At 71.4% G+C, this 57,671-nt stretch carries 42 protein-coding genes and 1 tRNA gene (2 of these 43 running past the window's edge); 21 read left to right on the forward strand and 22 right to left on the reverse strand.

The genetic code is table 11. From position 1 onward, the window contains the following. From ccoO to ELI80_RS01775, 9 genes are all read right to left on the reverse strand, one after another. Positions 1–611, reverse strand: the 5' portion of a protein-coding gene (gene ccoO, locus ELI80_RS01735) for a cytochrome-c oxidase, cbb3-type subunit II (protein ID WP_136649266.1). The gene continues 172 nt to the left of window position 1, outside the view; the window shows 611 of its 783 coding nt (coding positions 1–611); the start codon lies at positions 609–611; its stop codon lies off the left edge, out of view. A 7-nt stretch (positions 612–618) separates the two neighbouring features. Beyond that, entirely contained in the window at positions 619–2,271 is a 1,653-nt protein-coding gene (gene ccoN, locus ELI80_RS01740; protein WP_136649267.1) for a cytochrome-c oxidase, cbb3-type subunit I, read from the reverse strand. Beyond that, positions 2,268–2,471: a cbb3-type cytochrome oxidase assembly protein CcoS gene (ccoS, locus tag ELI80_RS01745; RefSeq protein WP_136649268.1), complete on the reverse strand. Its 204-nt coding sequence runs from the start codon at positions 2,469–2,471 to the stop codon at positions 2,268–2,270. The genes ccoN and ccoS overlap by 4 nt, the downstream gene beginning before the upstream one ends. Continuing rightward, positions 2,468–4,729 carry a heavy metal translocating P-type ATPase gene (locus ELI80_RS01750; protein WP_136649269.1) on the reverse strand — a complete coding sequence of 754 codons (2,262 nt, stop codon included), beginning with the start codon at positions 4,727–4,729 and terminating at the stop codon, positions 2,468–2,470. The genes ccoS and ELI80_RS01750 overlap by 4 nt, the downstream gene beginning before the upstream one ends. A gap of 201 nt (positions 4,730–4,930) precedes the next feature. Further along, on the reverse strand, positions 4,931–5,647 hold the full coding sequence (locus ELI80_RS01755) for a Crp/Fnr family transcriptional regulator (protein ID WP_136649270.1): 717 nt from the start codon (positions 5,645–5,647) through the stop codon (positions 4,931–4,933). 262 nt (positions 5,648–5,909) lie between these two features. Beyond that, positions 5,910–7,001 carry an N-acetylglucosamine-6-phosphate deacetylase gene (locus tag ELI80_RS01760; protein WP_136649271.1) on the reverse strand — a complete coding sequence of 364 codons (1,092 nt, stop codon included), beginning with the start codon at positions 6,999–7,001 and terminating at the stop codon, positions 5,910–5,912. Then, positions 6,994–7,773: a glucosamine-6-phosphate deaminase gene (nagB, locus tag ELI80_RS01765; protein ID WP_136649272.1), complete on the reverse strand. Its 780-nt coding sequence runs from the start codon at positions 7,771–7,773 to the stop codon at positions 6,994–6,996. Before nagB ends, ELI80_RS01760 begins: the two co-directional genes overlap by 8 nt. Then, positions 7,770–8,093, reverse strand: a complete 324-nt coding sequence (locus ELI80_RS01770; protein ID WP_236641276.1) for an oligopeptide/dipeptide ABC transporter ATP-binding protein — start codon at positions 8,091–8,093, stop codon at positions 7,770–7,772. Before ELI80_RS01770 ends, nagB begins: the two co-directional genes overlap by 4 nt. Positions 8,094–8,276: 183 nt before the next feature. After that, positions 8,277–11,132 carry a calcium-binding protein gene (locus tag ELI80_RS01775; RefSeq protein WP_161596410.1) on the reverse strand — a complete coding sequence of 952 codons (2,856 nt, stop codon included), beginning with the start codon at positions 11,130–11,132 and terminating at the stop codon, positions 8,277–8,279. Positions 11,133–11,569: 437 nt separating this feature from the next. On the opposite strand from ELI80_RS01775, the gene ELI80_RS01780 reads away from it, so the two are divergent. Then, the gene (locus ELI80_RS01780) at positions 11,570–12,130 is read left to right on the forward strand and encodes a metallophosphoesterase (protein WP_236641277.1); all 561 of its coding nucleotides are present in this window, start codon (positions 11,570–11,572) and stop codon (positions 12,128–12,130) included. A gap of 7 nt (positions 12,131–12,137) precedes the next feature. On the opposite strand, the gene kynU is transcribed toward ELI80_RS01780, so the two are convergent. Together kynU and ELI80_RS01790 are read right to left on the reverse strand one after the other, a co-directional pair. Next, positions 12,138–13,397 (reverse strand): kynureninase, encoded by a 1,260-nt coding sequence (gene kynU / locus ELI80_RS01785; protein WP_136649274.1) that lies wholly within the window; start codon positions 13,395–13,397, stop codon positions 12,138–12,140. A 25-nt stretch (positions 13,398–13,422) separates the two neighbouring features. Then, complete coding sequence (locus ELI80_RS01790) at positions 13,423–14,472, reverse strand: LLM class flavin-dependent oxidoreductase (RefSeq protein ID WP_136649320.1); 1,050 nt, start codon at positions 14,470–14,472, stop codon at positions 13,423–13,425. 258 nt (positions 14,473–14,730) lie between these two features. Between ELI80_RS01790 and ELI80_RS01795 the strand changes: the two genes are divergently transcribed. After that, entirely contained in the window at positions 14,731–15,378 is a 648-nt protein-coding gene (locus ELI80_RS01795; protein ID WP_136649275.1) for a 4'-phosphopantetheinyl transferase family protein, read from the forward strand. 77 nt (positions 15,379–15,455) lie between these two features. Then, positions 15,456–16,700 (forward strand): glycosyltransferase, encoded by a 1,245-nt coding sequence (locus ELI80_RS01800; protein ID WP_136649276.1) that lies wholly within the window; start codon positions 15,456–15,458, stop codon positions 16,698–16,700. Here the strand turns inward: ELI80_RS01800 and ELI80_RS01805 are convergent. Next, positions 16,636–17,391, reverse strand: a complete 756-nt coding sequence (locus tag ELI80_RS01805) for a WecB/TagA/CpsF family glycosyltransferase (protein ID WP_236641278.1) — start codon at positions 17,389–17,391, stop codon at positions 16,636–16,638. The genes ELI80_RS01800 and ELI80_RS01805 overlap by 65 nt on opposite strands. A gap of 113 nt (positions 17,392–17,504) precedes the next feature. Here ELI80_RS01805 and ELI80_RS01810 point away from each other — a divergent pair, with 113 nt between their 5' ends. From ELI80_RS01810 to ELI80_RS01825, 4 genes are all read left to right on the forward strand, one after another. Then, positions 17,505–18,926: a hypothetical protein gene (locus tag ELI80_RS01810; RefSeq protein WP_136649278.1), complete on the forward strand. Its 1,422-nt coding sequence runs from the start codon at positions 17,505–17,507 to the stop codon at positions 18,924–18,926. A gap of 88 nt (positions 18,927–19,014) precedes the next feature. Beyond that, the gene (locus ELI80_RS01815) at positions 19,015–25,452 is read left to right on the forward strand and encodes a type I polyketide synthase (RefSeq protein WP_236641279.1); all 6,438 of its coding nucleotides are present in this window, start codon (positions 19,015–19,017) and stop codon (positions 25,450–25,452) included. A 2-nt stretch (positions 25,453–25,454) separates the two neighbouring features. Then, the gene (locus ELI80_RS01820) at positions 25,455–26,423 is read left to right on the forward strand and encodes a glycosyltransferase family 2 protein (protein ID WP_136649279.1); all 969 of its coding nucleotides are present in this window, start codon (positions 25,455–25,457) and stop codon (positions 26,421–26,423) included. Between the two features lie 2 nt (positions 26,424–26,425). Next, the gene (locus tag ELI80_RS01825) at positions 26,426–31,138 is read left to right on the forward strand and encodes a MupA/Atu3671 family FMN-dependent luciferase-like monooxygenase (protein WP_136649280.1); all 4,713 of its coding nucleotides are present in this window, start codon (positions 26,426–26,428) and stop codon (positions 31,136–31,138) included. Between the two features lie 49 nt (positions 31,139–31,187). Here ELI80_RS01825 and ELI80_RS01830 read toward each other — a convergent pair whose 3' ends face one another. Beyond that, positions 31,188–32,414, reverse strand: coding sequence for a glycosyltransferase (locus ELI80_RS01830; protein WP_136649322.1), 1,227 nt, complete (start codon positions 32,412–32,414; stop codon positions 31,188–31,190). Positions 32,415–32,530: 116 nt separating this feature from the next. Between ELI80_RS01830 and ELI80_RS01835 the strand changes: the two genes are divergently transcribed. Continuing rightward, positions 32,531–33,850, forward strand: a complete 1,320-nt coding sequence (locus ELI80_RS01835) for an oligosaccharide flippase family protein (RefSeq protein ID WP_143803190.1) — start codon at positions 32,531–32,533, stop codon at positions 33,848–33,850. A 389-nt stretch (positions 33,851–34,239) separates the two neighbouring features. Here ELI80_RS01835 and ELI80_RS01840 read toward each other — a convergent pair whose 3' ends face one another. Next, complete coding sequence (locus tag ELI80_RS01840) at positions 34,240–34,920, reverse strand: sugar transferase (RefSeq protein ID WP_236641284.1); 681 nt, start codon at positions 34,918–34,920, stop codon at positions 34,240–34,242. Positions 34,921–35,123: 203 nt separating this feature from the next. On the opposite strand from ELI80_RS01840, the gene ELI80_RS01845 reads away from it, so the two are divergent. Then, positions 35,124–35,924 (forward strand): SGNH/GDSL hydrolase family protein, encoded by an 801-nt coding sequence (locus ELI80_RS01845; protein ID WP_136649283.1) that lies wholly within the window; start codon positions 35,124–35,126, stop codon positions 35,922–35,924. 18 nt (positions 35,925–35,942) lie between these two features. Here the strand turns inward: ELI80_RS01845 and ELI80_RS01850 are convergent, their stop codons facing one another. Together ELI80_RS01850 and ELI80_RS01855 are read right to left on the reverse strand one after the other, a co-directional pair. Then, positions 35,943–36,794 carry a glycosyltransferase family 2 protein gene (locus ELI80_RS01850; RefSeq protein WP_136649284.1) on the reverse strand — a complete coding sequence of 284 codons (852 nt, stop codon included), beginning with the start codon at positions 36,792–36,794 and terminating at the stop codon, positions 35,943–35,945. After that, complete coding sequence (locus ELI80_RS01855; RefSeq protein ID WP_136649285.1) at positions 36,791–37,795, reverse strand: glycosyltransferase family 2 protein; 1,005 nt, start codon at positions 37,793–37,795, stop codon at positions 36,791–36,793. Before ELI80_RS01855 ends, ELI80_RS01850 begins: the two co-directional genes overlap by 4 nt. A gap of 105 nt (positions 37,796–37,900) precedes the next feature. On the opposite strand from ELI80_RS01855, the gene ELI80_RS01860 reads away from it, so the two are divergent. Both ELI80_RS01860 and ELI80_RS01865 read left to right on the forward strand, forming a co-directional pair. Then, positions 37,901–38,668: a P-loop NTPase family protein gene (locus tag ELI80_RS01860; RefSeq protein ID WP_136649286.1), complete on the forward strand. Its 768-nt coding sequence runs from the start codon at positions 37,901–37,903 to the stop codon at positions 38,666–38,668. Further along, positions 38,669–40,171, forward strand: coding sequence for a GumC family protein (locus ELI80_RS01865; protein ID WP_136649287.1), 1,503 nt, complete (start codon positions 38,669–38,671; stop codon positions 40,169–40,171). It abuts the gene before it with no gap. 70 nt (positions 40,172–40,241) lie between these two features. Here the strand turns inward: ELI80_RS01865 and ELI80_RS01870 are convergent, their stop codons facing one another. The 5 genes from ELI80_RS01870 to ELI80_RS01890 form a co-directional block, all read right to left on the reverse strand. Beyond that, positions 40,242–43,223 (reverse strand): amino acid adenylation domain-containing protein, encoded by a 2,982-nt coding sequence (locus ELI80_RS01870; RefSeq protein ID WP_136649288.1) that lies wholly within the window; start codon positions 43,221–43,223, stop codon positions 40,242–40,244. A 68-nt stretch (positions 43,224–43,291) separates the two neighbouring features. Next, complete coding sequence (locus ELI80_RS01875; RefSeq protein WP_236641280.1) at positions 43,292–44,596, reverse strand: glycosyltransferase family 4 protein; 1,305 nt, start codon at positions 44,594–44,596, stop codon at positions 43,292–43,294. Next, positions 44,593–46,137: a GMC oxidoreductase gene (locus tag ELI80_RS01880; RefSeq protein WP_236641281.1), complete on the reverse strand. Its 1,545-nt coding sequence runs from the start codon at positions 46,135–46,137 to the stop codon at positions 44,593–44,595. The genes ELI80_RS01875 and ELI80_RS01880 overlap by 4 nt, the downstream gene beginning before the upstream one ends. 150 nt (positions 46,138–46,287) lie before the next feature. Next, complete coding sequence (locus tag ELI80_RS01885; RefSeq protein WP_136649289.1) at positions 46,288–47,091, reverse strand: undecaprenyl-diphosphate phosphatase; 804 nt, start codon at positions 47,089–47,091, stop codon at positions 46,288–46,290. 1 nt (position 47,092) lies between these two features. Then, on the reverse strand, positions 47,093–48,088 hold the full coding sequence (locus tag ELI80_RS01890; protein WP_136649290.1) for a complex I NDUFA9 subunit family protein: 996 nt from the start codon (positions 48,086–48,088) through the stop codon (positions 47,093–47,095). A 257-nt stretch (positions 48,089–48,345) separates the two neighbouring features. Here ELI80_RS01890 and ELI80_RS01895 point away from each other — a divergent pair. Both ELI80_RS01895 and ELI80_RS01900 read left to right on the forward strand, forming a co-directional pair. Continuing rightward, positions 48,346–48,430 (forward strand) — tRNA-Leu (locus tag ELI80_RS01895). 310 nt (positions 48,431–48,740) lie between these two features. Then, on the forward strand, positions 48,741–49,622 hold the full coding sequence (locus ELI80_RS01900) for an alpha/beta fold hydrolase (RefSeq protein WP_136649291.1): 882 nt from the start codon (positions 48,741–48,743) through the stop codon (positions 49,620–49,622). A 53-nt stretch (positions 49,623–49,675) separates the two neighbouring features. Here ELI80_RS01900 and ELI80_RS01905 read toward each other — a convergent pair whose 3' ends face one another. Beyond that, positions 49,676–50,218, reverse strand: coding sequence for a sugar O-acetyltransferase (locus ELI80_RS01905; protein ID WP_136649292.1), 543 nt, complete (start codon positions 50,216–50,218; stop codon positions 49,676–49,678). A 131-nt stretch (positions 50,219–50,349) separates the two neighbouring features. On the opposite strand from ELI80_RS01905, the gene ELI80_RS01910 reads away from it, so the two are divergent. From ELI80_RS01910 to lptA, 8 genes are all read left to right on the forward strand, one after another. Next, the gene (locus ELI80_RS01910) at positions 50,350–51,513 is read left to right on the forward strand and encodes an AI-2E family transporter (protein WP_136649293.1); all 1,164 of its coding nucleotides are present in this window, start codon (positions 50,350–50,352) and stop codon (positions 51,511–51,513) included. A 64-nt stretch (positions 51,514–51,577) separates the two neighbouring features. After that, positions 51,578–52,501: an SDR family oxidoreductase gene (locus ELI80_RS01915; protein ID WP_136649294.1), complete on the forward strand. Its 924-nt coding sequence runs from the start codon at positions 51,578–51,580 to the stop codon at positions 52,499–52,501. Positions 52,502–52,615: 114 nt separating this feature from the next. Further along, entirely contained in the window at positions 52,616–54,034 is a 1,419-nt protein-coding gene (locus tag ELI80_RS01920; RefSeq protein WP_136649295.1) for a cytochrome ubiquinol oxidase subunit I, read from the forward strand. Then, positions 54,034–55,047 (forward strand): cytochrome d ubiquinol oxidase subunit II, encoded by a 1,014-nt coding sequence (gene cydB / locus ELI80_RS01925; protein WP_136649296.1) that lies wholly within the window; start codon positions 54,034–54,036, stop codon positions 55,045–55,047. Before ELI80_RS01920 ends, cydB begins: the two co-directional genes overlap by 1 nt. 160 nt (positions 55,048–55,207) lie before the next feature. Further along, positions 55,208–55,822 (forward strand): ribonuclease D, encoded by a 615-nt coding sequence (locus tag ELI80_RS01930; RefSeq protein ID WP_136649297.1) that lies wholly within the window; start codon positions 55,208–55,210, stop codon positions 55,820–55,822. Between the two features lie 10 nt (positions 55,823–55,832). Continuing rightward, the gene (locus ELI80_RS01935; RefSeq protein WP_136649298.1) at positions 55,833–56,777 is read left to right on the forward strand and encodes a KpsF/GutQ family sugar-phosphate isomerase; all 945 of its coding nucleotides are present in this window, start codon (positions 55,833–55,835) and stop codon (positions 56,775–56,777) included. Continuing rightward, positions 56,777–57,355 carry a hypothetical protein gene (locus ELI80_RS01940; protein ID WP_136649299.1) on the forward strand — a complete coding sequence of 193 codons (579 nt, stop codon included), beginning with the start codon at positions 56,777–56,779 and terminating at the stop codon, positions 57,353–57,355. The genes ELI80_RS01935 and ELI80_RS01940 overlap by 1 nt, the downstream gene beginning before the upstream one ends. 22 nt (positions 57,356–57,377) lie before the next feature. Next, a protein-coding gene (gene lptA / locus ELI80_RS01945; protein WP_136649300.1) for a lipopolysaccharide transport periplasmic protein LptA crosses the window boundary here: on the forward strand, positions 57,378–57,671 show its 5' portion. It continues 225 nt past the right edge of the window; the window shows 294 of its 519 coding nt (coding positions 1–294); its start codon is at positions 57,378–57,380; the stop codon falls past the right edge of the window.

Raw genomic sequence — 57,671 nt, forward strand, 5'->3', positions numbered from 1 at the left:
AGGGGATTGGCCTGTCCCGCGGCGTCCGCGCTCGCGCTTGCGATCATCTCGTCGGTATAGGGCACGCCGACGGCGCGCAGCGCGGCGAGCCGGCCGGGCAGGCTGTCGGTTTCAAGCCTCCGGTCCAGCAGGAACGCGTATTGCGGCATCACCGACTCGGGCACCAGGTCGCGCGGGTTCACGAGGTGGCGGACCTGCCAGTCGTCGGAATACTTGTCGCCCAGCCGCGCGAGGTCCGGTCCGGTGCGCTTGGACCCCCACAGCATGGGATGGTCGTACTTCGATTCCACCGCCAGCGAATACGGGCCGTAGCGCTCGACCTCGTCGCGCAGCGTGCGGATCATCTGGCTGTGGCAGGCATAGCAGCCCTCGCGGATGTAGATGTCGCGGCCCGCCTGTTCGAGCGGGGTGTAGACGCGCATGTGCGGGTCCGCCTCGACCGTCTCGTCGATGGTGAACAGCGGCGCGATCTCGACGAAGCCGCCGACGCCGGCCGCGATGATGATGCCGATGGTCAGCGCCATCGAATGGCGCTCGGCCCGGTAGTGGGTGCGGGCATGGAACTCGAAGAATTTCGAGAACGGCCTGAGCAGGATTCGGATCAGTCTCATCATGGCGTCATTCCGCGGCCGGCACGGCCGGCTCCAGTGCTTCGGAGGAGGTCGGATAGTCGAGTTCGGGCACCCGGCGCGGCACGTGCCGGATCGTCATGATGACGTTCCAGAACCCGATCGCGGCGCCGATGAGGAACAGAAGGCCCCCGAACGCCCGAGCGACGTAGTACGGGTGCATCGCCACCAGCGTGTCGACGAAGGAATAGCTGAGCGTCCCGGATTCCGTGTAGGTGCGCCACATCAGCCCCTGGGTGATGCCGCTGTTCCACATCGCGAAGACGTAGATGACGGTCCCGGCAAGGGCCAACCAGAAGTGCCATTCGACCGCCTTCCAGGAATACATCGTCTCGCGCCGCCACAGGACCGGGGCCAGCGCGTAGATCGACCCGAACGAGATCAGCGCGACCCACCCCATCGCGCCCGCGTGGACGTGGCCGACGGTCCAGTCGGTGTAGTGCGACAGCCCGTTCACGGGGCGGATCGCCATGAACGATCCCTCGAACGTCGAGAGGCCGTAGAACACCGCCGCCACCATCATGAAGCGCAGCGTGGCGTCGTCGCGGACCTTGTGCCAGGCGCCGTTCAGCGTCATCAGCGCGTTCCCCGCCGACGCCCAGGACGGCACCAGCAGCATGACGGAGAAGGTCATCCCCAGTGTCTGCACCCAGTGGGGCAGCGCGGTGTAGTGCAGGTGGTGCGAGCCCGCCCAGATGTAGAAGAACACGATCCCCCAGAAGGACAGGATCGACAGCCGGTAGGAATAGATCGGCCGCTCCGCCCGCTTGGGCAGGAAGTAGTAGAGCATCCCGAGGAAGCCCGAGGTCAGGAAGAACGCGACCGCGTTGTGGCCGTACCACCACTGCGTCATCGCGTCCTGGACGCCCGCGAAGGCCGAATAGCTTTTCGCGCCCATGAAGGATGCGGGCACTGCCAGGTTGTTGACGATGTGCAGCACCGCCACCACGAGGATGAAGGCGAGATAGTACCAGTTCGCCACGTAGATGTGCGGCTCGTTCCGGCGGGCCAGCGTGCGGATGTAGAGGACGAAGTACGCGACCCAGACGACCACCAGCCACAGGTCGGCGTACCATTCCGGCTCGGCGTATTCCTTGGACTGGGTGACGCCCATCACATAGCCGCTCGCGGCCACGATGCAGAACAGGTTGTAGCCCATCAGCACGAACCACGGCAGGACCTGGTTGGGCATCCGCGCCCGGCTGGTGCGCTGCATGATGTGGAAGGACGTGGCGATCAGGGCGTTGCCGCCGAAGCCGAAGATCACGCCCGACGTGTGGACCGGGCGCAGGCGCCCGAAGCTCGACCAGGCCGCGTCGAAGCGCAGGTCCGGCCAGGCGAGCTGCGCCGCGACCCAGACGCCCATGAACATGCCTACGACGGCCCAGACCAGCGCGATGACGATGCCCACGCGGGTCGGGTCGTCATAGTAGGACGCGGCGCGGTCCTCGGCCGGCTCGGGCATGTCGAGCTTGCCGGCGACGATGAAGAACATGACCGCCGCGAAGGCCATGACGATCCAGCCGTGGGCCCCCATCGCGTCATTGTGCCCGGCCGCCGCCATCAGCAGGCCGGACAGCCCGACGAGGGCGGAGATCATCATTGCGCCGGTGCGTTCCTGCACCGTCAGCTTCGACATCATGGCGTGGGCTCCTTGGTGGTGGTTGTGGCGGGGGACGGCGCGCCCTTCGGCAGGCGCGGCCGGTCCTCGTCGAACAGGATGCGCTCGGCGTCGCCGGTCAGGTCGTCGTACTGGCCGTTCCGCAGGCTCCAGAAGAAGGCGGCGAGACCCGCCGCCCCCATGCCGAGCGTCACGGGGATGAGAAAGACGAGGGTCGTCATGCGGCGACCTCCGCCGGTTCCGGGCGCGGCGCCCGCTTGCGGGCCGGCGCGCCCGCGCGGTTCAGGCGCAGGGCGTTCAGGGTGACGAGGATCGACGACCCCGACATCGCCAGCGCGGCGATCAGCGGCGTGACCCAGCCCGCCACCGCCAGCGGGATCGCGATGGCGTTGTAGATCACGGCAAGCGCGAGGTTCTGGCGCACGATCCGCGCGGTGTCGCGGGCCACGCGCCACGCCGCGGGCACGGCGTCCAGCCGCTCGCGCAGGAAGATGAAGTCGGCCGCCGTCCGGCTTGCATCCGACGCGCTGGCGGGCGCCATGGACACGTGCGCCGCGGCCAGCGCCGCCACGTCGTTGAGGCCGTCGCCCACCATCAGCGGGCGCTGCCCGCCCGCGCGCATGGTCTCCAGCACCGCGATCTTCTCGGCCGGAGTCGCGCCGTGCAGGACATCCGCGATCCCCAGGGCGCGGGCGACCCGGTCGGCGCGGGCGGCGATGTCGCCCGACAGCATGGCCACGGGGATGCCAGCGGCCCCGAAGGCGGCGACCGCCTCGCCGGCGCCGGGCCGCAGCGTCTCGATGAGGTCGAAGGACAGCGCCCGCCCGCCCTGGAAGGCGAAGGCGGGGCTGGCGGTGCCCGGCGGCACCTCCGCGATGCCGCCGACCCAGTCCGCGCGCCCCATCCGCGCGCGGCGGCCGTCCACCACGCCCTCGATCCCGAAGCCGGGCAGGTCCACCGCGTCCTCGACCGGCGCGGGCGGGCCGGGAAGCCGCGCCGCGATCGCGCGGGCCGCCGGGTGCGGCGACTGCAGCGCCAGCGCGAGCGCGGCGGCGCGGGTCGCGGGATCGTCCGGCACGGCGCCGACCGCGGGCACGCCGGTCGTCAGCGTGCCAGTCTTGTCGAAGACGGCGCGGTCGATCTCGGCCAGCCGCTCCAGCGCGGCGCCGTCCTTCATCAGGACGCCCATCCGCATCAGCCGCCCGGCCGCCACGACATGCGCGACCGGCACGGCGAGCCCCAGCGCGCAGGGGCAGGTGATGATGAGCACGCTGATCGCGACGAAGGCCGAGCGCTGCCAGTCGCCGCCCGTCGCCGCCATCCAGCCCGCGAAGGTCGCCAGCGCCAGCGTGTGCACGACTGGCGCATAAAGCCGCGCGGCGCGGTCGGCGACGCGCACGTAGTGGCCGCGTCCTGTTTCGGCCGCGCCCTGCATGCGGATCATCTGCGACAGGAACGACGCGTCCGCCGTCCGCAGGGCGCGCGCGGCGATCGTTCCGGTGAGGTTCAGCGTCCCCGCCTCGAGCGTGTCGCCGGGACCGGCCGCGACCGGCACCGCCTCGCCCGTGACGAGGCTGCGGTCGAGATCGGTCGCGCCCTCGACGATCTCGGCGTCGACCGGGACCCGTTCGTCCGGCGCGATGGACAGGATCGCGCCCGGCGCGACGTCCCGAAGCGCGACGTAGGTCAGCGCGCCGTCATCGCCGCGCACCATCGCGCCCTGCGGCGACAGCCGGGCAAGGCCCGTGACCGCGCTTCGCGCCCGTTCGCGCATCAGGTGGTCGAGATAGCGCCCGGCGAGGAGGAACAGCAGAAGCGACACGGCGGCGTCGAAGAAGACATGCTCGCCGCCGCGCAGCGTCTCGCCCAGGCTCAGCGCCGCCGCCAGCAGCACCCCGATCGAGATCGGCACGTCCATGTTCGTGCGCCCCGCCCGCAGCGCGGCGATGGCCGACTGGAAGAACGGCTGCCCGGAATAGGCGACGACGGGCAGGCCGATCAGCGCCGAGACGACGTGGAACGTCGACCGCGTGGCTTCCCCGGCACCCGACCAGACGCCCACGGAATAGAGCATGATGTTCATGGCCCCGAACCCGGCCACCGCCATCGCGCGAAGAAGCCTGCCCCCGGTCGGGTCGTCGTCCGCATCATGCCCGGCGCCGATGTCGGCGGGGACCGCCGGGAAGCCCAGCGACGCGAGTTCCTCGATCAGCGGCAGCGGATCGGTGCCGGGCGCGGCGAAGGTCACGCTCGCCTGCCGCAGCGTCAGGTTGACGCGGGCCGAGGCGACGTCGTCGCGCGCGTTCAGCGCCCGCTCGATCTTCGAGACGCAGCCGCCGCACTTGATGCCCGGCACCGACAGTACGACCCCCTCTCGCCCGTCGGCCGATGCCCGGACGCTGGCAAGCGCCTGGGCGCGATCGAGCGGAGAGAAGGGAGCGGCGGAGGGCGCGCCTGTTGTGGTTGCGGTGACGGACACTCGCCTGATCCTGCGTCTTTGTTCCCACGGCCGCGACGGCCGGTGGCAGGGGCGAGAGATGGCATGCGGGCGTGGGCCGCAGTTTGATCTGGATCAACGATTCGCGCGGGAAGTCGTGCAGGGGACGCGGCGGCTTGTCGCGGCGCGCGGCCCCAGTTAGCGGCCCCGGCGCCAGCGGCCCCCGGTCAGCGGCCCCCGGCGTCAGCGGCCCGCCGCGGCCTCGAGCGCGTCGATGTCGAGGATGGTGACCGTCCGGCTCCGCTCGATGGTGATGGTGCCGTCCCTGCGCAGGCGCGACAGGCTGCGGCTGACCGTCTCGATGGTCAGGCCGAGGAAATCGGCGATGTCCGCGCGCCGCAGCACGATGTCGAACGTCGCCGAATAGCCGCCGGTCAGCGGATCGACATGGGCCGCCAGCAGAAGCAGGAACGACGCCACCTTCTCGGACGCCGACTTCTGGCCCAGCGTCATCATCCAGTCGCGGGCGTCGTCAAGCTCGCGCAGCGCCTGCCGGTGCAGCCGGTGTTCCAGCGCGGGCGCCTGCCGCACCATCTGTTCCAGCGCGGACCGCGAGAAGGTGCACAGCCGCACGGTGCTGGCCGCCTCGGCCCCGACGTCGCTGCTTTCGGCGAAGGGGCGGCCCAGGAAATCCGGGGCGAACTGCAGCCCCACGATCTGCTGGCGCCCGTCCGGCATCAGCTTGATGAGCTTCACGACGCCGCTCAGGATGTTGGCATAGCCGTCGGCCGGCACGCCGGCGGCGATCAGCTGGGTTCCCGGCGGCACCTCGCGCCGTGCGGTCTGCCGGCCGAGTTGCTGAAGCTGCGTCGGTTCAAGCGCGCCGCAGATCCCCCCGTGCCGCGCCTCGCAGGCCTGGCACAGGGCGGGCACGGTCGAATTGTGGATGTCGAGCCGCATCCCTTCGTCCTTCTGCCCCGCCGCAGCCGGTTAACCGCCGACGCGCCCTTTCGGACAGGCGCGCGCGGAACGTCACCCGAGTAACCGAATGCGCCCGGATTGGCCAGCGGACCGGCGACGCGCCGCGTCTTTCCGCCGGGCGGACGGCGTGGACCGGCATGGCCTGCGGCCGGGACGGTGCCGCCCGACCCCTGACGCACCCGTGACCCGCACCGGCCCCGCACGTCCAGGCCGCAGCCATGGTCCGGCACGCCCCTGCGGGTCAGCCCCCGATCACCTCCTGCGCGCGCAGGTCGTGGTCCAGCAGCACCAGCGGCGTCGCCGCGCCTTCGCGGATGTCCCACGGGCCAAGCCCGATGCACGCGGCAGGGTTCCGCGCCGCCATGTCAAGCGCCGCGCGGGCACCCGCGATCCCGGCCATGCGGCCCACCGCCTCGTCCATCGCAAGGTGCGCGCCGGCAAGCTGCCCGTCGGGGCCGACCAGCCGCCCGCCCTCGCGCCGGATCGGGCGGCCGTAGATCTCCAACGCGTCGATGTCGGTGGCGAGCGTCTTCATCGCGTCGGTCACCAGGCACAGGCGGTCGGGCAGGCAGCGCGCGGCAAGGGCGAGGTTGGCTTCGTGGACGTGGATGCCGTCGGCGATGATGCCGGCGTAAAGCCCCGACAGCGCCTGCCCGATCACGCCGGGCGCGCGGCCGGCCAGGGGCTCCATCGCGTTGAAGAGGTGCGTCACCCCCGACAGCCCCTCGGCGCGGGCCCGCGCCATCTCATCCCACGTCGCGGCGGTGTGGCCGGCAAAGACGATCCATCCCGCCGCCGTCAGCCGCGCCACCGCGCCGGGGGGCGCGTTCTCGGGCGCGAGGGTGATGAGGCGGATGCCGGGGCTGAAGGCGCAGAGCGCCGACAGATCGTCCTCGGTCATCGCGCGGATGTGCCGCGGGTCGTGGACGCCCCTGCGGGCGATGTTGAGGAAGGGGCCTTCCAGATGCACGCCGACCACGCCGGGAACGCGCGCCGCCAGCGCCCCGGCCGCCGCATCGAGCGCGGCGCGGAACGACTGGCCCTCGGCGGTGATCCAGGTCGGCAGGATCGCCGCGGTCCCGCCCTTGCGCGCGGCGGCGGCGATGGTGGCGAGCGCGTCCACCGTCGGCGTCTCGTTGAACTGGACCCCGCCGCCACCGTTGATCTGGATGTCCACGAAGGCGGGCGCGACGATCGCGGCCGAACGGTCGGCGTCGGCGGCCTTGCCCGCCGTGACGGCAATGATGCGACCGTCCGCGACCGTCACCACGCGGTCGGGGACCAGGCCCTCGGGCAGCAGCAGTTGCGCGGCGTGGATGCGGACATCAGACAAGCGCCGGCGCTCCGTCGGGGTGGACCGTGTGGTAGTATTCCCGAAGCTCCAGCATCGACGCCGCGGCCTGGTCGAGGATGACCGTCGCGCGGCGGTGCATCTGGAGGACGCTGGCGGGCGTGAAGGCCGACACCGGGCCCTCGATCATGGCGCGGACGGCAGGCGCCTTTTCCGCCCCGAAGGCCAGCAGCAGCACCTGCCGCGCGTCGAGGATCGTGGCGAGCCCCATGGTGATCGCGCAGGTCGGCGGCTCCTCCCCCTCGGCGAAGAAGCGGGCGTTGGCGGCGCGGGTGCTTTCGGTCAGCGTCTTGACGCGGGTGCGCGAACACAGCGAGCTGGTCGGCTCGTTGAAGCCGATATGCCCGTTCCGTCCGATCCCGAGCAGCTGCAGGTCGATCCCGCCCGCGGCCGCGATCCTCGCCTCGTAGGCGTCGGCCTCGGCGTCGGGATCGGGGGCGCTGCCGTCGGGAAGCGCGGTCGCGCCGGGGGCGAAGTCCACATGCGCGAACAGGTGCCGGTGCATGTAGCTGTGGTAGGACTGCGGGTGCCGCGGCGCGAGGCCCACGTATTCGTCGAGGTTGAAGCTGCGCGCGTCCGCGAAGGTCAGCCGGCCCTGCCGGTGCCGGGCGACGAGTTCCGCATACAGCGGCTCCATCGTGCCGCCGGTGGCGAGGCCCAGCACGGTGCGGGCGCGGGCGGCCATGCTTTCGCAGATCATGTCGGCGGCGCGGATCGTGGCGTCGCCCTGGTCGGGCAGGATCAGGATCTTCATGCCGGGATCGTCTCGACAGTCTGGAGCGCGTGGTTGCGGATGCAGGCGCTGCGGTGCCCGGCGCCGACATCTTCAAGCGGGGGGACGACCCTGGCGCGGGCCTCGATCGCATGGGGGCAGCGGGTGTGGAACACGCAGCCCGAAGGCGGGGTCGAGCGGCTGGGGATGTCGCCCATGAGGATCCGGCGCTGCGACGCCCGCCCCGGCACCGGCTCGGGGATCGCCGACAGCAGCGCGCGGGTGCAGGCGTTGCGCGGATTCGCGTAAAGCTCCGCCGACGGCGCGATTTCCATGATCCGGCCCAGATACAGCACGATCACGGTGTCGCAGATGTATTCGACGACCGCCAGATCGTGCGAGATCCCGGACGAGACGCCCGGACGGGCCGGGCTTGCGCCGATCCCCGCGCCGGACGGGGTGCCAGCGCGGCGCCCCTGTCGATCCGGTGCAGGCGAAAGGGGCCGGCCGCGCGGACGCTGCCGGCGCTTTCATGGCCGCAGGGCTCAGTAGAAATGCACGAAGCTGTCTGACAGCGCGCTGCGGAAGTTGTCGATCAGGATCGTGCTGCCGCTGTCGAAGGTGATCAGGGTTCCGGCCGTGGTCAGCGCCGCGTGCTGCTGCAGCGCCGCCACCGTCGCCGCGCCGCCCAGCAGCGCCGAATCGATGCGGATGACGTCGCCCTGCCGGGTCGTGAAGTCCGCGATCCGAAGCGCGTTGTCGCTGGCTGCGAAGACGAAGGTGTCGCCGCCGGCGCCGCCGGTGCTCACGTCCTGACCCGGGCCGCCGAAAAGCCAGTCCCGGCCGCCATCGCCGAAAAGCGAGTCGTTGCCCGCGCCGCCGTGGACCGTGTCGTCCATGTCGCCGCCGCGGACGATGTCGTCGCCGTCGTCGCCGTTGAGCGTGTCCGTCCCGATGTCGCCGTTCAGCGAGTCGTTGCCGGCGCCGCCGGAAAGCTGGTCCGCGCCGCCGCCGCCGGAAAGCGTGTCGTTCCCGCTGTCGCCCCACAGGCGGTCGTTCGAGTCCTCGCCGTAGAGAACGTCGTGCTCGCCGCCGCCGTACAGGTCGTCCTGGCCTCCGCCGCCGTAGAGCGTGTCATTGTCCCTGTCGCCATACAGCGTGTCGTTGGATTCGTTGCCGGAGAGGATGTCGCTTCCCGCGCCGCCGTAAAGCGTGTCGAGACCGAAGCCGCCCGACAGCAGGTCGTTGCCGCCGTCGCCGTAGAGAAGGTCGTTCATGTCGCCGCCGTTCAGGGTGTCGTTCGAGCCGCCGCCGTAGAGCGTGTCGAGCCCCGCATCCCCGTTCAGGACATCGGCGCCGTTTTCGCCGTACAGCAGGTCGTTGCCTCCGCCGCCCTGAAGCACATCGTTGTGCAGCCCGCCGTAGAGCACGTCGTTCCCGTTGCCGCCGTCCAGCCGGTCGTTGCCGTCGCCGCCTTCCAGGCGATCGTTGCCGCCCACGCCGTAGATGACGTCGTTCCCCGCCCCGCCAAGAAGCCGGTCGTCGCCGATCCCGCCCTCGGGGTCGCCGTGGATGGTGTCGTCGCCCGCGCCGCCGTCGATGAAGTCGATGCCCGGGCGGCCCTGCAACAGCTGGTGCGGGGACACCGGATCGACGGGGGCCACGTTCCCATCCGCCGGCAGCAGGGATCTCGCCACCTCGTCCAGCCGGTCGCCCATGCCGATGATGATGACCTCGCCCCCGCCGGGAAGCGCGACGCAGAGATCCGGCGCCCCCCTGCCGTCCCAGTCGACCGACCGTGCCCGCGCGCGGAAGTCGGCGGCCGTGAAGCCGGTCTCGTTGACGATCAGGACGTCGCCCCCGGCCGGCGCGTAGTCCACGAGGATCGTCCGCCCGCGCGGATGGGCCACGAAGGTGTCCCCGCCCGCGCCGCCGTACATCTGGGTGACGCCCGCCCCCCCGATGATCCAGTCCGCACCGCGGCCGCCGAACAGGTGATCGTGGCCGGCCGCGCCGCCGTTCACCGTGTCGTCGCCGTCCTGGCCGTAGAGGAAGTCGTCGCGCAGGTTGCCCAGCACGCTGTCGTTGCCCGTGCCGCCGTAAAGGAAGTTGTTGGCCTCGGCACTTCCATGAAGCGTGTCGTTCCCGCCGTGGCCAAGCGCCAGGCCGAGATACTGGGCGATGTCGAACGGGTTGAGGGGATCGTAGTCCGGGTCGCTGGTCTGGTTGCGCAGATACCCGCGGATCAGCCGGGCCCCGACCGTCTCGGCGCCTGCGTGGGCCGCGTCCTCGCCCCCCAGCGAGAAGGCGTCCATCGCGGCGGCGTAGCTGGCCTGCTGGACGAAGCGGAGCGTGCCGTCCGGGTCCATCCGCGACATGACGGACCCGCCGTACTGGCTGCCGGCGAACCAGCCGATGGCGACGCCGTGGTCGGCGAACCAGTCGTAGGCGAGGGTGAAGCCCTGCACCTCGGGGCAGCCGGAGGCCAGATTGTAGGCCTCGTTCCCCTGCGCGTTCGTTTCGGTGACGATCAACGCGTCGCCGAGGATCGGGGCGTAGATCCGGTCCAGCACCGCGCGCACGTCGTCGGGATCGGACATGCCGGACGTGCCCTGCCAGCCGGGGTAAAGATGGGCCGACCAGACGAGGCTGTCGCCCAGGCCCGCGCGGATGTAGTCCAGCGCGCTGCCGGCCCCCATGGTGGTGGCCGCGAGCTGCTGGAAGTCGCCCGAGTAGTTCCAGCCGCCGACCATGATCTTCGCATCGTCGGTGCGGGCGTCGATCATCCGTCCCAGGCGGACCATCTGTTCGGCATAGAGCGTGACGAATTCCTGCAGGCCCGCCCAGCGCTTGTCGGCATAGAAGGTGGCGGTGTTGTAGGCGGCCGGTTCGTTCACGATCTCACAGGCGTAGACCGCCTGGCGGACGGACGGGTGGGCGTCCATCCAGTCCAGCATCGTCGTCCAAGTCTGCTCCATGTTGTCGTAGACCGCGCCCGTCAGGGCATCGCGCATCTGCGCGTAGGCGCCGGGCCCCGAGGCGGTCAGGCCCTGCGCGGCGCCGTCCATCTGCACCATGATGAAGTTGAAGCCCTGTCCCGCGGCGGCGACGAGAAAGCGTTCGAAGTCCGGGTGCAGGGATCCATCGGCGTTGAAGCTGTTGGCGTTGAACGGAATGCGAAGCGTCGTGACCTCGGGCAGCGACTCGCGCAGGCGGGCCGCGTAGAGCTCCGGCTGGCCGCACATGCCGGTCGGGAGCGTCTGGAACTCGCTCTGCCACAGGTAGTACTTGCCGTTTGCCGCGATGTTGGCGTCGTAGGTGCCGTTGGCCTTGTCGATGGCGATCTGAGCCTCGGCCTCGACCTGAAGGTTGATGATGTTGAGATTGCACGTGCTCGTCATGCGCAGCTCTTTCATAAGATGCGGGGAATTGTCGGGGAAGGACGCGGATCCATCACGATCGGGGTGCCTTCGGCGAAGGCCCGCGATTCGATCAACCAGGCGACAAACTCAACCGACGGTTGCACAAGGGCGGCTGCTGCGGCAAGCGTTGCGAGCCGGTTCCCTCGAGTGAAAAGCGCGGCTGCGGCGGGGCCGCCGCACCGGCAGACCGGCAGACCGGGTTTCTCGGGGCAGTCACGAGCGCGCAGCAGCGCACCGCAGGGCGGGCAAGCTGCAAAAGCGATCCGGATCGCGCTCTGCGCGGCGGCATCCGCCGCGCCCTGCGCGTTCGCGCCGTCGCCGCCTGCAAGGGGTTCGCCAACGTGCGGCCAGCGCGCGCCCCTTTACTCCGCCGGGCAATCGTCGATGCTGCCGCCACCACCCCGCGAGAGGATCGCATGCCGCACTACTTCACCGCCGACACCCATTTCGGCGACGATCCGGTCCGCCGGTTCTTCGGCCGCCCGTTCCCGTCCGCGCCCGCGATGGACGCCGCGATGATCGCGGGCGCGGCTCATGTCCTGCCCGACGACGACCTGTGGATCCTCGGCGATTTCGCCGCTTGCGAGACGGAGGCGGGGCGGCAGACGGCGCAGGCGGCGTTTGCCGCGCTGCCGGGCCGCAAGCACCTGATCCGGGGCAATCACGACCCCGACTGGCTGGTCGAGACGTTGCCCTGGGCGTCGGTCCACGACCTTTACGAACTCGAGGCCGAGGGGCGGCGGTTCGTGCTCTGCCACTATCCGCTGCTCACGTGGAACAACGTGCGCGCCGGCGTCATGCACCTGTTCGGGCATGTCCATACGCGCTGGCGCGGCGCGGAAGGGCAGGTCAACGTCGGCGTCGAGGAATGGGGCTACGCGCCGGCGAGCGTCGATCAGGTCGAGCTGGCGGCGCTGACCCTGCCGCCGTCGCGCCTGAACGCGCTGGTCGAAGGCGCGGATCCGGCCGCGTCGTAGCGGGGGGTCAGGTCACGGCCTTCACGGCGCGGTACCCGGCCGTGTCCCAGGCGCCGCTTTCCATCACGTCGCGCAGCGTCGCGACCGCGTCCCACACATCGGCGTGGCTCACGTAAAGCCCGGCGAAGCCGAAGCGCAGGATGTCGGGCGCGCGGAAATCGCCGATGGTGCCGCGGTCGATGATCGCCTGCATGATCGCGTAGCCCTGCGGATGGGTGAGCGACACCTGCGACCCGCGCGCCGCCGCGTCGCGCGGGCTGGCGATGCCGAAGCCGTGCGCGGCCAGTTCCTGGTCCGCCAGCCGGATGAACAGGTCGCCCAGGTCCTGCCCCTTGCGGCGCAGCGCGCCCATGTCGACGTCCTCGAACACGGTCAGCGCCTCTTCCAGCGCCAGCAGCGACAGTTGCGGCGCGGTGCCGACGAGCATCCTTGCGATGCCGGGGTCGGGGGCGAAATCATGGGCGAAGCCGAACGGCTGCGCGTGGCCGTGCCAGCCGGCGATCGGCTGCCACAGCGCCTCGACGTGGCGGCGGGCGACGAAGACGAAGGCGGGCGCGCCCGGCCCGCCGTTCAGGTACTTGTAGCCGCAGCCGACCGCGAAATCGGCGTTGCACCCGTTCAGGTCGACCTCAAGCGTCCCCGCGCTGTGGGCGAGGTCCCAGATCACGAGCCCGCCCTGCGCCTGCGCCGCCGCCGTCAGCGCCGCCATGTCGTGAACCCTGCCAGTCTTGTAGTTCACCTGCGTCAGGTGCAGCACGGCAAGGTCGTCGCCCGCCTCGGCCAGCGCCGCAGGGATGTCGGCGGGATCATGGGCGCGCAGCTCGCACCCGGTCTGCTCGGCCACCCGCGCGCTGACATAGACATCGGTCGGGAAGTTGCCGCGTTCCGAGACGATGACGCGCCGCCCCGCCTGCATCCGCAGCGCGCCCATCAGCACCTTGTAGAGGTTGACCGAGGTCGAATCGCAGACGATCACCTCGTCCTCGTCCGCCCCCACCAGCCGCGCGATCGCCGCGCCCGCGCGCTGCGGTGCCTTGTACCAGTCGGCGTCGTTCCACGACCGGATCAGGCCGCGGCCCCATTCCTCGTCCACCGCCGTCCGCATCCGCTGCGACACCCGGCGCGGCAGCGCGCCGAGCGAGTTGCCGTCGAGGTAGATGACGCCCTCGGGCAAGGCGAACTCGGCCCGGAAGCGGCCAAGGGGGTCGGCGGCGTCCATCGCCTCGCAGTCGGCGCGGGTGAGCCTGGTCGTGGTCGGAACGGTCATGGTTCTGCTTTCAAATGTCGTCGGATCAGGCGGAAGCCGCGGGCTGCGCGTCGAGGATCTCGCGCACGCGGGGGATGACGCGCTCGCCGTAAAGGCGGATGCAGGACATGAGGTCCGCGTGCGGCACCGGGCCGGTCGCGTATTTCAGGTCGAAATGCGCGATCCTCAGCGCGGCGGCGTTGCGGGCGATCTTCTGCGCGACCGTCTCGGGCGATCCGACATACAGCGCGCCTTCCTCGATTTCCGCGACGAAGCGTTCCTTCGTCGTGGGCGGCCAGCCGCGCTCGCGGCCGATGCGGGCGTTGCCCTCGCGGTAGTGCGGCCAGAACCGCTCGCGCGCGGCCTCGTCGGTCTCGGCCACGAAGCCGGGGGAGTGGACGCCGATCGGGCGGGGCGCGCGGCCGAGCTTGTCGCAGGCCTGCAGGTACAGGTCCACGAACGGCCGGAACCGGCGCGGATCGCCGCCGATGATCGCCAGCATCAGCTGCAGGTCGTGCCGCACGACGCGGATCACCGACTGCGGCGACCCGCCGACGCCGACCCAGACCGGCATGACAGCGGCGCCGAGCGGCGGATAGACCGAGGCATCGGTCAGCGGCGCGCGCGTGAGCCCGTGCCAGGTCACCTGCGGCTCGCGGATCAGGCGCGCGAAAAGGTCGAGGCGTTCCTCGAACAGCGTCTCGTAGTCGTTCAGGTCGAAGCCGAACAGGGCGTAGCTTTCGGTGAAGGATCCGCGCCCGACGATGGGCTCCGCCCGGCCGCCGGAGATCGCGTGGAGGGTCGAGAAACGCTCGAACACGCGCACCGGGTCGTCCGTCGACAGGACCGTGACGGCGGTGCCCAGGCGGATGCGCTTCGTCCGGCTGGCGATGGCGGCCAGCACGATCTCGGGCGCCGAGATCGCGTAGTCGGAACGGTGGTGCTCGCCCAGGCCGATGAAGTCGATGCCCAGATCGTCGGCCAGCACCGCCTGTTCGACCACGTCGCGCAGCACCTGGTCCATCGGCACCGGCGCGCCGGCATCGTCGACGGTCACGTCGCCGAACGTGTCGAGCCCGAGTGAGATCGTGACCATCGGAACCCCCGCCATCCTCGCCGCAGCGATCGCGGCCAAGATGCTGTGAAGGCGCGGCGGGGGCAATGGCGGAGAGAGGTGGGTGCCAAGGTCTTTGGGCACGATGTCGTTTCCTTGCGCCGGGTCGTCCTGCGTCATCGGCGGGGCGGCTGCGACCGGGGACGGGCTGGGACGGGACGCGACCGGGATTCCCGATCCGCTTTACGCGCCGTCGCGGGCGCGGCAAGACTGCGCCGTCGATTGCACGCGGGCGGCCCCATGCAGAACGAAGCGGCGCTGGCCGGAACCCTTGCCGCGGCGGCGGCCCGGCTGGCGCTGCCGCCGGGTGCGGCGCTGCGTTTCGCGGCCGTGGATGACGCGGACGGGACGCTGCCGGCGCAGCTTCGCGGGGCCGCACCCCGCCGGCAGCGCGGCTTTCTCGCCGGCAGGCGGGCGGCGGCGCTGGCGCTGGGTGCCGGCGGCACGGTCGGGATCGGGGCGGACGGGCTGCCCGGCTGGCCGGCAGGCTGGATCGGCAGCATCACCCACACCGACGACATCGCCGCCGCCGTCGTCGCACCCGCTCCCGCAGCGGCGATCATCGGCATCGACCTCGAACGGATCGTCGCGCCTGCCCTGGCGGACGAGCTTGCGGACCTGATCGCCCCCGAGGGGCTGCCTGCCGCGAACCCGCGCGACGTCGAGCTGACCTGCGCCTTCTCGGCCAAGGAGGCGCTCTACAAGGCGCTGTTCCCCCGGACCCGCCAGTTCCGTGAATTCACCGCCGCCCTGTTCCGGCGGGCGGCCGACGGCAGTCCGCAGCTGACGCTGGCCGAGGACTGGGGCGAGGGGTGGACCGCCGGAACCGCGCTGGGCGCGCAGCAGGTCGTCGCTGCCGGGCACGTGCTGACGGTCGTCTGGCGCTGAGGCGCCGCGACAGACTTCCATTGCGGAATCCGCCGCTTCGGGCCACGCTGGCGCCGACGTCACTGCCGGATGCTTCCATGTCGCTGCTGGTCCTGATCCCTTCGGTCCACGTCGTCCTTGAACCGGACGGCGCGCTGCGCGCCGACGACAAGTTCCTGACCGGCCTGCGCCGCCACGTCGAGGGGTGGGACGGCCCGGTGAGGGTGATCCTGCGCGCGGGCCACGGCGCGCTTCCGTTCTCCCGCCGCGTCGCCCGGGCCGATGTGCCGGGCGAGCTGGTGTTGCTCGACCCCGGCCAGCAGATCGGCGCGGACGAGCTTGCCGGCGCGTCGGTCGTGCTGGGGTCGGGCGACAGCCACGACCAGACGGGCCTTGGTCCGGTCTGCGGCGCGGTCGGCGCGCGGCTGGTCTATGCCATCGAATACACGCTGCCCACGCGCCTGCGAACCGCGGCGCTTGACCCCGGCCGGGGCGTCGCGGGCCGCGCGAAGTCGGCCGCCTGGGTCCTGATGGAGGAACGCCGCCGCCGCCACGCCTTCCGCAACGCCGCGGCGCTTCAGTTCAATGGCTACCCCGCCGCGCGGGCCTATGGCGAGCTGGACCGGAAGGGCTGCTTCTACCTCGACGGGCGGATGCGGACCGCGACGATGGCGACCGACGCCGACATGGCCCGCCGGGCCGAGGGCATGCGGCCCGGCGGCGGGCCGCTGCGGCTGATCACCTCGGGCCGGCTGGAGCCGATGAAGGGCGCGCAGGACCTGGTGCCGGCGGCGCAGGCCATGCGGGACGCGGGCGTGGACTTCACGCTCGACATCTACGGCGCGGGCAGCCTGTCGGACGAGATCGCGCGGCGCATTGCAGCCGCCGACCTCGGCCGACAGGTGCGGCTGCACCAGCCGGTCGATTTCGACGAGGCGCTGGTGCCGGCGATGCGGCGGGACGCCGACGTCTTTCTCAGCTGTCACCGGCAGGGCGACCCGTCGTGCAGCTATCTCGAGGCGATGGGCTGCGGCCTGCCGGTGATCGGGACGGCGAACGAGATGTGGCAGCCGATGGCGGAGGATTCGGGCGGCGGCTGGGTGGTGCCGGCGGGGCGCCCGGCGAAGATCGCGAAGCTGGTGGCCAACCTCGCCGCGAACCGGCAGAAGGTGACGCTGGCGGCGGGCCGGGCGCTGTCCTTCGCCCGCGTCCACGACTTCGACCGGGAATTCACGCGCCGGATGGACCACCTCGCCGAGGTCGCGCGGCGTCCGGCGGTCAGTCCCGGCCGCGCAGTCGCAGGGCGTCGCGCAGGTGGCCCGGCAGGATCGTCGCGCCCTTGATGTAGCGCGGCCCGAGCCGGCGCGGGCTCGACAGCGCGCGCCACAGCCACTCCATCTTCGCGCCCCGCACGGCCGCGGGCGCGCGCCTCTGCAGCCCGGCGAGGAAGTCGAGGCCCGCGCCCACCGACGCGAACCCCACCTGCGGCAGCTGCCGGGCCGCGAAGACGGCGAAGCGTTCCTGCCGCGGCGCGCCGACGCCCAGCAGGCAAAGCCGCGCGCCGCTGGACCTCAGCCCGTCCACCAGCCCCTGCGCCTCGGCCCCGACCGGATCGAACGGAAAGCCCGGCGCGGCCTTCATCACCACGACCAGCCCCGGCGCGATCCGGGACAGGTGCGCGGCCGCCGCGTCCGCGGCCTTGTCGCTGCCCGCGATCAGCGCCACCGGCACGGCCGTTTCGGCGGCGATCCGGGCCAACGGCTCGACCAGTTCGGAGCCGGGCACGAGCTTCACCGGCCGCCCGGCGATCTGCGACAGCCAGACGATCGGGTTGCCGTCCGCGACCACGAGATCGTGCGCGCCGTAGGCGGCGCGGAACCCCGCGTCGTGGCGCAGCTTTTCCAGGTGATCGACATTCAGCGTGGCGAGGGTGAAGCCCCGCCCCTCGCCCAGCCGCGTCCGCACCTCGGCCAGAAGCGCGTCCCGGTCCGGGCAGGTGATGGAGATCGTTTCGCCGCCGGCCGTGAACTTCACATTAACCTCCGCCATGCCAGAACAGGGATGACACGGCGCAGGACTGGCCGGTCGTGCCAGGGTGGTCTATAGCATGGCGGCTCCGCAACGGAACGAAACTCGATCGGGACCCGATGGTCGGCAACGTCCTCGCCCTTCTGACGCTGCTGTCGTGGCCGGTGATCTCGGCCATCATGTTCCAGCGGATGGAGGCGCGGCGCGCCTTCGTCTGGTCGATCCTCGGCGCCTACATGTCCCTGTCGCCGCTGACCGCGGTGGCGCTGCCGGTGATCCCCGACATGGACAAGACGACGCTGCCCAACATCGCGGCGGCGCTGCTGGCGATGGGCGCGGGCCACCGCGTGCTGACGCTGCCCGGCAGCCCGCTGATGAAGCTTGCCGTGATCCTGTTCATCATCGCCCCGTGGACCGCGATCTTCGCGAACCAGCAGCCGCTGGTCGAGGGGATCAGCTACCGCCCTGCCCAGAACGCCTACGATTCGTTCACCACGATGGTGAAGCAGGCGGCGGTCGTCCTGCCGCTGGTCATGGCCCGCAACCTCATGGCCGAAGAGGGGAGCGAGCGGCTGATGCTGCGCGCGCTGCTCACGGGCGGGCTGATCTATTCGCTGCCGATGCTGGTCGAGGTGCGGCTGAGCCCGCAGATCAACGTCTGGGTCTATGGCTATTTCGCCCATGATTTCGGCCAGATGATGCGCTATGGCGGCTACCGGCCGATGGTGTTCATGGCCCACGGCCTGTGGGTGGCGCTGTTCACCTTTTCCGCGCTGATCGCGGCGGCCGCGCTGGCCCGGGCGCAGCGGTTCGACATCCGCGCGCTGGCGGTCGTCGCATGGATGGGGCTGATGCTGGTCATCTGCAAGAGCATGGCGCCCATCATCTATGCGCTGGCGGTCGTGCCGCTGGTGCTGCTGGCGACGCCGCGGATGATGCTTGCGGTCGCGGCCGTGCTGGCCGGCGTCGTCCTGGCCTTCCCGCTGCTGCGCCTGTCGGGATTGGTCCCGGTCGAGGCGCTGATCGCCGCCGCGAGCGCCATCGACCCCGAACGCGCAGCGTCGCTGGCCTTCCGGCTGCGCAACGAGGATCTGCTGCTCGCCCGCGCGGCCGAAAAGCTGTGGACCGGCTGGGGCGGCTTCGGCCGCAACCTGATCGTCGACCCGCAGTCGGGCGAATACCTCACGATCTCGGACGGGGCCTGGATCATCACCATGGGCGTGCAGGGCCTGCCCGGCTACCTCATCGAGTTCGGCCTGTACACGCTGCCGGTCTTCGCCGCCTGGCGAACCCGCGCCGCCCGGGCCGAGCCGCTGCTGGCCACGCTGGCCCTTCTGCACGCGACGATGCTGGTGGACCTGATCCCGAACGCCACGCTGACGCCGCTGACGTTCATGCTGGCCGGGGTCATCCTGGGCCGGGTCGAATACCTGCGCCGGGCACCCGCCGGACCCGCCGTGGCGCCGCTCGGGCCGGGCCGGGGTCGCGTTCACGTCGGGGCGCCGGGGGCGGCTGCCCCGGGACTGCGGACGGTTCTGTGATGTCGCAGCTAGCCCTTGGCGGAATATTGCCGATCCGCTACCTTGCAGCCGCTGCCTCTTTCACGTTTTTCCAAACGCGGTGCCGCCTGTGACACCTGAACCCGATTTCCTTGCCGATTCCGTCGGCGACATCGCGATCGTCGGCATGGCGCTTCAGGTGCCCGGCGCGCTGACCGTCGCCGACTTCTGGACGAACCTTCGCGACGGGGTTGAATCGATCACCCGCCTGACGCCCGACCAGCTGCGCGAGCGCGGGGAATCGCCCGCCCGGCTGGCCGATCCGCGCTACGTCCCGGCGGCCGCGATCCTCGAGGGGTTCGATCACTTCGACGCGGAGTTCTTCGGGCTCAGCCCCAAGGACGCGGCCATCATGGACCCGCAGCACCGCAAGTTCCTGGAATGCTGCTGGCAGGCGATCGAGGATGCGGGCCACACCCCCGAAAGCCTCGGGCCCGTGGGGGTCTTCGGCGGCTGCGGCATGGGCAGCTATTTCTACGTCAACGTGATGTCGAACCGCGACCTCGTGGACGGGACCGGCACGTTCCTTCTGCGCCACACCGGCAACGACAAGGACTTTCTCGCCACCCGCGTCAGCCACGTCTTCGACCTGCGCGGTCCGTCGGTGAACGTGCAGACGGCGTGCTCGACCTCGCTCGTGGCGGTCCACCAGGCGTGCCAGTCGCTGCTAAACGGCGAATGCGACGCCGCGCTTGCTGGCGGCGTCACGATCGAGCTGCCGCACGGGCGCGGCTATGTCTTCAATCCCAACGAGATCCTGTCCCCCGACGGCCACTGCCACGCCTTCGACCATCGGGCCGAGGGGACGGTCTTCGGCAGCGGCGCGGCCGTCGTCATGCTGCGGCGGCTGGAGGATGCGGTCCGCGACCGCGACCACATCTGGGCGGTCATCAAGGGCACGGCGGTCAACAACGACGGGGCGGACAAGGCGGGCTATCTTGCCCCGAGCGTCGGCGGGCAGGCACAGGCGATCGTGCAGGCCCACCACGCGGCGGGCGTCGGCGGCGACGGCATCGACTATGTCGAGTGCCACGGCACCGGCACCGCGCTGGGCGACCCGATCGAGATCGCGGCGCTGACCGACGCCTTCTACCGCACCGCGCGGGGGCAGGCTGCCGCGCGGATCGGGTCGGTCAAGACCAACATTGGCCACCTGGACACGGCGGCGGGGGGCGTCAGCCTCATCAAGGTCGCGCTGGCGCTGCACCACGGGCAGATGCCGCCCAGCCTCAACTACGAGGTGCCGAACCCCGTGATCGACTTCGACGCCTCGCCGTTCCGCGTGAACGACGCGCTGACGCCTTTCCCGGATCGCGGCCGGCGCGCGCGGGCGGCGGTGAACTCGCTGGGTGTCGGCGGGACGAACGCCCACGCGGTGGTGGAAAAGGCGCCCGAGCGGGCGGAGGGCGGCGAATCGGACTGGCCGTTCCAGTTGCTGGTCATGTCGGGCCGCAGCCGTGCGGCGCTCGACGGGAACGCCCGCGCCCTGGCCGCGCATCTGCGCGCGAACCCGGACGCAAACCTCGCGGATGTCGCCTGGACGCTGAAGGAGGGCCGCCGTCACTTCGACAAGCGCCGGGTGCTGGTCGCCCGCGACGCGACGCAGGCGGCCGACCTGCTGGAGGCCGAAGATTCCCGCCGCGTCTTCAGCCATGACCTGGTCCCGGCCGGGCCTTCGGTCGCCTTCATGTTCCCGGGCGGGGGCGCGCAATACGCGGGCATGGCACGCGACCTCTACGCCACCGAGCCCGAGTTCCGTGACTGGATGGACCAGGGCCTCGATATCCTGACCGAGCTGACCGGCACCGACCCGCGCCCGCTGTGGCTGCCCGAAAAGGGGGCGGAAGCCGAAGCGGACGCCGCGCTCACGCGGCCCTCGCTGCAGCTGCCGCTCATGTTCATCGTCGAATACGCGCTGGCGAAGCTGTTCATGTCGTGGGGCGTCCAGCCGTCCGCGCTGGGCGGCCACAGCATGGGCGAGAACACCGCCGCCTGCCTTGCCGGCGTGTTCGGCTTCCGCGACGGGATCCGGCTGGTGCTGCTGCGCGGGCAGCTGTTCGACCGGGTGCCGGCGGGCGGCATGCTCAGCGTGTCGCTGCCCGCGGCCGAGGCGATGGCCGAGGCGGGCGCGGTTGCCGCGGGCGGGCTGGATCTCGCGGCGATCAACGGCCCCGCGCTCAGCGTCGTGTCGGGCCCGGTGGAGCGGCTGGACGCGCTCGAGGCGTCGCTCACCGCGCGAGGTATCGAGTGCCAGCGGATCGCGATCGACATCGCGGCGCATTCGCGGATGCTCGATCCGATCCTCGACGAATGGCGCGCGTTCCTGCGCTCGATCCCGCTGTCGGAACCGGCGATCCCCGTCGTCTCGAACCGGGGCGGCGGCTGGCTGACGGCGGCGCAGGCGACCGACCCGGAATACTGGGTCCAGCACCTGCGTGGCACGGTCGATTTCGCCGCCTGCGCCGCCACGCTGAAGGAGGATCCCGCCCGCGTGATCCTGGAGGTCGGCCCCGGCCGCGCGATGAGCGCGCTTGCCCAGGCGAACGGCGTGCCCGCCGGCCGCGTCGTCAGCGCGCTGCGCCACCGCGACCACGCGATCGCCGACGACGAATGGTTCGTGACCGCGCTCGGCCGCCTCTGGGCGCTGGGCGCCGACGTGGACTGGGCCCCGCTCTGGGGCGAGGCGGCGCGCAACCGCGTGCCACTGCCGACCTATGCCTTCCAGAGCCGCCGCTACTTCATCGAACCGGCCGTGCCGCGCGTGGACGACGCCGCCGAGCCGCCGATGCGGCGCGAGGACATGGCCGACTGGGGCTGGCGCCCCGCCTGGCGGCAAAGCGCCCCCGACGTCGAGATCGGCGCGGACGGCCGCCCGGTCGCCGTCGCGGACGCGAACTGGCTGGTGTTCGTGGACGAAAGCGGGCTGGGCGACGCGGTCGTCGCGCGTCTGCGCGCGGCGGGCCAGCAGGTGGTCGAGGTGGTGCCGGGCGACGGCTATGCCGAACTGGGCCCCGACCGCTTCCAGATCTCGCCCGAACTCGGGCGGCGTGACGTGGACCTGCTGGTCGCCGCGCTGATGCTGCAGAACCGCCTGCCGGACCGGGTCGCGCATCTGTGGCTCGCCGACCCGCGCCAGACCGCCCGCGCCGGGTCGAGCCTTCTGCACCGGCACATGGAGCAGGGGTTCTACAGCCTTCTTTACCTTCTGCAGGCGCTGGCCGACGAGGGCGCGGAAAAGCCTCTGGAACTGGTCGCCGTGACCACCGGCGCGCTTGCCGTCGCGGGTGAGCCGGTGCCCTTCCCGGAAAACGCGCTGGCGCTGGGGCCGGTGGGTGTCGGCCCGCGCGAGCTGGACTGGCTCGACGCGCGGCTGGTCGACGTGGAGGCGCCGGGTCTCCTGCGCCCCGGCACCGACGACCGCGCCGACCGTCTGGTCGAGGACCTGCTGTCCTCGGGCGGCCCCCGCGTCGCCGCGTGGCGCGCGGGGCGGCGCTTCGCGCGCAGCTGGGTGCCATCGCCGCTGGCCGAGAACGGCGCGGCCGGGGACGTGCCGCAGGGCGCGGTGGTCCTGATCACCGGGGGCCTGGGCGGCATCGGGCTGACGCTGGGCGCCGATCTCGCCCGCCGCCGCGGGGCGAAGCTCGCGTTGCTGGCCCGTTCCCCTCTGCCGCCGCCGGAGGAGTGGGGCGCCCGGATCGCCGCCGATCCGGCCTCGACCACCGGGCGCCGCCTGGCCGCGCTGCGCGACCTGCAGGCGCAGGGGGCCGATGTAATGGCCGTCGCGGGCGACGTCGCCGACCGCGAATCGCTCGCCGCCGCCGTGGCCGAGGTCGAGCGTCGCTTCGGCCGCATCGACGTACTGCTGCACGCGGCGGGCCAGGTGGACGACGCGCCGCTGCTGACCAAGTCCGAGCGCGGGGTCGAGGACGTGCTGGCCGCGAAGCTGCACGGCACCCGCGCGCTGGTGGACGTCTTCGGGGCGAGGCCGCTGAAGCTCGCGGTCCTGTTCTCCTCCACCAGCACGGCGATCGCGCCGGCGGGGCAGGTCGACTACGTGGCCGCGAACGAATACCTGAACGCGGTGGCCGCGTCGCAGCCTGCCGCGTTCGGGCGCACCGTCGCGGTCGACTGGGGCATCTGGGCCGACACCGGGATGGCCGCCGCCGCGCTCGCGGGCGCGGGCGAAGGCGCCCGCCTGCCGGTCGGCGGCGCCCCGCTGCTTGCCACCCGCACCGACGGCCGCGACGGCGTCATCTTCGACGGCACGCTGTCCACGGACGACTGGATCATCGACGAACACCGTTTCCGCGACGGCGGCGGCGCGCTGCTGCCCGGCACCGGCGTTCTTGAGATCGCGGCGCAGGCGGTCGCGGCCAGCGGCGGGCGCATCCCCTATGCGCTCGAGGACGTGACCTTCCTCAGCCCCTTCAGCGTCGCCGAGGGCAAGCCGCGCGGCCTGCGCGTCACACTGACGCCGCAGGGCGACGGGCGGCGCTTCGACATCCTCGCGGAAACCGGCGAGGGCGGGGTCCGCCTGCGCACCGCGACGGGGCGGATCGTCGGCGCCGACGCGGGCGCGAACGACCGGATCGACCCGGGCGCGCTTGCCGCGCGGATGCCGCAGGGGGCTTCCGACCGCGGCCACCCGATGCGCTCCGCGCAAGAAGAGGTGCTGGACTTCGGCCCCCGCTGGCGCGTCCTGCGCAGCTATGCGCTGGGCGAGGGCGAGGGGTTGGCGCGGCTGAGCCTTCCCGACCACGCGCGCGCCGATCTGGACGCGGGCTGGCTGCTGCACCCCGCGCTCATGGACATCGCGACCGGCTGGGCGATGGAGTTGATCGAGGGCTGGTCGCCGCAGACCGCCTGGGTTCCCGTGTCCTACGGCCGCGTGACCGTGCGCGCACCCCTGCCGGCCGATGTGCTGAGCTGGGTCCGCAACGCCGACCGCAACCGGGCCGAGGACGGCTTCGCCCGCTTCGACATCACCATCGCCGCCCCGTCGGGCGAGGTGCTGGTCGAGGCCGAGGGGCTGACGCTCCGCCGGCTGGAGCGCGGGCTGGAAGGCGTGACGGCCCCCGGCCAGCTGGTCCGCGATGCGGGCGTCGAGGCGGCGCAGGATCCCGGCCGCCGCCGTCTCGCCCGCAGCCTGTCGCAGGGCATCCCCCGCGCCGACGGACCCGAGGCGTTGCGCCGCGCGCTTGTGTCCGGCCGCGCGATCGTGGCGGTGTCCAGCATGGACCTGTCGGCGCTGGTGGCCGAGGCGGATGCGCTGGCCGACACCCGGGCCAGCGGCACCGACGGCGCGGCAAACTTCGAGCGGCCCGATCTTGACACCGCGATGGTCGAGCCGCGCAACGACCTGGAACGCGCGCTCGCGGGCTACTGGCGCGAGCTGTTGGGCGTGCAGGCCGTGGGGGTCGAGGACAGCTTCTTCGACCTCGGCGGGCACTCGCTGTTGGCGGTGCGGCTGTTTGCGATGATCCGGCGCAGCTACGGCGCCGACCTGCCGATCTCGACCCTGTTCGAGGCGGCGACGATCGCGCGGCTGGCGGAACGGATCGTCGCGGAAACCGGGATCGACCCGGCCGCGGGCGACGGCGCCGAGGCGCCGGAACGGCCGCGGCTGGTCGCGTCCGCGCCCGCCTCGCGCTTCACGCATCTGGTGCCGATGAATCCCGGTCCGCCGGGCGGGGGCCTGCCGTTCTTCATCGTCGCGGGGATGTTCGGGAACGTCCTGAACCTGCGCTCGCTCGCGCAGCGTCTGTCGGCGCAGCGGCCGGTCTACGGGCTGCAGGCGCGGGGGCTTTACGGCGAGGACGCGCCGCACGCGAGCTTTGCCGAGGCCGCCGCGAGCTGCATCGCCGAGATGCGGCAGGTTCAGCCCGAAGGGCCGTGGCTGGTCGGCGGCTTCTCGGGCGGCGGGCTGACGGCGCTGGAGATCGCGCTGCAGCTGGAAGCCGCGGGCCACGAGATAGGGCAGCTGGTCCTTCTCGACACGCCGATCCCGATGCGGCCTGCCTTGTCCCGGCGCGACCGGCTGCTGATCCGCCTGGGCGAGATGCGCGAGCAGAAGGGCGCCTTCATCGGCGACTACATCCGCAAGCGCCGCGAGTGGCAGCGCGAGCTGCGCCGCCGCGCGCAGGGCCCGGCCCAGGTCGGCGCGCAGAGCTTCCACAACGACGCGGTCCACGCGGCCTTCCTGTCCGCGCTGCCGGGGTTCCGGATGCGGCAGTGGGACGGGCCGGTGACGCTGTACCGGCCACGGCTCGACCGGCGCTGGAAGGTGTCGGGCGACCGCTGGGTCAGCACGGCGCGCGAATATGTCACCGCCGACAACGACTGGGGGCCGTGGCTGCCGAACCTCAAGGTATCCGAGGTGCCGGGCGACCACGATTCGATGGTGCTGGAACCGTCGGTCCGCATCCTCGCCGCGCGGATCGCGCGGGAACTCGCCGCCGTGGACGAACGGGTCCGCGTCGCCGGGCCGCAGCTGCGCGGGGCCGCGTGACCATGGCGGGCAGCGTTCACACGATCATCCTGAACTGGCGCACGGCCGAGATGACGATCAGGTCGCTGGACTGCGCGGTCGCCGCGATGGACGGCATTCCGGGCATGATCACGGTCGTCGACAACGATTCCGGCGACGGCAGCTTCGAACGGATCTCGGCTCATGTCGCGCAAGCCGGGCTGGCCCGGGCGCGGGTGGTCCAGTCGGGGCGCAACGGCGGCTTCGGCGCGGGCAACAACGTCGCCATGTTCGACCCGCTGCCGGACGGCGGGGCGCCCGACTACGTCTACCTGCTCAACTCGGACGCGTTTCCCGAACCGGACGCGATCGGCGTGCTGCGCGACTATCTCGACGCGCATCCGGCCGTAGGCATCGCCGGCAGCCGGATCGTGGGCGAGGACGGGGTGCTGCACGACACCGCCTTCCGCTTCCCCTCGGTCGCGAGCGAGTTCGAGGGACCGGCCCGCACGGGCCCGGTCACGAAGCTTCTGCGCCGCCACCTCGTGTCGCGGCCCGCGCCCGCGAACGCCGAACAGGTCGACTGGGTCGCGGGGGCGAGCATGATGATGCGCCGCACCATGCTGGACCGGATCGGCGGGTTCGACGAGACGTTCTTCCTGTATTTCGAGGAAACGGACCTCTGCCGCCGCGCCGCGCACGCGGGCTGGCCCACCCACTACGTCCCCAGCAGCGTGGTCGAGCACATCGGTTCGGTCTCGACGGGGATCAAGGAGATGAGCCAGCGTCCCGGCTACTGGTTCGATTCGCGCCAGCACTATTTCCGCAAGAACCTCGGCGCGGCGGGCGCGGTCGCGGCCAACCTCGCCCATCTCGGCGGCGGGTGGCTGTTCCTGCTGCGCGCCAAGCTGGAAGGGCGCGACGACCGCCCGTCCGGCGGGCTGCGCGCCGTGGCCAGCCGCGGCCTTGTCCCTCGCCGCGCGCGCGGCCCTGTCCCCCGACGCAAGAGATGACCATGACGCCTCTCGACCTGCTGCTGATCGGCAACGAATCCCTGACCCGCGAATGCGGAGAGATCGCGCGCGCACGCGGCCACCGCATCGCCGCCGTGGTGACGCGTCACGCGGGCACCGCCGCCTGGGCGCGCGAGGCGGGGATCCCGGTCCACGCGCCGCAGGCCTTGCGGGACGGATCGCTCGACGGGACGGCGGTCGACTGGGTGCTGAGCATCGCGAACCTGACCCTGGTGCCCGATGCGGTGCTGGCGCTGGCGCGCAAGGGCGCGGTCAACTTCCACGACGGCCCGCTGCCGCGTTACGCCGGACTGAACGCGCCGGCCTGGGCGCGGATGGCGGGCGAGACGCGGCACGGCATCACCTGGCACCGGATCGAGGGCGGGATCGACGAGGGTCGCATCCTGGTGCAGCGCGACTTCGCGATCGAGCCCGAGGATACCGCCCTGACGCTGAACGCAAAGGCGTGGGAGGCGGGGCAGGGCAGCTTCGCGGAACTGCTGGCGCTTCTGGAAGCCGACGCGCCCGGCACCGCGCAGGACCTGTCGCGGCGCACCTTGTTCGAGCGGGCGAAGCGTCCCGCCGCCGCCGGTCGGCTCGACTTCCACCGCCCGACGGCGGAACTGGTGGCGCTGGTCCGCGGGCTCGACCACGGGCCTTACGCGAACCCGCTGCTGACGCCGAAGATCGCGCTCGACGGGCGGGTGGTCGCCGTGGGCGCGGCCGAGGTTGCGCAGGGGCAGGGCGCACCCGGCACGATCCTGTCGCGCGACGGCCAGGCGATCGTCGTCGCGTGCGCGGACGGCGCGGTGCGGCTGGACGCGCTGGTCGCGGCGGACGGGCGCGACGGGCTGCCGTCGCTGTCGCCCGGCCGGGTGCTGCCGTCGCCCGCTGCGGCCGAGGCGCAGGCGCTGGATGCCGCGGTCGCCGGGGCGGTCACGCGCGAAGCCTTCTGGCGCAAGCGCCTGATCGGCATGACGCCTGCCGTGCTGGATGGGCAGCCCCATGACGGCCCGGCCGATCCGCAGGAAACCACCGTCACGCTGCCGCGTCCTGTCAGCGCCGACGAGGCGACCGCCCTGTTCGCGGCGGCGCTGGCGCGGGCGGCGGATCTCGACGCCCACGACCTCGCGCTGCTGCGTCCGGCGGCCGCGCCGGGCTACCTGTCCGACTGGGTGCCGCTGCACGTGGACGCGAGCGATCCGGGCGTGACGCTGGGCGCCCTGGCCGCTCAGGTCGCCGCGGCGCGGGCGCAGACCCAAGGCGAGGGCTGGCTTGCCGACCTGCCCCTGCGGGTGCCCGAGCTTGCGGCGATGGCGCGCCCGCTTGCCGCCGTGGCGGCGCCGGGTGCAGCGGACGACGGGCGCGGGCTGACGCTGCATCTGCCGGAAGGAACTGCCGACCGGCTGGTGCTGGGCTTCGATTCCGCCCGGCTTCCGGCGCAGACCGTGGCGGCCTTGGGCCAGCTGATGTCCAGGCTCGCCGCATCGGACGGCGCCCTGCGGGCGGCCGAGCTGGTGACCGGCGACGACCGCGCGCGGATCCTCGGTCCGTGGAACGACACCGCGCGCGAGGTCGAGCCGGTGACGATGCACGCCGCCTTCGCGCGGCAGGCGGCGCTGACGCCCGACGCGACCGCGCTGGTGTTCGAGGACCGCAAGCTCAGCTTCGCCGAACTCGACGCGCGCGCCAACCGGATCGCGGGCGCGCTGGCCGGGCTGGGCGTCGGCCCCGACCAGCCGGTCGGGCTGTTCGCCGCGCGCGGGCCGGACCTGGTCGCGGGCGCGCTGGGGATCCTGAAGGCAGGCGGGGCCTATGTCCCGCTGGATCCCGCCTATCCGGCGGACCGGATCGCGCACTACATCTCGGACAGCGGCGCGGCGGTGATCCTGGCGGATGCGGACCTGACCGCGAGCCTGCCGGACCATCGCGCGCATGTGCTGACCTTCGACGATCCGTCCGTCCTGGCGCAGCCCGCGACCCCGCCGCAGGACCGCGCGACGGGCGAAAACCTCGCCTACCTGATCTACACCTCCGGCTCGACCGGGACGCCCAAGGGGGTCATGGTCGAGCATCGCAACGCCGCGAACTTCTTTGCCGGCATGGACGACCGGATCCCGCACAAGGCGGGCGATGTCTGGATGGCGGTGACGAGCCTGTCTTTCGACATCTCGGTGCTGGAAATCTTCTGGACGCTGTCGCGCGGACTGACCGTGGTGCTGGCGGGCGACGCGATGAAGGCGGCGGTCGGCGGCACCTCGGACGCGGCAGGCGCGGGCGCGGGCGCGATGGACTTCAGCCTGTTCTACTGGGGCAACGACGACGGGGCGGGGCCGCGCAAGTACGACCTGCTGCTGGACGGCGCGCGCTTCGCCGACGCCCATGGCTTCAAGGCGGTCTGGACGCCCGAACGCCACTTCCACGCCTTCGGCGGCCCCTATCCGAACCCGTCCGTGACCGGCGCGGCCGTCGCCGCCGTCACGCGCAACCTGTCGGTCCGCGCGGGCAGCTGCGTGGCGCCCCTGCACCACCCGGCCCGGATCGCCGAGGAATGGGCCGTCATCGACAACCTGACGAACGGGCGCGCGGGCCTCGCCATCGCCTCGGGCTGGCAGCCGGACGACTTCGTGCTGCGCCCCGAAAACACGCCGCCCGCGAACAAGACGGCGATGTTCGTCGCGATCGACCAGATCCGCCGCCTATGGCGCGGCGAGACGGTCGAGTTTCCGACCGCGAGCGGGGCGATGCACGGCGTCGTCACCCAGCCGCGCCCGGTGTCGAACGAGGTGCCGATCTGGGTCACCGTCGCGGGCAGCCCGCAGACCTGGGCCGAGGCCGGCCGCCACGGCGCGAACGTCCTGACCCACCTCCTGGGGCAGAGCGTCGCCGACGTGAAGCAACGCATCACCGAATACCACGCGGCGCTGCGCGAGGCCGGGCACGACCCGGCGGACTTCTCGGTCACGCTGATGCTGCACACCTATCTCGCCGCCAGTCGCGACGAGGCGGAGGAGACTGCGCGCGGTCCGATGAAGGACTACCTGCGCGCGGCCGCGGGGCTGGTGAAGCAGTACGCCTGGGCCTTCCCCGCGTTCAAGAAACCGGCGGGCGTCACCGACGCGAACGCCATCGACCTGAGCGCGCTGTCCGACGACGAGATGGAGGGGATCCTCGATTTCGCCTTCCTGCGCTACTTCAACGACAGCGGGCTGTTCGGGACGGTGGACGACGCGCTGGCGCGGGTGGCCCAGATCCGCGAAATCGGCGTGACCGAGATTGCCTGCCTGATCGACTACGGCATCCCGACCACCACGGTACTGGACGGCCTGCGCCCGCTCGCCGAGGTGGTGGCGCGGGTGAATGCGGAAGCCGGGCCGGCGCGGGACGACTTTTCCATCGCCGCGCAGGTGCGGCGGCACAAGGTCACGCACCTGCAATGCACGCCCAGCATGGCGCGGCTGCTGGTCGCGGACCCGACCGCGGCGCGTGCCATCGGCGGCTTGCAGGTGCTGATGCTGGGCGGCGAGGCGCTGCCGCCCGCGCTGCTCGCCGAACTGCGCGACCTGACCCGTGCGCGCATCCTGAACATGTACGGCCCGACGGAAACGACGATCTGGTCCACCACCGCCGACCTTGCCGACGCGGGCGGGCGGGTGACGCTGGGCCGGCCGATCGCGAACACGCGGCTCTACGTGCTGGACGAGGGCGGGCGGCTGATGCCTCCGGGCGTCGCGGGCGAGCTGTGGATCGGCGGCGCGGGGGTGGTGCGCGGCTACTGGAACCGCCCCGACCTGACCGGCGCGGCGTTCCGGCCGGACCCGTTCTCGGGCGGCGATGCCCGGATGTACCGGACCGGCGACCTCGTCCGCTGGACGGAGGATGGCGTACCGGAGTTCCTCGGCCGCGTCGACAGCCAGGTGAAGCTGCGCGGCCACCGGATCGAACTTGGCGAGATCGAGGCGCGGCTGGAAGCCCAGCCGGGCGTGCGCGAGGCGGTCGTGGTGGCCCGCACCGATGCCGCGGGCGGGGTTGCGCTGGTGGCGTTCGCGACAGGAGCGGGGGATCTTGACCCCGGGGCGCTGCGCGCCGCGCTGCGCGAGGTGCTGCCCGAGGTGATGGTGCCGTCGCGCGTCGTCGTGCTGCCGGAACTGCCGCTTACCCCGAACCGCAAGATCGACCGCAAGACGCTGGCGCGGATGGACCTGCCGGCTGCGGTGGCGAGCGTTCCGCGCGCCCCGGCGACCGCGCCGGCGTCGCAGGCGCCGGCATTGCAGGCGACGGGTGCCGCGGCCGCGAACGGGGCGGGGCTTGCGACCGACGCCGGCCAGCGCGACCCGGCCGCGTTCGAAGGTCAGGTCGGCGCGATCTGGGCGCGGACGCTGGGGCTCGACCGCGTCGGGCCGCGCGACAGCTTCTTCGCGCTTGGCGGACACTCGCTGCTGGCGGTGCAGGTGCACCGGGCGATGAAGGCCGAACTCGGCCTGCCGAGGCTGTCGATCACCGACATCTTCCGCTTCCCGGTGCTGGCGGACTTTGCCGCGCATGTCGGCGGCGCGTTGCCACCGAAGGCTGCGGCCCCCGCTTCGGCTCCGGCCGCCGCCGCGCCTGCCGCGCCGGCCGCCGCGGCACCGCAGGCGGCGCCGCCCGCCGCGCCGTCGCAGTCCGACGCGATGGCGCGCCGCCGCGCGCTGAGGCAGCAGGGACGGGAGCTGTAGGCGCGCGGACCGGCGCCGACGTCTTGCCCCGCCGTCCTGGCTCCCGCGATCAGGCCCCCGCCTGCCCGCAGGCGGCGGTGAAAAGGCGAGCGAGCTTCCCGGCCTCTGCCGCGACGTCGTGCTGCGCCAGCACGCGCTCTCGTCCCCGCAGGCCCATCGCCGCCAGGTCCTTCACCGGCGTTTCAGCCACGGCCACCATCGCCCGGGACAGATCGGTTTCGTCCCCTGCGGGCACCAGCCATCCGGTCTCGCCGGGCGTCACCAGTTCGGGCACCCCCGCGATCGCGGTGGCCAGCGCGGGGCGGCCCTGCGCCATTGCCTCCATCACCACCATCGGCAGGCCCTCGGCAAAGCTGGGCAGGACCAGCGCGTGGCTGGCGGCCAGCTGCGCGCGCACCCCCGCCTCGTCCAGCCAGCCCGTCAGAGTGACGTGGCCCCGAAGGCCCCGAGCCGCGATCAGCCCCTCGATCTCGGGCCGCAACTCCCCGTCGCCCACCAGCGTGAGGTGGATGTCGGCCCGCTGACGCGCCGCGGCGAGTGCGGGCAGCAGGGCGAGGTGCCCCTTCTGCTCGGCAAAGCGGCCGATCGCGACCAGCCGCAGCGGTCCCGCAGGCGGCCCCATGTCGGGCATCGGCGGCGGGTCGGGAAAGCGCGCGGGCTCGATCCCGCAGCGGACCACGTGGATCCTGTCCCAATGGCGGTGATCGACCCAGCGGCACAGCTGGCTGCGGCCGTAATGGCTGATCGCCACGGCAAAGCGCGCATCCGCCAGCTTGTCGCCCAGGCGAAGGGCGCGGGGGGCGTCGAACTCCTCGGGGCCGTGCGCGGTGAAGCTGTAGCCGATCCCGGCAAGGCGGGCGGCGTAGCGGGCCACGTCGGTCGAGTTCGTGCCGAAATGCGCGTGCAGATGTCGGATACCCAGTTCGCGCGCGCGTTCCGCGACGCGGCCCGCCTCGGCCAGGTAGGCGGCATGGCGGGGACCGCCCGCCCGAGCCGCCGCCAGCACGGCGCGGGCGGCGCCCGGCGCCCGGGCCGCGGCGCGAGCGAAGCTGCGCCCCAGCGTTGCGGCGCCGGCTTCAAGGACATGCTCGGTCCGCGCGTGTTCCGCGATGTCGTCTGGATCGACCAGCGCGCCCGGGTCGCCGCGCATGGCGAAGCGGTGGATGGTCCAGCCTGCCGTCTCCAGCGCGCGGATCTCGCGGCGGATGAAGCTGTGCGAGGGACGGGGATAGGTGTTGACGACGTATCCGATCGCGGGAGGGTCGCGGAAAGTCATCATCGCCTCGGACTTAGGTTTTTTCAGGTTGGCGTCCGGCTCGCGAAATGTCCATACAGGTGCAGCTTCTCCTCGCCACGACGCAGACTTGAAGGCTCGCCCCGGTGATTTCCCGCATGTTCACGTTCTGGCGCCGGGACAGCCTTGGCGGCCGCGCGCTGCGAAGCTCGACCTGGACGACGATGGGCTATGTCGGCACGCAGGCGATGCGGCTCGCATCGAACCTGGTGCTGACCCGCCTGCTGATGCCCGAGGCGTTCGGCACCATGGCGCTCGTCAACGCGCTGGTCATGGGGCTGATGATGTTCAGCGACATGGGCACCGGCCCCGCGATCCAGAAGAGCAGGCACGGCGACGAGCCCGAGTTCCTCGACACGGTGTGGAGCGTGCAGGCGCTCCGCGGCGTCGTGCTGTGGGTGTTCGCCGCCCTGATCGCGTGGCCGGTCGCCCGGTTCTACGGCGAGCCGATCTTCGCGCAGGTGTTCCCCGTGGCCGCGCTGTCGCTGGTCGTGGGCGGGCTGATGCCCACGCGCATGGACACGGCGATGCGACACCTGCTGGTCGGGCGGCTGACGATGCTGGAGCTGCTGACGCAGCTTGTGGCGATCGTCATCACCGTGGTGCTGGCAGCGTGGATGCAATCGGTCTGGGCGCTGGTGATCGGCGGGGTGATCGGCACCGCCGTGAGCGTGCTGGTGATCCACCTGGGCATGCCTGGCCACCGCAACCGCTTCCGCATCGCGCCGGGGCCGATGGCCGAGCTGATGAGCTTCGGCCGCTGGATCTTCCTCAGCACGATCGCGGGCTTCCTGATCTTCCAGGGCGACCGGCTGGTGCTCGGGCGGTACCTGACGCTGCAGGATCTGGGGATCTACAACATCGCCTATTTCCTGGGCAGCGTGCCCTCGCTGCTGGGCGCGGCGATCGCGGGGCGCCTGTTCATCCCGCTTTACCGCGACGTCCTGCCCGGCGGCGAGCCGCAGAACGCGGGCCAGATCGCACGCGTCCGGCTGCGGCTGAACCTGTTCCTGATCATGGCGGTCGCGATGCTGGCGCTCGGGGGGCCGTGGCTCGTGCGCGTGCTCTACGATCCCCGCTACGAGATGGCCGGGCACCTGGTGATGATGATCGCGCTCATCCAGATCCCGGCGCTCGTGACGCTGGGCTACGAGGCGGTGCCGCTGGCGCGTGGTGATTCGCGGCGGCTGTTCATGGTGCAGGCGACGCGTGCAGTGGTCTATGTCCTGTGCCTGCTGGTCGGCGCGCACAACTGGGGGCTCTACGGGGCGCTGGGCGGGCAGGCGACGGCAGGGGTGATTCTTTACCCCGTGACCGTTGCCGTGGCGCGACACTATCAAGCCTGGTCGCCGAGGACGGACCTGGTTCTGGCCGGCGCGGGGGCGTTGGTCGTGGCGCTCGCATGGGCCGTTCACTGAGGCAGGGCTGGCCGGGGCCGAAGTCGTCGGCGCGATTCCGTCGCTGTCGGCAATGGTTCGCGCATGGCACGATGTGGTGCTTTGTTAACCTATCATTTACTGTTGATCGGGCATAACCTTGACCTCAAGGAAAACTCCTGATCCGGGGCTCGACACCAGTGAATGCACCATGGCTACTTTTCCCAGTGGCCGCAGCCGCGACCGCGGCTGCGACCGTGGGCTGGTACTCCGGGTTCTGGTGGGGTGCGGCGGCCTATGTCGGCGTGGGCGCCGTGGTGCTGGTCGCGATGGGCGTGATCAGGGCGCTGTGGCATGACATGGACGGAAGCCCGGGGCCGTCCTTCACGAACGGCCCCGGGCATGATGTCAGGGACAAGCCTGTCAGGCGGTCAGATACCCGTGCCCCGCATGACCACCGTGGCCGTCTGCCGGATGGTCTGCAGGTCGGTCGCCAGCGAAAGAACGCGGTTGTATTCGGCATCGTAACCGGCGCGGGCGGCAAAGGTCGTGCCGTTCCGCTCGGACACCTGCCACAGCCCGGTCAGGCCCGGTTTCAGCAGGAAGTAGTCGGTTCCTGGATACATTGACTGCTGTTCGACCATCATGGGACGCGGGCCGACCAGGCTCATGTCGCCATTCAGGACGTTGAACAGCTGCGGCAGCTCGTCCAGCGAGCTGCGGCGCAGGAACCGCCCAAACGCCGTGATCCGGGGATCGTGGCGCAGCTTCTGCGTTTCCGCCCACTCGATCCGCGCCTGTTCGTTGCGGGCCAGGTGACTGGCCAGCCGCGCATCCGCGTCGGGAACCATGCTGCGAAGCTTCCACAGCCGGAAGATCCGGCCGCCGAGTCCCACCCGTTTCTGGACGTAGAAGGGGTTCGAGCCGTCGCAGCACACGATCGCCGCCAGGATGGCGACGACCAGCAGCACGAAGGGGGCGGCGAGCAGGACGAGCGTCACGTCCAGAACGCGCTTACCCGAGCGCCGATACAGACCTGTCCACGCCCCGGTTTCCCCGGCAGTGCCGTGGCGACGCGACGCGGATGAAGCATGCAGGTCTACTTGACTCATCATGATGGGCGAACCCCTTTAACCGCAGAACTTTAATAAAATACCCAACGTGGCGGTGAGGATGTATTACGCCGGGACATTCCTCGAAGTGAAGTAAAATGTTTCGCTTCGGGGGCGATCATGAGAAATTGAGTCGGCGGACTATCCTTTCGGATAGGTTCCCAATGGTTAATGCAACTTTAACGATAGTTAACGGTGACTAAATGCTTTTTTCTGGTGTGCTGGCAGACTCTCTCAAGGTCCTGTTCGTGGGCCACAGCCTCGTCGGGCAGGATCTTCCGCAGATGGTCGAGGGCGTGCTTCCACCTGATTCGCAAGTCGAGTACCAGATCATCGGCGGCTCTCCGCTGGAACTGAACTGGAAGGATCACAAGACCGCCGAGGGCATCGACGGCCGCGCCTTCATCGAGGAAGGTGGCGTGGACGCGGTGGTGCTGACCGAACAGATCCCGCTCAGGAACGCGCTGCGCTGGCATGACACCGGCAAATACTTGGGAAATTGGGCGGAACTGGCGCGCAAGAACGACGTTAAGCAGGTTTGGCTCTACGAGACCTGGCCCAACATCGACAGCGGCACTGGCAAGGAGATCCCCTACGACTCCGACGGGGCGCTGCCGTGGCGCGGACGTCTTGTGTCCGAGCGTGAAATGTGGGTGGAGGCCGCTGAGAAGGCGTCGCGCCGCTCGAAGATGGACATCGGGATCGTGCCTGGCGGCGCCGCGATGGCCCGCCTGACCGACGCGATCGCCGCGGGGACGGTGCCGGGGATCACCGACATCCATCAATTGTTCAGCGACGACATTCACCCGAATGATATCGGGTTCTATTTCCTAGCAATGGTGCATTACGCTGCCTTGACGGGAAATACACCCGTCGGACTCCCGCATCAGTTGTACAACCAATACGCACAGCCATTTGATGCGCCGTCACCGGAACTTGCAGCGTCATTGCAGGAAATTGCATGGGAAGCCGTGCAGGCGGGCACCGCCCCGGCGGCGCCTTGAACGCCGCGGCGGACGGGTTCAGCGGTTGCGTACCCAGCCGCCGCGCTGGCGTCGCAGCCGGGTGGCGAGGTTGATCGCCGCGTAGGTCACGAACCCGGCCGGGTCCGCTGCGGCAAGGCGGCGCAGCTCGGCCCGGCTGGGGCGGTCGGTGAAGTTCCCCATCAGCGCGGGATGCAGGCGCGCGAGCTCGCGCATCCCGTCGTCCTGCCGCCCGCGCACCCGCACCAGCGCGCCGAAGCCTTCGCTGATCGGCCAGGAATAGGTCGCGTCGACGAGCACCCGCTCGAATGGGGCGAACTGGCCGCGCACGAAGGCGTCGTCGGCGATGATGTCCGGGAAGCGGCCCCAACGCGCGCGTCCGGCGGCGTTCACGGCAAAAAGCCCCGCGCCGGAAACGCCACGCGTGATGAACGGCAGCGTCTGCCAGAAGCGCGCATAGCGGCGCGAGATGGCGGATGTCGCCGGCGCGACCTTCAGGCGCGCCCCGGCATAGACCGGCTCGGGGCGGTCCAGCGCCGCGAGCAGCCCGGCCAGGAGCCCCGGCCCCAGGACGATGTCGGCGTCCAGATACAGCCGCGCGGGCGACGCGGCCGCATCATCCCCGGCGTTCAGCGCCGCGAGCTTGCCGCCCGCCGCAAGCTCCACCACCGTCAGCGGCCAGCCCCGCGCCGCGAAGTCGCCCATGAACCCGCGCGCCGCGTCCGCGGTGCCGTCGCGGCATCCATTCGGCACCACGACGACCTGCAGCGCCCCCGCACTGTCTCCGCCCTGATCGAGCCCCTCTTGATCGAGGATCGACCGCAGGCAGGCGCCGATCCGCGCTTCCTCGTTGCAAGCGGGTATGATGATGCTGAGCCGGGCTTCGGTCATTTGTACTCGATCAGTCCGCGAGGCCGGCCCAGGCGCGAGCGGCGAAGGTGGTACTCGATCGCGCCCATCGCCTCGGGCAGCTTGCCGAGTGTGGTGAACGCGGCCTGTTCCAGCCCCATCCGGCGCGATAGCCGGGCGATCTGCAGGGGATAGGCCAGCAGCAACGCCGCTGCGGCAGGCGTCACGGCGGCGCCCGCGACCACGCCCGCGGGCAAGGCTGCGCCCCACAGCAACGCCCGCCGGGTCTCGGCGACCCAGTGGCGTTCGGGACCGGCGCCGTGCAGCGCCGCGCCCTCGGCGAAGGCGTGGCCGGCGCGGCGGGCCCGGGTCCACCACTGGCCGAACCGCATCAGCGCGGCGTCGTGGCGGGTCATCTCGGCGTCCAGCCGCTCGATCCGCCAGCCCGCGCGCAGAAGGCGCAGGCACATCTCGGGTTCCTCGCCGGCGATCAGGTCCTCGCGGTAGCCGCCGACCGCCGCGAGCGCATCCGCCCGCAGCATCGCGTCGCCGCCGATCGCGCGGGCTGGGCCCACCGGCGTCGCCCATTCGGCGTCGATCAGGCGGTTGTAGCGGCTGGCGTCGGGGTGACGCTCGCGCCGCCTGCCCGCGACGGCGGCAAGGCCGGGATCGGCGGCAAGGCGGTCCGCGGCAAGCTCGATCCAGCCGGGGACGACCTCGCAGTCGCCATCGACGAACTGCACGAAGGCGGGGCAGGCGGGCCCATCCATCAGCGTCGCGATACCCGCGTTGCGCGCACGCGCCGCGGTGAAGGGGCGCGACAGGTCGAGCTGCACCACCTCGGCCCCCAGCGCGCGCGCGGCGTCGACGCTGCCGTCGGTGGACCCCGAATCGACATAGACCACCCGGCCGACCCGCCCGACGAGCGAGCGCAGGCAGGTCAGGAGCCGATCGCCCTCGTTCCGGCCGATCGCCACGGCGCCCAGCGCAGGGCGGGGCGGAACGGCGGCGTCGTCGGGGGCGGGTGTGTCGGGAATGTGCATCAAGCTTGAAACGAGCTGCTGTTGTGTTGCGTCAGGCGATGATCGTATCATGCCCCGGTTATCCCGTCACCGCGGACCCGCAGGTCTGCCCCCCTTTGATCACGCATGACCCTCATCGCGTCCCTGCCCGAGCTTGCACCACCCGTGCCCCATGCCCCGCAAGCGCCGTCCGCTGCACATGCGCGGCAACCGTTCGCATGGACGGACCTGCGGGCGCTGCCGCTGCCCGCCGCGCCCGCCGTCAAGCGCCGGCTGCCGTCGCTGTTCGCGCCGCACTCCCCCGCGGCGGCACAGTTCGACGTGCTGCGGACGCGGATGCTGGGCGCGACCGAGGAACGCGGCTGGAAGCGGGTCGGCCTGACCCAGCCCCGCAACCGTCCGGCGGCGGCGTTCGCGGCGGCCAACCTCGCCTTCAGCCTCGCGCGGCGTCCCAGCCTGCGGGTGCTGCTGGTCGACCTCGACCTGCGCACGCCCCGGCTGGCGCTGGCGCTTGGCATCGGCCGCGCGCCGGAACTCGGCGCGGCGATGCGCGACGGCGCCGACCTCGTGCCGGCGGTCGGCCGTTTCGGCGACAACCTCGCCTTCCTCGGCAACGCGGTGCCCGACCCGCTCGCGGGCGAGACGCTGCAGGAGCCCCGGTCGACCGGGGCGCTGTCGGCGCTGATGTCCGACCTTGCGCCCGACGTGACGCTGCTGGTGCTGCCGCCGATGCTGGAAGGCGACGCGGGGCTGGCCGGGCTGCCGCTTGCCGACACGCTGCTGATGGTGTCGGACGGCACCAGCACCGTGCCCGCCGACCTGAAGGACTGCGACCGCCTGAACGAGGACGGACCCCCGATCCTCGGCGTCGTCCTGGTCGAGGCGGAGGCGTAGATGGGCCCGATCGGATCGTTCGCCGACCTGATGTCCATGCTGCGGCGGCGGATCGTGCCGTTCGCGGTGATCCTGTCGCTCGGCATGCTCGCCGCGCTGGTCAACGCGCTGTCGCAGCCCGCCGTGTTCGAGACGTCGACCCTGATCCAGCTTCGCAACACCGGCCTCGCCGGCGACGATCCGGCGGCGCAGGCGCAGCGGCTGCAGGTGATCGAACAGCAGTTGATGCGGCGCGACAACGTGTTGGCCCTGATCGAGAAGCACGAGCTGTTCAAGGACGAGTCCGCCATGTCGGACGACGACAAGCTGTTCGCCTTTCGCGACAGCAACCGCATCAGCATCATCGATTCGGCCGGCGGCGGCACCACGCCCGGCACCGGGCGCGAGGTCGCGGCGCTGCTGATTTCCAGCAAGGCCGGCACCCCGCGGCAGGCCGCGCAGGTCGCCAACGACCTTGCCGCCAGCCTGATCGCGCAGGACCGTGAGGAACGCACCCGCGGCACCGAGGAGGCGCTGACCTTCCTCAACGGCGAAGCCGGACGGCTGAGCCGGCAGCTCGCCCGGGTCGATGCCCAGATCGGCGAGGTCAAGAACGCGAACGAGGAATCGCTGCCCGAGGCGGCCGAGGCGCTGCGGAGCGAGATGGCGCAGCTGCGCGAGCTGCAGCTGGAGCTCGAACGCCAGTCGCTGGCGCTCGAGCGCGACCAGCTGGACGCGCAGATGCGGGCCGAGGAACCGGATTCCGAAGACGCCGACACCACGGTCGCGTCGCGGCTGGCCCGCCTCAGCTCGGAACTGACGCAGGCGCGCCGGCTCCTGCCCGACGACCACCCCGAGGTCCGCAGGATCCAGAACGAGATCGCATCGATCCGGTCCAGCGGCGCGGTTCAGACCGTGTCCCAGCTGGATCGCGAGGTCGCGCTGATCGAATCCCAGCGCAACGCGCTGGAGCGCCAGAAGCGCACCATCGCCGCCCGGCAGGAAGAAATCGAGCGGGCGCTGGAACGCGCGCCGCTGATCGAACAGGAACTCGCCGGGTTCCAGCGCCAGCAGGCGCAGCTTGTCCAGCAGCTTTCGGACGTGGCGTTGCAGCTGGCGCAGGCGCAAAGCCGGCAGTCGCTGCAGGACAACCGCACCAGCGGCAGCATGGTCGTTCTGGAAGAGGCGCGGGCGCCGGACTATCCTCTCAGCTCCAGCCGCAAGCGGGTGATGGCGATGGGGGCGGCGGGCAGCTTTGCGCTGGCGCTGATCGCCATCTTCCTGATGGAAGCGCGCCGTCCGGTGCTGAGGACCGCGGCCGCGGTCGAACGCAAGCTGGGGGTCGTGCCGATTGCGGCGATCCCGCAACTGCCCTCGCCGGCCCGGCGGGTCCGCCAGTCCAGCCGCTACGCGCTCGCCGCCGTCATCTTTGCGGCCTCGGCGGCGCTCGGCGTCTATCTGTACCTCGGCAGCGACGAGGCAGAGGACGTGGCGGCCACCCCGGCCGTCGCCGCGCAGGGCTGACGCCGGGCGCCTGCCGGGCCCCGACCGACGGACGCCCCGCCGTTGTCGCCAGGCGCGCCCGGTGATCCGATCAGCGAAGCTCGTCGGCCATCACGCGCGCGATGTGCTCGACACCCGGCTGTTCCAGGATGCCCAGGTGATCGCCCGGGATCGCCGCGAACCGCAGGTCCGGGCACACGCGCTTCCAGCCCAGGGCCGACAGGCCGGACCGTTCCGCCTCGCCCATGTCGTCGATGGCGGCGAACACCACGACGCGTCCGGGATAGACCGGCGGCCGGTAGGACGCGACCGAGGCGACGTTGGCGGCCACGAAGTCGGCCAGGATCGGCCGTTCCGCCCGCAGCCCGGTCAGGCGGCGCAGGTGGATGCGGATGAGCCCCAGCCCCAGCTGCGCCTCCTCCTTCAGCGTGGAACCGTAGTGGCGCAGCGCGCCCATCGGGCTGTTCCTGAAGCGGTTGATCAGCCGCCGCGCCCGTTCGTCGGTCGTGGCGCGGCGCTGCAGGCCCGGCCCTTCGGTGTCCAGAAGCGCCAGCATCCGCACGTCCCGCCCGCCCTGCCGCAGGCGCACCGCGACCTCGTAGGCGACGTGCCCGCCCAGCGAGATCCCGGCGATCGCCACCGGGCCGGTCGGGCGGAAGCTCTGGATCTGGCGCAGGTACAGCTCGGCCAGCTCCGTCACCTCGGTCGGCGTGTCGGCGGTCAGAAGCCCCACCGTCAGGCCCCAGACCGGGTGCCGCGTCCCCAGCGCCTGCGCGAGCGGGCGGTAGTAGTTGGCGTTCGTGCCCAGGACGTGGATCGCCAGGATCGGGATGCCGTCGCCATGCGGCTGGATCGCGACCAGCCGGTCGTCGGACGCCTCGTCCCCTGCCTGCAGGATGCGCGCCAGCGCCGCGGGCGTCGGCTGGTTGTAGATCGCGGGCAGGGTGGGGCGGCGCCCGAACAGCCCGGCCAGCCGTTCCGACAGCTCGATCGCCAGCAGCGAGTTGCCGCCTTGGTCGAAGAACGACTGGTGCGGATCGAGCGGTTCCTGCGCCAGCAGGTCGCCCATGATCCGCGCGACCTGCGCCTCGGCCGCGTCGGCCGGGACGCGCGGGTCGGTCCGGCCGGCGGCCGCCGGATCCCCGCCGGCGGCAAGGCGCCGCAGCGCGGCCGTGTCCAGCTTGTCGCGATCGTTGCGGGGCATGGCCGGCAGCAGGATGAGCCGGGGCGACAGCGCGGGCGGCAGTTCGGCGCGCAGCGCCGCCCTGACCGCCTTTTCGTCGGGTTCGCCGGCGACCCAGGCCACCAGCACGTCTGCGTGGGCCGCCACATGCGCCTCGGCCACGCCGGGCAGGCGGCACAGCGCAGCCTCGATCCCGGCGGGTTCGATCCGGTAGCCGCTCAGCTTCAGCTGCCGGTCGATCCGGTCGAGGAACACCAGCTCGCCGCGCGCGGCGGGCTGCACGCGGTCGCCGGTGCGGAACCATCGCCCGCCGCCGTTGGTGGCGCGGCCAAGGGCGCCCGGAAGGGCGCGGAACCGTTCCGCCGTCTGTTCCGGGCGCTTGAGATAGCCGATCCCGACCCCCGGGCCGCCGATCCACAGCTCCCCCGGCCGTCCCTTCGGCGCGGGCGACCCGTCGGGGGACATGACCGCCAGCCGCGCCGCGCCAAGTGGGCCGCCGATCGGCACGCTGTCGTGGCCCAGCGGTTCGCCGCGGTCGACGTGGATGGTGGCGGTTGCGGTCGTCTCGGTCGGGCCGTACCCGTTCATGAAGGTGACGCCCGGCGCGACCTGCCGCCATTTTTCCAGGCTGGCCGCGGGCACGCGCTCGCCCCCCACGATCACCAGCCGCAGGTTCGGCGGCAGCTTCCGCCCGGAGCCGTGAAGGCTGCCGGTCAGCAGGCGCCAGAACGCCGTGGGGATGTTGAGGACCGTGATCCGCTGGGCGTGAAGTTCGTCGACGAAGCGGTCGAGCGTGTCGAGCATCGCGTCGCTGCGCAGGACCACCGTCGCGCCGGCACGGAGGGTGGGCAGGATTTCCTCGATCGCCACGTCGAAGCCCAGCGCGGCGAATGACAGGACGCGGTCGCGCGCGGTCAGCCCGAAGGACTCGGCCACCGCGCGGGTGTGATGGTCCAGCGCCCCCCGCCCGATCACGACCGCCTTCGGCGTGCCGGTGCTGCCCGAGGTGAAGATGAGATAGGCCGGGTCGCTGTCGTCGGGCGTCTGCATCTCGCCCAGAGGGACGGGCGGGGCGCTGCCCCTGCTGACCACGGCCGTGGCGACGCCGGGCCCGAACAGCGCGGCGTCGGCAGGGGACGGGATCAGGACCAGCGCCGGGTCAGCCTCGGCGACCATGCGGTCGCGGCGGTCGGCCCCAAGGTCGGGTTCGAGCTGCAGGAAGGCGGCCCCGGTCCGCAGCACCGCGACCCAGGCGGCGACCGTGCAGGTGCCGCGCGGCAGGGCGACGCCCACGACCGCGCCAGGGCCGATGCGGCGGGCGAGCAGCAGGCGGATGATCGCGGCGACCCGCCCCTCGAACGCCGGGCCGGTCAGGTCCTCGCCGCTGGCCATGTCCACGCAGCCGCCCTGCAGCGGGCTGCCCCGCCCGGGCAGATCCGCGGGCCGGGTGCCCTCGACCGGGGCGAACCGGGCAGGGGCGAGGTCGGCGAGGTCGGCCAGGTCGGCGTCACGCCGCGCGGCGAGATCGCGCAGGACGGCACGCGCGATCGCGGCAATGCCTGCCGCATCCGGGTCGTCCGGGTCCGCATCGAACAGCGCGCCCGCCTCCGTGTCATCGTCGATGCGGACAAGAAGCGGCGGCATGTCGGGCAGATCCGTCACCCCGATCTGCATCGCGTCGCCGGCGGGCAGCGGCCCGAGCTGCCGCGCCAGATCGCGGGCGGTGAGATCGGTCCCGACCCGCGCCGTCCGCAGAAAGGTCTGCCCGTCCACGCGGACCGAGAAGGACACATCCGCCTGCCCCAGCCATCGGGACACCGCCACGACGGCGGCAACGATCACGCGGGTGGCGGTGGAACCGTCTGCCAGACTGGAACGGATCTCAATCAACTCGCCTCCGGACGCAGGTCGTCGCAGGTTCGAATCAACCTCCGGCAGTAATGCCCGGGCGGCCTCGATCAAACTACCGTGTGGACTTGGTCGGAAGCAACTGAAGATGCGATTCGGATCACCTGTGCGGCCTTTGCGTCCCACTGGAAATCGCGCTGCACCCGCGCGCGCGCGGCCGCACCCAGCGGCGGCAGGACCGAGGGGTCGGCGGCGATGCGGTCCAGAAGCGCCCGCAGCCCCGCCACGATGTCCGCGGCCTGGCCCATCGGGACCTTGAAGCCCACCTCGTCGTCCACGAGTTCGCCCGGCCCCGCGTAGTCCACGACAACCGGAACCAGGCCCAGCGCCATCGCCTCCAGCACCGCGCCGCCGCCGAATTCGCGGATCGACGGGAACAGCAGCATCTGGCTTTGCGCGGCCACGTCCTGCACCTGCCGGTGGTCCAGCCAGCCGTGGAACGTCACGGCGCCGTTCAGTCCGGCGCCCGCCACCTGCGCTTCCAGCGCGGCGCGTTCGCTGCCGTCGCCGATGATGTCGAACCGCATCCGCCCGTCGGCCAGCAGGGGCGCTGCGGCCTCGATCGCCATGGCCACGCCCTTGAGCGGCACCAGCCGGCCGATGAAGCAGGCGCGCAGCGGCAGGGTGCCGGGTTGATCGGCGACGGCGCGGAAGCGGGCGGGGTCGATGCCGTTTTCCGGAAACAGCATCGCCTTGTGGCGCAGGTCGGCCGGGATCTCGTTAAGCGCAAAGTTCGACCCGCACAGGATCACGTCGCAGGCTGCGAGCATCCGCCGGCGGGCGGGGCGCAGCTTGTGGATGCCGCGCAGCGACGACAGCCATTCGCGCTCGCGCCGGCGCGTCGTCTCGAACCCCTTGGGCCAGGGCACGCCGCCGTTGATGGGGCCGAGGATGAACGGCACCCCCGCCGCATGCACCCGCTGGGCGAGCGGGCCCACCGCGGTCGGCGAGACCGGCGTGATGCGGTGGACCACGTCGAATTCGCCCGACCGGATGCGGTCGCCAAAGGCCTTCCACACCAGCCGCTCGAAATAGGGATAGGTGAGCGACGTCATGGCCGCGAGCGTGGTCCAGCCGCCCTTCCTGCCGAGGCTCATCGCCTCGGCCAGGCGCCACAGCGGCTTTTCCAGCCTTTCGGTGTCGATGGCGGTGAAGTCGCGTCCCTCGACCATGCCGGCGCGCAGGAAGGCGTCGCGGTTGCGGACCTGGGTCACGATATGGGCGTCGGTCCGCGCCGCGATTGCGGAGGCCAGCGACCAGCCCACCAGCGGCACCGATGCCCATTCGGGGTTCGCGGCCTCTGCGACCAGCAGCATGCGCGGGCGCGGGGCGAAGGTCGGCGTTTCGTCGGTCATGCGGCTGCCAGCACCCGGTCGGCCACGCGCAGGCTGTTGGCAAGGATCACCAGCCCCGGGTTCACGCCGGTCGAGGTCGGCATGAACGATGCGTCGGCAAGGTACAGGTTGCGCAGCCCGTGGACCCGGCAATCCGCGTCCAGCACGCTGGTCCTGGGGTCGGCCCCGAACCGGGCCGTGCCGCAGGCGTGGCCGAAGTTCAGTTCCACATCGTCGTTCAGGAAGAACCAGCGCTGGCCGTTCAGCATCCTGCGGATCGACGTGCGGAACTGCTTGCGGCGGGCCGCAAGCTCGGGCGTGACGGCGTAGTCGATGCGGGGCGGGGCGGACGGATCGGTGCCCGGCAGCACGCGGTTCTGGTTGTAGGGCAGGTCTTCCAGGATGCCCACGAACACCCGCGCGCTGCCCAGGAACATCGCCGCAACCCAGGCGGGCACGCGCAGCAGCGGCCGCATCGGTCTGGCCCACCGCATCCAGCCGCTGTCGAAGCGCGCGCGCAGGTGCATCAGCACGTTGCCATAGTCGGCCTGCAGCCCCATCGACTGCACCAGCCCCATGCGCTGCCCGCCCTGCAGGTACAGGTCTCGCAGCGCCAGCGACTTCGCCGGGAACCCCAGCGCGGCCCGGCCGTCCGGCCACACGGCCATCCGCTCGGACAGGTGGAACATCAGCCCGCGGCCGACCAGTCCGCTGCGGTTGCCGATGCCGTCCTGCCAGTCCTCGGACCGCGAGGCGAGCAGCAGCTGCGCCGACGCCAGCGACCCCGCCGCGAGGATCACCCGGTCGGCGGTCAGCGTCATGTCCTGCCCGTCGCGGCGCACCACGACGCGGGAGGCGAGCGGGCCGTCCGTCTCGATCCGCTGGGCGGTCCAGCCGGACAGCAGCGCGCCGCGGCCGGTCTTCACCGCGTGGTTCAGCGGCCGCCGGGCATCGGCCTTGCAGTTGCGCAGGCATTCGCGGCCGATGCATTCCGCACAGCCGCGGTCGAAGCCGATGCCGAGATGCGCGCGGTAGGGGTGGAAGCCGCGGCGGATCAGCCCCGCCTCGATCAGCGCGTCGCCGGGACACAGCGGCGGCGGCGCGCGCATCGCGCCCTCGTGGAAAAGCGAGAGCGGATCGTGGGTGCCGCAGACGCCTGCGGTCTTGCGGGCCATGTCGAAGTAGGGCGCGAAGCTGTCGTAGCCCACCACCCAGCCGTGGGTCGGGTGCGGGATACCCGGCACCTCGTCCAGGTCATGGCGTTCGGGTTGTTCCAGCGACGCCGCATAGATGACCGAGGTGCCGCCCACGGCCGCCACCGTCGTCTGCACCCGGCGGACGGAGCGACCGTTCAGGCTGACCTCGGCTTCCAGCTGTTCCAGCGGCGTGGGCTGGCCGTTCACGGGGGCGGCGCCGCGGTCGACGAACAGCACCTTCATGCCCGCGTCGACCAGCCGGTCGCCGGCATGGGCGCCCCCCAGCCCGGTTCCGATCACGATTGCATCCCAGCGGACGGCGTCCACGGCTTGCGTGACCAATTCGTTCCCCAATGCGGACAACATGTCCGAACGCCATGCGGCCTAAACGCTGCAGAACGGCGTTCTCGCCCTGCAGCCACTCAGACAGCGGCGTTAGCACACCCGCATCTTCTTGCGAAGATTTTTGTTATAGGGATGGTTAACGGGGCCATCAACCAACCAGCGCCTGGCGGTTCAGGATCCCGCCGCCAGCGCCACCAGCACCACCGCGCCCACGACGATCCGCCACCACGCGAACAGCCCGTAGCCGCGCGCGGAAACATAGTCGAGCAGCCAGCGCACCACGAAGATCGCGGTGATGAAGGCGCAGACGAAGCCGATCGCCACGTTCCCAAGGGCCGCCGCGTCCAGGATGCCGCGGTTCTTGTAGAGGTCATAGGCGAAGGCGCCCGCCATCGTCGGCATCGACAGGAAGAAGCTGAACTCGGCCGCTGCGCGCTTGCTTGCCCCCATCAGCAGCGCGCCGACGATGGTGGCGCCCGACCGCGACACGCCGGGGATCATGGCAAGGCACTGGATCGCGCCGATGCCCATGGCGCGGGGCAGGGGGATGTCCTCGGCCTCGGCGAAGCGCGGCGCGGTCGCCATCCGGTCCACGAACAGCAGGACGACACCGCCCAGGATCAGCATCACGGCGATCAGCGCCGGGGTCTCGAACAGGACCGTCTTGATGAAGTCGTGGGCGATGACGCCCACCACCACGGCCGGCAGGAACGCCACCAGCACCGACAGGATGAAGCGGCGCGCCCGCGGATCGTGCGGCGCGGTCGAGAAGATCCGCCACAGCCGCCCGGCATAGACCCCCAGGATCGCGAGGATCGCGCCGAGCTGGATCAGCACCTCGAACGCGCGGCCGGGGGAATCGAAGCCGAGGAAGTGGCCCGCCAGAAGGACGTGCCCGGTCGAGGAGACGGGGATGAACTCGGTCAGCCCCTCGAGCACGCCGAGAAGCGCGGCGACGATCGTGGATTGCTCCATCTCAGAAGTCGCGCAGCGACTTGGCGGAATCCTTGATCGCCTCGTACTGGCCCGAGGGGCGGAAGCGCCACAGGTAGCTGGGGATCACCGCGCCGGAGGCGGTCGGCGTGATGCCCACGTCCTCGAAGCCCAGGATCTCGCCCTGGCGGGGGACGGCGACGTTGTGGCGCCGCAGCGTGACCGCCTGATCGTGGGTCATCACCCGGTTCGTGATCAGCCCGCCGGTCGCCCATTGCGCCGCGTCCAGCGCGCGGCCCAGCGCGCCGGCCAGGAAGCCGGGCATCCCCACGATGATGCGGCGCCGGCCGGTCACGTCCAGCACCTGCCGCGCGACGTCGCGCATGGTCATCACGTCGGGCCCGCCCAGTTCATAGATGCCGCCGGGCGCCTCGCCCGCCGCGCACATCGCCGCGACCTTCGCCACGTCGTTCACGAACACGGGCTGCACCTTGCTGGACGGCGCGGGGACGAACAGGAACAGCCCCAGGCGGCTCATCCCGGCGATCTTGTTGTAGAGCCCGTCGCCATGCCCGAACATCACCGACGGCCGCAGCACCGCCGCGTCGGGCCGGTGCATCAGGACGGAAATCTCGCCCCGGCCCTTGGACGCGGCGTACCGGCTGGGGCTGTCCTCGTCGGCGCCGATGGCCGAGATGTGGACCATGCGCGGGATCTGCATCTCGGCCGAGATCCTGGCGACGCGCATCGCCGCCTCGTCGTGGATCATGTCGAAGGTGTTCTTGCCTTCGCGGACCAGGATGCCGACGCAGTTGATGACCGCGTCCGCATCCGCCATCGCGGCCCGGACCGAGAGATCGTCGCGGACGTTGCAGGGCACCGGCTGGACCTGGCCCACGGCGCCGTAGGTGCGCACGAACAGCGCCTCGTCGGGCCGGCGGACGGCGACGCGGACGCGCCAGCCCCGGGCCGCCATGATCCGGGCGATCTGCCGGCCGAGAAAGCCCGATCCGCCGTAGATGGTGACCAGTTTCGCCATGGGTAAGCCCCTTGCATTGCCCGCTGCGTGCTGCGTCCGCTGATAGCGAACCCCCGCGACGGCATCAAGCGCGGGGGATGCGGCAGGCTGGCGCGGGCTGCAGGCTGCTCCGGACAGCTCCGCGACGGGGCGGGGCGGGCGCGAAGGCGGGCGGCGATGAGGGCGGGCGGCTGGCGGCGCAAGATTCTGCGGCGATCCCTGCCGACCCCTGTTGACACCCTCCGCGGCTCTCTCTAAATCCCGCCCTCACGCAACCGGCCCAGGTGGCGGAATTGGTAGACGCGCACGGTTCAGGTCCGTGTGCCGCAAGGTGTGGAGGTTCGAGTCCTCTCCTGGGCACCATTGCAAAGCAAACCCCGGGGATCGATGGATCTCCGGGGTTTTCTTCTTTTCTCGGTTCGGTTGCCTCATCCGGGCAGCCATCGGGCTTGCCGGTCGGGCGCCGGGACGCCTTTAGTCCATCCTCTCGTCGTGAAGGCGGCGCCAGACCGACAGCCCGCCGTGGCCGCCTTTTCAGTCTGTCGCGTGCCGCAACGCGGGCGCACCCGGGCCCCGCAGGCCGCGCGTGAACGCGATCCTGCAAGCCAGACGGGGCCGCATCATCCGTCTGGACGCCGCGGAACCGCGCCTGCGTGCAGGCTGTTGATGGCGCATGACCCAGGCCGAGATCATGCAGCCGGGATGGAACAGCCGCTTCCAGACGGTGAACGGCGTCAACCTTCACGTCGTCGAGGCCGGGCCTGCCGGCGGGCGTCCTTTGATCCTGCTGCACGGCTTCCCCGAGTTCTGGTGGGCGTGGCGCAGGCAGATCCAGCCGCTGGCGGATGCGGGCTTCCGCGTGATCGTGCCCGACATGCGCGGCTACAACCTGAGCGAGGCGCCGCAACGGCTGGCCGACTATCACCTCGACGTGCTGGCAAGTGACGTCACGGCGCTGGCGTCGGCGCTGGGGCACGACCGCTTCGACCTGGTCGGGCATGACTGGGGCGGCGTCGTCGCCTGGTGGGTCGCCGTGCGCGACCCAAGCCGGGTGCGCCGCCTCGTCATCATGGACGCGCCGCATCCCGACGTCTTCGCCGGGCAGATCCTGCGCCACCCCACGCAGGCGCTCCGCAGCGCCTACGCCATGTTCTTTCAGCTTCCCTGGCTGCCCGAGGCGACGCTGGGCGCCTTTCGCTTCGCGGGCCTGCGCAAGATGATGGCGGCAACCGCCCGCGACGGCGCGTTCGAGGACGGCGACCTCGACCACTACGTCCGGGCATGGGAACGGCCGCGCCGCTTCACCGCGATGCTGAACTACTACCGCGCGCTGCGGCGGCGCAAGCCGCACGGCAAGTCGCGGGTGACGCCCCCCACGCTGGTCCTGTGGGGCGCCGAGGACAGCGCGCTCGAGGTCGGCGTCGCGCGCGAGAGCGTGAAGCTTTGCGGCGACGCCCGGCTCGAGGTGCTGCCGGACGCGACCCACTGGCTGCACCTGGAAGAACCCGAATGGGTGGTCGATCTGATCCTGGATCACCTGCAGCGCGATGGCTGAGGGCGGCCGAGAAGCCGCCGGAAATTGCGGGGCTGGGCGGCCGGGGCGGGCGGTTAGGCCCGCCGCCCCACCGGACGGGCCGGGTTGCCGGCGACGGTCGCGCCGGCTTCCACGTTGCGGGTGACCACCGCGCCCGCGCCCACGATCGCGCCGTCGCCGATCGTGATCCCCGGCAGGACGATCGCGCCGGCCCCGATCCAGACATCCGCGCCGATGCTGATCGGCCGCCCCGATTCCAGCCCGGTCGCGCGCTGGCCCGCGTCGCGCGGGTGGTCGGCGGTCAGCACCTGCACCATCGGCCCGATCTGGGTGCGCGCGCCCACCCGGATCTCTGCCACGTCAAGGAACACGCAGCCGTAGTTCAGGAAGCATCCCGGGCCGAAGTGGATGTGGCGTCCGAAATCGACGTAGAAGGGCGGCCGGATCGTCGCGCCGTTCCACGTTCCCAGCAGTTCTTCCAGCACCCGCTGGTCGTCGCCGTCCACGCTGTCGCCGATCCGCCGGGCGAGCCGCTGCGCGCGGGCGCGCATGGCGACAAGGTCGGGGTCGTCGGCGCGGTAGTCCTGTCCCGCGATCATCCGGTCATACTGCGTCATGGCAAGCGGCCTTCTTCGGTTTTCGTCCTGCGCCAACGCGGCGGGGCGCGGAACGGTCGCCGCCCCGGCGCAAGTTCGCGTGAAAAGGGTTTGTTCCTGCGCGCTTGCGTCGTGGCCGGGCGGCGGGCAACATGCCGCGGATCAACCCCCCGGGAACCTCTGCCATGCTGGTCGTCCTGAACCGTCGGATCCTGATCGGCGTGGCCCTGGCCGTCCTGGCGGTCCTGTTCGCGCGCCAGCTCGGCACCGTGCTCCTGCCGTTCGTCCTGGGCTCGGCGCTGGCCTACTTCCTCGATCCGCTGGCCGACCGGCTGCAGCGGATGCGGATGTCGCGCGCGGGTGCGGTGGCGATCATCGCGCTGATCATGGTGTCGATGCTGACGGCGGCGATCCTGCTGCTGCTGCCGACGCTGCTGGGCCAGATCCGCCAGGCGGTCGAGGCGCTGCCGAACGCGGTGCGGAACGGGTTCGACTTCCTGATGGCGCGCTTTCCCGAAATGATGGAGGACGGCGGCTTCCTGCGCCAGATCCTGACCGACCTGACCGAGCGCATCCGCCAGAGCGCGCTGGCCATGCTGGGCGGCACGCTCAACACCGTCATCAGCGCGGTCACGGCGGGGTTCCTGTTCGTGGCCACGATCACGGTGACGATCTACCTGCTCTACGACTGGGACCGGATGATCCGGGGCGTGAACCGGCGGCTTCCGCTGGCGCACGCGCCGATCATCCGCCGCATCGCGGGCGAGATCGACGACGTGCTGACGGGCTTCGTGCGGGGGCAGGTGATCGTCGGCGCGCTGCTCGCCACGTTCTATTCCACCGTGCTGATGGCGCTGGGGCTGAACTACGGGCTTCTGATCGGGATCGCCTCGGGGATCCTGAACTTCATCCCCTATCTCGGCTCGTTCTCGGGCTTCTTCCTCGCGACCGGCGTGGCGCTGGTGCAGTTCTGGGGCGACTGGTGGCGGGTCGCGGTGGTGGGGGTGCTGTTCGTCCTGGGCCAGGTCGTCGAAGGCAACGTCATCACCCCCCGCATCGTCGGCGACTCGGTCAAGCTGCACCCGGTCTGGATGCTGCTTTCGCTGGCGAGCGGCGGCGCGCTGTTCGGGTTCGCGGGGCTGCTGCTGGCGGTCCCCCTGGCCGCGTCGCTGGGCGTGATCGTGCGCTATCTCGACGCGCTCTACCTGGTCCGGCTGCGCCGCGAGGGGCGGGCAAAGGGCGCGCCCGAGGCGTCGCTGCCCCAGCCGGCGAAGCGCAGGCCCGGGCGGCGCGCGCGGCCGACAATCGCTCGCTGAACCGGAACGGCGGGCGCGCCCGGGCGTTGGTGGGCGAAGTCATGATGCCCGAAAGGCCGACCCCATGTCATCCAAGGAAAAGACCGATCCCGTCATTCCGCCCTACCGCTCGGGCGCCATCGCCGACCCCGACCTGCCGCTGAACCCCTATTCGGACGAGCAGCAGAAGTGGCCGGGGCTTGCCGAGGAGATGAACCCCAAGCCCGACCACGGCGAGACCAGCTACAAGGGCCACGACCGGCTGAAGGGCAAGCGGGCGCTGCTGACCGGTGGCGACAGCGGCCTTGGCCGCGCGGCCGCCATCGCCTTCGCGCGCGAGGGCGCCGACGTCGCGATCTGCTACCACCCCGACGAGGAAAGCGACGCCAGGACGGTGATCGCGCTGATCGAGGCCGAGGGGCGCAAGGCCGTCGCCGTTCCCGCCGACATCCGCGACGAGGCGGCGGCGCGCAAGGTCGTCGACGACGCGGTCAGGGCGCTGGGCGGGCTTGAGATCCTGGTCCTCAACGCCGGCCGCCAGCAGGCGCAGGAATCGATCCTCGACATCACCTCGGACGCATTCGACGCGACGATGAAGACCAACATCTACGCGCCGTTCTGGATGACCCAGCAGGCGCTGCCGCACATGAAGAAGGGCGCCTCGATCATCGTGACGGCGTCGGTCAATTCCTACACCCCGTCGGCGCATCTGCTGGACTACGCGATGACCAAGGCCGCCGACAAGGCGTTCGCGCAGGGGCTTGCGAAGCAGCTCGCGCCCAAGGGCATCCGCGTGAACGCGGTGGCGCCCGGGCCGTTCTGGACCGCGCTCCAGGTTTCGGGCGGGCAGCCGAAGGAAGACCTGCCCGAGTTCGGCGCCGACACGCCGCTGGGCCGCGCGGGCCAGCCGGTCGAGATCGCGCCCATCTACGTCCTGCTGGCCAGCGACGAGGCGAGCTACATCACCGGCGAGGTCTATGCCGCGACCGGCGGCAGCGGCACGGGCTGACGGCCGGACGGCGGCAGGGCGCGGCGGACAATCTGCCGCGCCCCGGCAGGCTGGACAAAACCGCGTCCGGCCCGCACCTTCCACGCATCCATCCATCCGGTGCAAGGGGGGGACATGCTCGACCAGCTTGACGCCGTGCTGCTGGCGCGCCTGCAGTTCGCTTTCACGATGTCCTTCCACATCGTGTTCCCGTCGTTCACGATCGGGCTGGCCAGCTTCATCGCCGTTCTTGAAACGCTGTGGCTGTTCACGAACCGCGAGGTCTACCACAACCTGCTGAAATACTGGATGCGCGTCTTCGCCATCGCCTTCGGCATGGGCGTCGTGTCGGGCATCGTGATGTCCTACCAGTTCGGCACCAACTGGTCGGGGTTCAGCGAGATCGCGGGCCCGGTCGTCGGGCCGCTCATGGCCTACGAGGTGATGACGGCCTTCTTCCTCGAAGCGGGGTTCCTGGGCGTGATGCTGTTCGGGACCGACCGCGTGGGCAAGGGCCTTCATGCCTTCGCGACCTACGCGGTGGCGATCGGCACGCTCATCTCCGCCTTCTGGATCCTGTCGGTGAACAGCTGGATGCAGACGCCGCAGGGCCATGTCATGGACGCGGACGGGCAGATCCTGCCGGGCGACTGGTGGGCGATCATCTTCAACCCCTCGCTTCCCTACCGGCTCGTCCACATGGTGCTGGCGGCCTACCTCACCACCGCGCTGGTCGTGGGGGCGTGCGCCGCCTGGCACATGCTGCGCCGCCGGGCGCAGGAGGAAAGCCGCGTCATGTTCTCGATGGCGATGTGGATGCTGCTTCTGGTGGCCCCGATCCAGATCTTCGCCGGCGACCAGCACGGGCTGAACACGCTGGAACACCAGCCGACCAAGGTCATGGCGATGGAGGGGCATTTCGAAAGCCACGACAACGGCGCGCCGCTGTACCTGTTCGGGCTGCCCAACATGGAAACGGGCACGCTCGACCACGCGGTGGGCATCCCCAAGCTCGGCTCGCTGATCCTCAAGCACGACCTGAACGCGCCGATGCCGGGGCTCGACAGCGTCCCGCGCGACCTGTGGCCGCCGGTGCCGATCGTGTTCTGGTCGTTCCGGCTGATGGTCGGGATCGGCCTTGCCATGCTGGCGCTGGGTCTGTTCAGCGGGATCGCGCGGCTCAAGGGCCGGCTGTATGACTGGCCCTGGCTGCACCGCGCGGCGCTGGTGATGGGCCCCTTGGGCTTCGTCGCCGTGCTGGCCGGCTGGGTCACGACCGAGGTCGGCCGCCAGCCCTTCGTCGTCTACGGTGTCCTGAAAACCATCGACGCGGTGTCGCCGGTGGCGGCGCCCGCGGTCGGCGCGTCGCTGATGGCCTTCATCGTGGTCTACTCGGCGGTGTTCATGGCGGGCACGATCTACATGCTGCGGATCATGTCGCGCCCGCCCCACGACCACGAGCCCGGCCCCGCGCGCGAGATCCCGCAGCGCGCCGCCGGCATCACCCCCGGGGGCGCCGTGGGCGCGACCGGGGCCGGACGGGGAGCGCGCTGATGGGCCTGGGCTTGACGCTGGACATGACGACGGTGATGGGCCTGATCGTCGTGTTCTCGGTCTTCCTCTACGTCGTGATGGACGGGTTCGACCTTGGCCTCGCGATGCTGTTCCCGTGGGCGCGGGGGGACGACCGCAACACCATGGTCAACACCATCGCCCCGGTCTGGGACGGGAACGAGACGTGGCTCGTCCTCGGCGGGGGCGCGGTGTTCGCGGCCTTTCCGATCGCCTACGCGATCCTCCTGCCCGCGCTCTACGCGCCGATCACGATCATGCTGCTGGGGCTCGTGTTCCGCGGCGTGGCGTTCGAGTTCCGGTTCCGCAGCGCCCGGCGCGGGCGGCTGTGGGACGCAAGCTTCGTCGGCGGGTCGGTGGCCGCGTCGTTCATGCAGGGCGTGGCGCTGGGCGCGGTCCTGCAGGGGGTGACGGTGGTGGACCGGCAGTATGCGGGCGGCTGGTTCGAGTGGCTGACGCCGTTTTCCGTCCTCTGCGGGGTCAGCGTCGTCGTGGCCTACATGCTGCTGGGCGCCTGCTGGCTGATCCTCAAGACCGAAGGCCACCTGCGCGACGATGCCTATCGCTGGGCAAGGTTCCTGCTGTTCCTGACGCTCGGCGCGATCGTGCTGGTCAGTCTCGCAACGCCGTTCCTGCTGGGCGAGTACTGGCAGCGCTGGTTCGAGTGGCCGACCATGGCCCTGACCGCGCCGGTCCCGGTCCTGGTGGCGCTGGTCGCCCTTGCGCTGCTCCGCACGCTCGCCGCGCGCCGCGACTACTGGCCGTTCCCGCTGGCGCTGGCGCTGTTCGCCCTGTGCTTCGCGGGGCTGGGCGTGTCGGTCTATCCCTACATCGTCCCCGGGACGCTCACCATCTGGGAGGCCGCCGCACCCGAAAAGAGCCAGGCGTTCTTCATGGTGGGCGTGGTGCTGCTGATCCCGGTGATCCTCGTCTACACCGGCTATTCCTACTGGGTCTTCCGCGGCAAGATCGGCGCGGATGCGGGGTATCACTGATGGGGCGGAAGCTCGCGTGGTTCGTGGGGCTGTATCTCGCGGGGCTGGGCACGATCACGGTGGTCGCGGCGGTGCTGCGGTTCTGGATCGGGGCGTGAGCGCGCATTGACGCCCGCCGCCCGCAGGCGCAAACCGTCCCGGACCGCGAGAAGGGGCCGCCATGACCATCCATCTTTACCGCAACGACCTGCCTGACGGGCTGGATCTCGGCCCCGTCGTCGCCATCGACACGGAAACGATGGGCCTCGACCCGCGCCGCGACCGGCTGTGCCTTGTCCAGCTGTCGTCGGGCGACGGCGACGCGCATCTGGTGCAGATCGCGAAGGGCCAGACCGAGGCGCCGAACCTGACCCGGATGCTCGCCGATCCGGGCGTGCTGAAGCTGTTCCATTTCGGTCGCTTCGACATCGCCGCGATGTACCAGGCGTTCGGGGTGCTGACCGCGCCGGTGTGGTGCACCAAGATCGCGTCCAAGATGATCCGCACCTACACCGACCGGCACGGGCTGAAGTACCTGCTGTCGGACCTCGTGGGCGTGGACGTGTCCAAGCAGCAGCAGACCAGCGACTGGGGGGCCGAGGTGCTGACCGACGCGCAGAAGGAATACGCCGCATCCGACGTGCTGCATCTTCACGCGCTGATGGCGCAGCTGCAGTTGCGGCTCGAACGGGAAGGGCGGGTCGCGCTGGCGCAGTCGTGCTTCGATTTCCTGCCGACGCGGGCGCGGCTGGACCTCATGGGCTGGGGGGATGACAACGACATCTTCCACCACTAGGTCAGGCCGCATGGCCAGTTACCTCGACACCGCCCGCCGCGTGATCCGCACCGAAGCCGACGCGCTCGCCCTGCTGGAACAGTCGCTGAGCGCCCCGTTCGAGGAAGCGGTGCGGGTGATCCTGGCCGCCACCGGCCGCGTCGTCGTGTCCGGCATGGGCAAGTCGGGCCATGTCGGGCGCAAGATCGCGGCGACGCTCGCCAGCACCGGCACGCCCGCGCAGTTCGTCCACCCGGGCGAGGCGTCGCACGGCGATCTCGGCATGGTCACGCGGGGCGACGTGGCGCTGGTGCTGTCCAACAGCGGCGAGACGCCCGAGATCGCGGACATCGTCGCCCACACCCGCCGGTTCGAGATCCCGCTGATCGGGGTCGCTGGGCGCGCGGGGTCCACGCTGCTGCGCCAGTCCGACGTGCCGCTGCTGCTGCCGCAGGCGCCCGAGGCGTGCGGGACGGGCATCGTGCCCACCAGTTCCACCACCATGACGCTGGCGCTTGGCGACGCCCTTGCCGTCGCGCTGATGGAACACCGCCGCTTCACGCCCGAGCATTTCCGCACCTTCCACCCCGGCGGCAAGCTGGGCGCGCGGCTCGCGACCGTGGCCGACCTCATGCACGCCGAGATGCCGCTGGTCGACGAGGCAACGCCGATGACCGAGGCGCTGCTGACGATCAGCCGCACCGGCTTCGGGGTGACGGGCGTGGCGGGGCCCGACGGCCGCCTTGTCGGGATCATCACCGACGGCGACCTTCGCCGCCACATGCAGGGGCTGCTGGACCACACGGCGGCCGAGGTGATGACCCGCAACCCGCGCACCATCTCGCCCGACGCGCTGGCCGAGGCGGCGCTGGCGCAGATGCAGGAAAACAAGATCACGACGCTGTTCGCCGTGCGCGAGGGGCGGCCCGCGGGCATCCTGCACATCCACGACTGCCTGCGCGCCGGGATCGTCTGATGCGAAGCGCCGGCCGCCTGCGCAGCCGGGTCGTCCGCGCCCTGCGGGTGCTGCTGCCGCTGGCGGCGCTGGGGGTCCTGTCGGTGCTGTTCCTCCTGGCCCGCAACCCCTCGCCCGAGATCGCGATCCCCTATGTCGAGGCGGACGGATCGGACCTGACGCAGCGCAGCGGCATGACAGCCCCGCGCTTCGCCGGGGTCAGTTCCGACGGCGCCCGCGTGACCCTGAGCGCGGCGCGCGCCGATCCTTCGGGCGAACGGGCGAGCGCCGAGGATCTGGCGCTGGAATGGGCGGCCCCCGACCTGACCGCGACGCTGCGGGCGGGTTCGGGCACGGTCGATGGCGACACGATCCGGCTGGACGGGGGCGCGCGGATGACGACCTCGACGGGATGGACGCTCAGCGCACCGTCCTTCACCGCCGACACCGCCGCCAGCCGGATCACCGCGCCCGCCGACGTGCAGGCCAGCGCGCCCTTCGGGACGGTCGAGGCGGGCTCTCTCAGCCTGTCGCGGCGCGAGGACGGCGACCACGTTCTTGATTTGAACGGCGGGGTCCGTCTGCTATATCGCCCCTGACCCCATGGAAGAGGTGGCCTTCATGCCGCTGCAGACGTTCCGCGCCACGATCCTGTCGGCGCTGCTGGCCGCGGCGGCAGCGGGCCCGGTTGCCCTTGCCGCCCCGGCCGCCGCGCAGCAGTCCGTGGGCTTCGGCGCGGCCGCCACCGACCCGAACGCCCCGGTGCAGGTGGAAGCCGACAGCCTGCAGGTGAACCAGATCACCGGCGAGGCGACGTTCACCGGCAACGTCGTGATCGGCCAGGGCGAGATGCGCCTGTCGGCCGCCGAGGTCACGGTCGTCTACGCCGCTGGCGGCAACGAGCGCATCAGCAGC

The organism is Paracoccus aeridis (genome assembly GCF_004923205.2).
In the GTDB taxonomy this organism is placed as follows: domain Bacteria; phylum Pseudomonadota; class Alphaproteobacteria; order Rhodobacterales; family Rhodobacteraceae; genus Paracoccus; species Paracoccus aeridis.

Bases quoted from the DNA above. Each gene is read 5' to 3' on its own strand.
- ELI80_RS01860 (WP_136649286.1), top strand. From the start codon at position 37,901: ATGACCCTCATCGCGTCCCTGCCCGAGCTTGCACCACCCGTGCCCCAT.
- ccoS (WP_136649268.1), bottom strand. From the start codon at position 2,471: ATGACGACCCTCGTCTTTCTCATCCCCGTGACGCTCGGCATGGGGGCG.
- ELI80_RS01800 (WP_136649276.1), top strand. From the start codon at position 15,456: ATGTCGCTGCTGGTCCTGATCCCTTCGGTCCACGTCGTCCTTGAACCG.
- ELI80_RS01865 (WP_136649287.1), top strand. From the start codon at position 38,669: ATGGGCCCGATCGGATCGTTCGCCGACCTGATGTCCATGCTGCGGCGG.
- ELI80_RS01900 (WP_136649291.1), top strand. From the start codon at position 48,741: ATGACCCAGGCCGAGATCATGCAGCCGGGATGGAACAGCCGCTTCCAG.
- ELI80_RS01915 (WP_136649294.1), top strand. From the start codon at position 51,578: ATGTCATCCAAGGAAAAGACCGATCCCGTCATTCCGCCCTACCGCTCG.
- ELI80_RS01835 (WP_143803190.1), top strand. From the start codon at position 32,531: ATGTTCACGTTCTGGCGCCGGGACAGCCTTGGCGGCCGCGCGCTGCGA.
- ELI80_RS01840 (WP_236641284.1), bottom strand. From the start codon at position 34,920: ATGAGTCAAGTAGACCTGCATGCTTCATCCGCGTCGCGTCGCCACGGC.
- ELI80_RS01910 (WP_136649293.1), top strand. From the start codon at position 50,350: ATGCCGCGGATCAACCCCCCGGGAACCTCTGCCATGCTGGTCGTCCTG.
- ELI80_RS01820 (WP_136649279.1), top strand. From the start codon at position 25,455: ATGGCGGGCAGCGTTCACACGATCATCCTGAACTGGCGCACGGCCGAG.
- ELI80_RS01855 (WP_136649285.1), bottom strand. From the start codon at position 37,795: ATGCACATTCCCGACACACCCGCCCCCGACGACGCCGCCGTTCCGCCC.
- ELI80_RS01905 (WP_136649292.1), bottom strand. From the start codon at position 50,218: ATGACGCAGTATGACCGGATGATCGCGGGACAGGACTACCGCGCCGAC.
- ELI80_RS01755 (WP_136649270.1), bottom strand. From the start codon at position 5,647: ATGCGGCTCGACATCCACAATTCGACCGTGCCCGCCCTGTGCCAGGCC.
- ELI80_RS01920 (WP_136649295.1), top strand. From the start codon at position 52,616: ATGCTCGACCAGCTTGACGCCGTGCTGCTGGCGCGCCTGCAGTTCGCT.
- ELI80_RS01850 (WP_136649284.1), bottom strand. From the start codon at position 36,794: ATGACCGAAGCCCGGCTCAGCATCATCATACCCGCTTGCAACGAGGAA.
- nagB (WP_136649272.1), bottom strand. From the start codon at position 7,773: ATGAAGATCCTGATCCTGCCCGACCAGGGCGACGCCACGATCCGCGCC.
- ELI80_RS01935 (WP_136649298.1), top strand. From the start codon at position 55,833: ATGGCCAGTTACCTCGACACCGCCCGCCGCGTGATCCGCACCGAAGCC.
- cydB (WP_136649296.1), top strand. From the start codon at position 54,034: ATGGGCCTGGGCTTGACGCTGGACATGACGACGGTGATGGGCCTGATC.
- ELI80_RS01845 (WP_136649283.1), top strand. From the start codon at position 35,124: ATGCTTTTTTCTGGTGTGCTGGCAGACTCTCTCAAGGTCCTGTTCGTG.
- ELI80_RS01790 (WP_136649320.1), bottom strand. From the start codon at position 14,472: ATGGTCACGATCTCACTCGGGCTCGACACGTTCGGCGACGTGACCGTC.
- ELI80_RS01780 (WP_236641277.1), top strand. From the start codon at position 11,570: ATGCCGCACTACTTCACCGCCGACACCCATTTCGGCGACGATCCGGTC.
- ELI80_RS01940 (WP_136649299.1), top strand. From the start codon at position 56,777: ATGCGAAGCGCCGGCCGCCTGCGCAGCCGGGTCGTCCGCGCCCTGCGG.
- ELI80_RS01825 (WP_136649280.1), top strand. From the start codon at position 26,426: ATGACGCCTCTCGACCTGCTGCTGATCGGCAACGAATCCCTGACCCGC.
- ELI80_RS01875 (WP_236641280.1), bottom strand. From the start codon at position 44,596: ATGACCGACGAAACGCCGACCTTCGCCCCGCGCCCGCGCATGCTGCTG.
- ccoN (WP_136649267.1), bottom strand. From the start codon at position 2,271: ATGATGTCGAAGCTGACGGTGCAGGAACGCACCGGCGCAATGATGATC.
- ELI80_RS01880 (WP_236641281.1), bottom strand. From the start codon at position 46,137: ATGTTGTCCGCATTGGGGAACGAATTGGTCACGCAAGCCGTGGACGCC.
- ELI80_RS01890 (WP_136649290.1), bottom strand. From the start codon at position 48,088: ATGGCGAAACTGGTCACCATCTACGGCGGATCGGGCTTTCTCGGCCGG.
- ELI80_RS01830 (WP_136649322.1), bottom strand. From the start codon at position 32,414: ATGACTTTCCGCGACCCTCCCGCGATCGGATACGTCGTCAACACCTAT.
- ELI80_RS01930 (WP_136649297.1), top strand. From the start codon at position 55,208: ATGACCATCCATCTTTACCGCAACGACCTGCCTGACGGGCTGGATCTC.
- ELI80_RS01795 (WP_136649275.1), top strand. From the start codon at position 14,731: ATGCAGAACGAAGCGGCGCTGGCCGGAACCCTTGCCGCGGCGGCGGCC.
- ELI80_RS01885 (WP_136649289.1), bottom strand. From the start codon at position 47,091: ATGGAGCAATCCACGATCGTCGCCGCGCTTCTCGGCGTGCTCGAGGGG.
- kynU (WP_136649274.1), bottom strand. From the start codon at position 13,397: ATGACCGTTCCGACCACGACCAGGCTCACCCGCGCCGACTGCGAGGCG.
- ELI80_RS01775 (WP_161596410.1), bottom strand. From the start codon at position 11,132: ATGACGAGCACGTGCAATCTCAACATCATCAACCTTCAGGTCGAGGCC.
- ELI80_RS01810 (WP_136649278.1), top strand. From the start codon at position 17,505: ATGGTCGGCAACGTCCTCGCCCTTCTGACGCTGCTGTCGTGGCCGGTG.